This is a genomic window from Caulobacter sp. GW821-FHT10A06, from assembly GCF_059415805.1.
On sequence record NZ_JBWKNY010000002.1, the window covers coordinates 790,912 to 848,582 of the forward strand.

Genomic DNA, 57,671 nt, shown 5'->3' on the forward strand with positions numbered 1-57,671 from the left:
AGATCGGCCAGGTGCTGGCCGGCGACCTGTCGGGCCGTCAATCGACCGATCAGATCACCGTCTACAAGTCGCTGGGCCACGTCGTGCAAGACCTGGCCGCGGCAAGCCTCCTTCACGACCTGCCCTGAAACGGGAGCCGGACATGGCCAAGAAGAACCTTCTCCTGCTGGGCCTGGCCAGCGCGTGCCTGATGAGTTCGGCCGCCGTAGCCGCGCCGCCGGACTGGGTCTCGACCCGTCACACCATGCCGCTGGGCGGCAAGACCCTGGCCTATGAAGCCGAGGTCGGCCGCGTGCCGATCCGCGACGCCGAGACCGGCGACGTCCACGGCTATATGGGCTTCATCGCCTATCGTGTGCCGACGACGGGCAAGCCGCGTCCGGTGACCTTTGTCTGGAACGGCGGTCCGGGCGCCAACTCGGCCACGCTGCATTTCGAGATGGTCGGTCCCAAGCGCGGGGAGGGGAGTGCTCTCGTCGACAACAAGGAGACCTGGCTGGCCGATACCGATCTCGTCTTCGTCGACCCGATCGGCACCGGCTTCAGCCGCCCGACGCGCTCCGAATACCGCAGGGAATTCTACGGCACCGTCGGCGACGTCGCCTCGGTCACCGAATTCATCCGCGCCTGGCGCCTGCTAAGCGGCGCCGAAGCCGCGCCGATCTATCTGGCCGGCGAAAGCTGGGGCGCGGGCAGGGCGGGCAGCGTCGGCTACAGCCTGATCAAGCGCGGCATCCCGGTGAAGGGCCTGGTCCTGATCTCCGGCGGCTCGGGCCTGAAGGCCGAGCGCCGCGATCCTAGCGTCAGCGCCGCCATGCGGGTCACCGACCTGGCCGCCACGGCGCTCTATCACGGCAAGCTGTCGCCCAGCCTGGGCAAGGACCGCGCGGCTATCCTGGCGCGGGTCGAGGCCTGGGGCCGCGAGACCTACGCGCCGGCGCTGGCCAAGATCAACGACCTGTCGGACGCCGACCGTGATCGCATCGCCGGCGAACTGGCCGGCTATATCGGCCTCAAGCCCGAGCAGATCGACCGCAAGACCCTGGTCGTCACCCCGCGCCAGTACCGCGAGAACCTGCTCAAGCCCGCCGGCAAACCTTTGAATATCTTCGACATGCGCCTGACCCAGTCGCCGAATGAGGACTTCGACAAGGCCGTGCCGAGCTATATCCGCCACGACCTGGGCTATCACACCGACCTGCCTTACGTCGGCAACGAGCGGCTGGACGACGCCTATTCGCCGACCGGCAAGTTCGGCGGCGGACCGGGCGCGGAGTGGAACTACGCCACCGCCGAGGCCACGCCGGAGGTGGTCGCGGCGGCGATAAAGGTCGCCCAGACGACGGGCGGCGGGCCGCCGGTGATCGGCCCACCGCTGCCCTCGACGGCCGAGGCCGTGGGGCTGGACGCCAAGCTGAAGGTGATGGTCGTGGCCGGGCGCTACGACTCCCTCAACAGCTGCACCGAGAACGACGAGACCGCCCGCCAGCTGCCCGCGTCGCTGAAGGCGGCCTTCAGCTTCAAGTGCTACGACGGCGGCCACATGTTCTATCGCGACCAGCCTTCGCGCCTGGCCTTCACCCGCGACTTCCGCACCCTGCTGCAAGCCCGCTGAGAGCTTCCGACATGAAAACCGCGCTTCTCGCCGGCGTCCTGGCCGGCGCCATGGCCTTCGCCAGCCTTGGTTCCTCCGTCTTGGCAGCGCCGATCGCGCCGCACGAGGACAAGACCGTCACCACGCGCCACCAGATGACGGCCGGGGGCAGGGCGCTGACCTACACGGCTCGCGCCGGCCTGCTGCCGATCTATGTCAACGACACCGGCGAACTGATGGCCTCGGTGTTCTTCATCGCCTACAGCGTCCCGACCCCGGCCGGCGCGCCGCCGCGCCCGGTGACCTTCCTGTGGAACGGCGGACCGGGCTCCAATTCGGCCCAGCTGCAGTTCATGGGCGTGGGTCCCAAGCGGCCTACAACGGCGGCGACCTATCCGGACTACGGCCCCAACACCGAGACGCCGCTGATCGACAATCCCGACAGCTGGCTGGCGACCAGCGACCTGGTGTTCATCGACCCCGTCGGCACCGGCTTCAGCCGCGCGACCAGCAAGGACTTCCGCGACGTGCTCTACAGCTCGCGCGGCGACTCCGAAGCCGTGGCCGAGGCGATCCGGGTCTATCTGACCCGCTATGACGGCTGGAACCAGCCGCTGTTCATCGGCGGCGAGAGCTACGGCACGACCCGCGCCATGCTGGTGGCCGAGGCGCTGGAGAAGCGCCGCACGCGGCTGTCGGGCGTGATCCTGATGTCGGGCGACTACGCCGTCGGCCAGAAGGTTTCGCCAGCCTTGGCCCAGGCGCTGCAGATCACCGAATTCACGGCCATCGCGCACTATCATAAGCGTTTGCCGGCCGATCTTCAGACGCTGTCCAGCGCCGAGGCCGAAAAGCAGGCCGAAGCCTGGGTGAGGGCGGTTTATGCGCCTGCGCTGGAAAAGCGTGATGCTCTGAGCACGGACGAACGCGCCGCCATTCTGGCCGGTTTGCAACGCTTCACCGGCGTCGAAAGCCAGTTCGTCGACGCCAAGACGCTGCGCCTCGATAGCGGCGCCTTCTTCGATCGGCTGTTGGCCGACAAGGGCTTCGAGCTGGGCCGTTACGACGGCCGCATCACGCTGAAATCCCGTCCCGAGGGTACGCCGTGGCTGCCGACCGGTGATCCCAGCCTGCAGCGCATGGCCGACCTGATGAACGGCACATCGCGGGTCTACAACGGCTACATCCGCCACGACCTGGGTTTCGAGAGCGACCTCGCGTATCGCGGCCCGTTTGGCGGCGCTTTCCATCCCGAACCGCTGGACGTCGACGCCCGCAGCGGCGTGGCCGCCGACTGGATGACACGGATGTTCAAGATGGACCGCAGCGATCAGCCCGAACCGCCGCTGGCGCGCGCCATGCGGATCAATCCCAAGCTTCGGGTCTGGAACGTGCGCGGAATGTATGACGCCTCATGCGCGGCCATGAACGAAGCCGTGGCCCAGTCGCCGGCGGATCTGCGTCCGCGTGTTTCGGCGACGTGCCTGGTTGGCGGCCACATGTTCTATTCGGACCTCGACACGCGACAGGTGTTCAAGCGCCAGTTCGACAGCTTCGTCGCGGGCAAATAGAACCAGCGCCGCTATCGTTTCGGCGCATCCATTATTTCCGATAATATATCTTAGACGATAAATGGATCAGCGTTCCCCTCTGCCGTTATTCCGCCCCGTTATGTCGCTGACTTACCGCTCGGCTAAGTCCGCTGTCACTGACTCCTATTCCTGCGAATCGCAGCTGTGCCGTTAGGAGTTGCCACGTCGTTCCGCGTTCTCGCGGATTTCTGACTCCAACTCTGCGACTGGCCGACTCCAATTGCGCGACTGGCAGGTAGCGCCTGAGCAGCCGCTTTCCAGCCCTGATTTCGTTGTCCCGAAACTCAGAAGACGCATCCACTGAACGCGCCAACCGCAGCGGCGTAACTCCAGCGCCGCCGGAGATCAGCCGGCCAGGCGCGCGATCGCTCGCCCAACTCCAGCACCATCGCTCTCGGCAGTTCCGTCACCAGTAGAAATGAAGGGTCGCGAATTGCGTGCGTGAACACGCTATTCCAGCCGGTGATCCTGCTGTGGCGATATTGGTTCAACAACCAGGATCGGCCGAGTGGCTCCTGAACCTCCTCCATCGGATCTGGAGGCTCTGCGAGTACTATGAGCGCCAGGCGCACGTAGAGCAGCCGCGTTGCGGCATCCACGTCGCTCAACCAGTCCAGCTGGAGCTCGTTCGACCCTTGTAATGATTTCCTGTCGAACAGCGGTCGCTCTAGGAGCGACGCCAACGGGCCGCCTCTCGGTTCGCGCCTATTTGCCGCCAGGGCGTCTACGACATCTCGAACAGCCCAGCGGAGCCTCAAACGGTTCACTAGGCGCTTCTCGTCGCCATCTGGCTCTAGCGATCGCCAAACGCGCTTGATCATGGCCACAGCATCGAAGTCCGCAGCCTCCAGAACGATATCTTGCGCCTCGCCCATGCCTGCATCCGACAAGGTCAGTTCGCTGGCGATTTTTATGGAGGAATGGCCGTGCGGCGTGAGCGGCACGCCGTGCTCTTGGCAGAAGGTGGCCAGCGGGTGCGTCCAGGCCCGGCGGACGTAAGGCGCCCTCCCCTGATCTACATCGACATGCAGACAGCGGACACAGATCGCCCAGCACGCTGGCGGCCTTGGGCCCGGCCGCATTGGATGAGAGACCAGGTCCGCGAGCGGCACACGCGCCAGAGTCTCCAGGCACATTCGTGTCATGGCTGCGAGCCGAGGCAGAGAGGTCGGATCGCCGCGATCGAGTCCTGCGACTGGTCCGCCAAGGTCTCGCTCCAGCTCGGCGACGGTTATGAGGTGGGCGTCGGCGACGCGAACCAGCCAGGACGACAGGGCCTCGTCAGGCTGCATAGGCGGCGCCAGGACCGAGAGATCGATGTCGTCGTCGCCCTCCCCAGTCATGGGCCTTCACGCCGACGGCGAAGCGCGACGTCCTCGATCAGTTGAGCGGACAGGCATTCCTCGGCATCCAACGCGACGATCGCTGCTCGTTCTATGAGGCTGAACAAGCGCCCCAGGATGGATCCAGAATGGAAGAACAGCGCATCCATCATAGATCTATTGACTGCCGTCGGCCTTCTCAGCGGGATGAAGCGCAGGCGTTCACGAACTGCCCCGACCGCCCATCCTTGCCGCTTCCCCCATGCTGGCAGAGCGACGATGTCAAACCGCTCCGCAAGATGTTGATCAGCTTCAATTAGAGCCTTGGCTTCGCCAGAGCCGAAGCCGACGATGCTCATCGACAGCTGGTTAGAAATATATTTGAGCACGTTCAACACGATGCGTTGCTCACGCGTGCGTAGTTCGGTAATGCGCTGAATTTCATCGAGGATCATCATCCTGATCCGATTTGCGGTCAGGTGGGTTAGCGCAATATCCTGAAGTCGCGAGGCGGTGGCTTCGATGGGCCGGGGAGCTTTCAGGCGCCGCAGTACATCTTCATAGAAGCGCTTCTCGGTGAGCTCGTCATTGACCTCAAGCCTGAGTACGCCCTCGGCGCGCCAGGGCTTGTCCTTCTCCTCTGGCTCGCTTGTGCTGGGATAGCGTGCGCGCACTAGGTTGAGGAAATGGACCTGGATCGAGCTCTTGCCCATATTCGAGCCCGCCCAAAACAACGCTGACGGCATACGCAGCCGTGGCGGCATCTCAAGCATCTCGAACATCCGCTCTATTGCGTCTTCCGCGGCGGGGTAATTGATCCAGCAGTCGGTCAGGATCGCAGCTTTGCGAATGGTGCGATCGGCGGTCGCCAAATGCGCGATGTCGGGATGCAAATGTCCAAACGGACCCTCATCGGGGGGGCGAGGTGTCACTAATCCTCTCCCTCAAAGATTCCGCCCCAGTCATCGTCATCGTCGTGGTCAGGCTGAACCGGCGCGGAGCGCCCTATCCACTGCCCCGCTGTAGCTCGCGCTATGGACAGCCTTTCGAGCTGACGCGCCGCCTGCGTCGATCGCCCTGCAGCGCCCTGAATGACCCGCTCGACCTCGGCGGCAGCGCGTTGAAGGGTCTCCCGGTGAGGACGGGCTTTGCCCGCCTCCCCCGCCCCGCGACGCGAGGCTTTGTAGAGCCACAGCGTCAATGGCGGCCCCTCGCGAAAACGGCTCAGCGGGACCGTGACATAGCCGCGCCCTCTAATTTGGACATAGAGGTGGGGAAGGTCGCGGGGGTCGTATTTGGCCTTGATCTCGCGCGTCCCGGAGATGAAAGCCTCGCCGATTTCCTGGCAATAGTAGAGCTCATTGAACGCCTGGATGCCCTGCCGCCCAATCGTGCGTGGCATCTCCGGGAGCAGGTCCAGACGAAATGCGTCCGGGTCTTCTGGCTGCTCGGGCGCCATGCCCGTCGTTGCCGCGCGCCAGGCGTCGATGGGCGAAACTCCAAGTTCGCTTTGCACCCGATGATGATAGACGCCCAAAATCTGATGCGCGAAGTAGTCTTGGAGCTGATCGAGCGTAAGCCGCGCGGACGCTTTGCTGTCGTAGTCGCCACGCGCCGTTGGGCTGTGGTGCGTTGCGCCTGGTAGTAGCCTGCAGGTTCCCATCAAGGTGCCGATGAGACGTTCGATATGCCCGCCGAACCGCGTCCTTCCCGGTGGCCGAAGAAAGGTCTCTACACCCTGGTTCTTCAGCGCGCGCACTAGGATTGGCGAGGCGAACTCCTTGGCGCGGTCGCTGTGTAAGAGCTTCATCAGCCCTTCAATGGGGTAATCGTAGTCGTAGCCATGCTTGCTCAGCCATGGACCCTTGGGCGCCACGGCGAGATCCAGGGTGGTTGCCACCCTTATCGCTGAGGGCGGTTCCAGCCCGACGTAGAACGCAGCGATCATGCGGGTGCAGACGTCGATCACGACGGTCAACCATGGTCGCCCGATCGGCCGTCCATCGCGATCGACAATGATTACGTCAGCGAGGGTATGATCGATCTGCCAGACGTCCCAAGGGCGCTTTACTTCATAGCGACGCCCGGCGTCTGGCGCCGCTGCATGTCGTCGCCGTGGCCTCGCCCGACTATCTGCGAGGCCGCCCGTCGCCACAGGACCCGCAGGACCTGGCCGCGCTGGACGGGCTATCGATGCGCTCAGCCCTCACCGGCCGCGTGCGGGTTTGGCGCATGCGCGATCGCGAGGGCGTCGAGACAACGTTGGAGCACAAGGCCAGCATCGTGGCCAATGACCCGGAGGCCCTATGCAGGGCGGCCCTGATGGGCCTGGGCGTGGCGATGATCGCCGTGCCCTATGTCGAGCGGCATCTGCAAAGCGGGGCGCTGCTGCGCCTCGCGCCGGACTGGTACGTCGACATCGGCGCCATATCGCTCTATTTCAGGGGCCAGAAGCTGCTGCCCGCCAAAACCCGCGCCTTCATCGACCACGTGATCGCCGGGTTCAAGGAGCTGAACTTGGCGCAACGGTTTTCAGCGGAGGGGTAGCGCCAGGAGCTGTCGTTGGCTCACCTCCAGGAGTCGGACATTCAGCAAGCAGCTTGGAGAAGACCGACAGACCCGTTGAGGACGTTCTCAAAGACAGAACGCGAGGCGTCGTGCGGCTTAGTCGCTATCAAACAAGGTGACGGTATCTCCCGCCGCATCGATGACGAATTTATCCGTAGCCTCCTGACGGAGCCGTTCTCCAGAGACGGTGTGCTTGCCCGATATCTGCAGCGGGTCGACGACAGCGCTTAATCTTCATCATGTTGGACCAGTTGGTGGTCTTATTGGCCAAACTGGATCGGTTCCTGACGGACTAGGCCAACGCGCACCATTCAAAAACCCGGTCGAACCAAGATGGGGATTTCTAGCCGACGGCCTCAAGGATCGCCTTGATAGTAGGACCGTCAACGCCATGACCTGAACGGGGCAAAAGTTCCCAGCGCGCGCCCGGGATGGCCTGGCTGACCTCTTGGGCCGCGGCGGGCGAGATCAACGGATCCAGCGCGCCGTGGATGACGGTCGTCGGCGCGTTGATCGCCCCAATCCGAGGTCGGATGTCGCCTAGGACCAACAGCGCCGCGCCCTGACGCAGCGTCCCCAACTGGTCCGGATCGCGGGCGGCGCTGGCCTGGGCCGTCTTTCGCGCTGTAGCTTCATCGAATCCCGCATCGTCACCAGCCAGGACCCGCGACATCGCCAGCCGCGCCTGCGCCACCGCCTCGACAGAACCGTCCTTGGCCGGAGTCGCGCCCGCCATGCGCGCAGGATTGGCCGGTAGAGGGTTTCTCATGTTGCCAGAGTTGGCGCCGATCAGCACGAGACCAACAACGTGCTCGGGCGTGGCCAGGGCCGTAAACTGAGCGATGGTCGCACCGCCCGACACGCCGACCAGCGTGACGCGCTTGATTTTCAGCGCGTCCATCACGCCGAGCACGTCCCTGGTCATGTCCTCGGCGGCGTAGGGCAAGGGCGCAGCCTTGCCAGCGCCGATTGCGGCGAATACCGCGCCGAAGTCGGGCATGCCCGCCGCGTGGAAATGGGTCGAACGGCCGGAATCGCGCAGGTCGATCAGAGTCACGCGCTTACCGCGCGCCACCAGTGCTTCGATCAAGGCCGGCGGCCACTCAATGAGCTGCATGCCGATGCCGGGCAAGAGCACGACGTCCTCGCCGCCAACCGGGCCGACCTGGCGGTAGGCGATCTCGACCGCGCCCAGCTTCACCGTCTTGTCAGCCTCGGCGACGACGGCCGCGCGCGGGGCGGCTAGCGGCGGGTCCAGAGGGCTGACCGCCAGGCAGAAGGCGAGCGGCAACAAGGCGATAGTCATGGATCTCCTCCTTGGCTGGTAGTCTTAGTTGGACCGCAGAAAGGCGATCAGATCCGCGCGCTTCCCGGCCTCGCCGACCCGGGCGGACATCGCCGTGCGCGGCGCCAGGGCTTTGGGATTGGTCAGCCAAGCGTCGAGCTTGGCATCCGACCAGGTCCAGCCGCCGCCCCGCAACGCGTCGCTGTAGCGAAAGCCGGCCACCGAGCCCGCGCGCCGGCCATAGACGCCGCCCAGGTGTGGTCCATGACGGTCCGCCGCCAGGTCATGGCAGCTGGCGCAGCGACGGCTAAACAGCTTCTGGCCGTTCATGGCGTCCCCCGCCGGCTGGCTTCGAACCGGGGAGGCCAAACCGGCGACGCTCAGGGCGGTCAGGGCCATGATCAGAACGGTGCGATGCATTTTACCCCTCATTTCGCGACAAGTCCGCAATCGCAGATCGATCGCCCCCGCAACAAGTACCTGACAGGGAGTTGAGAGGCAGATGCGGCCAAGCCAGACGGGCCTGCACCACATGGAGCAACGTTCGATGAAACTCGTCATGTTCGCCACGGCCCTGGCTGCGTCCGCGACCGGAGGCGTGTTCTTCGCCTTCTCGACATTCGTGACGCCGGCCCTGGATCGCCTGGGTCCGGGGCCCGGCGCCGAGGCGTTCCGATCGATCAATGTCGTTGTCATCAACCCGTGGTTCATGAGCCTGCTTTTCGGTACGGCCATCGCCCTGCTGGCGCTGTGGGGCTGGGCGTTCTTCGCAAAGACGTTGGAGCCGTTCCTGCTGTCGGGCGCCCTCGTCTACCTGCTGGGCTGCATCGGCGTGACCATGTTCTGCAACGTTCCGCTCAACGACGCCCTAGCCGCCGGTGGACCTTGGGACGCCTTCTACGCGCCGTGGATGTTTTGGAATCACGTGCGCACGGTCGCCTGCTTCGTCTCGGCGAGCCTGCTGCTCTGCGCGCCAGTCGCGCGCTAGGCCTCAAAACAGGCCGATCTGCATATTGCTTCGGACGCCCGCGGTCCGGTTAGATACGCGGCAGGTTGGACACGATTAATGAGACGACGCCCGAACGATCGGCGCTCCGTGCGAGCGCTGGACGACTTTCCGTCCTTCGGCGGACTGCTGGCGCGGTTCCGGCGCCGGGCGATGCTGTCACAACTGCACCTGGCGCTTGAGGCTGACGTCTCGCCTCGCCATCTGGGCTTTCTCGAGATCGGCCGCGCCCAGCCCAGCCGCGCCATGATCAGCCGCCTGGCCCAGGCCCTGCGCCTGCGCGACATCGATCGTGGTCAGCTGTATGTCGCGGCCGGCTACGTGCCGGAGAACGGTCAGACGGATCCGACCCTGACCTTCAAGCGCGCGGGCCTGGCGTTGTTGGCCATGGACGCGGCCATAGAGATCCACAGCGGGTTGGGTCAGGCCGGCGCCGTCGCCGGCGCTTTCCTAGAGCGGCTCGGGATCGTCCATTTCGCCACCGGCCTGTTTTCGCGGGCGGTCGGCGTCGTGTCATTGTCCGGCGAGGTCGGCGGACGACCGCCCGCCTCATGGCTCTCTCGCTATGTCGACGAGGATTTTGTGCAGGACGATCCGGTGGTGCGCTGGAACTTCAGCGGCTCGGGCATCTTCCATTCGCACCATAGCCAAGCTCGAACCCTAACAGACCGGCAGCGACGCATGTTCGGCGAGGCCGCCGACCATGGCGTGGGGACCTGCGTCGCAGTGCCCGCCCCTCGCCTGGATGGCCGCGTCCGTTCCTTCGCTGCCTGGAACGACCAAATCTCGCCCCATGACATCGAAGCGCTGACGGCGATCCGCATCGTCGCCACCGCCTGGCTCGACCGTCTCGAGCAGCAGGCGATGGCGAACCTGGCCGCGTGCGCGCCGTCGCGGCTTGCCGGCCCGATTATCCAGACCCTAGACGAGCCAGGCCCCGCCCTGCGGTTTCGCGCCCACCGGCTGATCGAGGGCGAGTGACCTTGGCTTAAGGCTGGGTATGCCGCGCACCAGAAGCGGCGGAAAGCTCGCGCAAGATTCGGGCTGCATCGGGCGAGCGCGCTCTTCAAAAAGCAGGCCTTCCTTCAGGAGGTCCTGCATGTCGATCCCCACCTCGCTTAAGCCCGCCATCGCGCTACGCCTTCTGGGCCTGGGGCTTACCTTGGCCGTGACCAGCTTGGCCTCGGCCCAGTCCGCCACAGCCGCCTGGCGGGCGAACTTCGCCCTGGAGCCAGGCCAGAACCTGAACCTTTCGCTGGCGCGCGCCGACGTGACGATGCAGGCCACGCGGGGACGCTACATCACCGTGGCCATCTTCGCGGACGGCGCGCCGGAAGATCTGGCCGCCGCCCAGGTGACGGCGCAAACCACGAACGGCGAAGTGCGGATCCAGGACCGTTATCGGCGGATGACCGGACCGATGCGCGAATGTCTCCCGGAGCTTGGCGAACGCGGCGACCTGTGGACGTCGACGGTTCGCTTCAAGGTCAAGGTTCTGACCCCCTCCGATACGGCTGTCGCCATTGATCTCATGGATGGCAAGGTTGACGATCGTCGGACGCTGGCGGCCGATGGTGATCAGGCGGCGATCGAGGAAGCCTGGTTTCGACGCGCGTTGGCGTTGCCCTGAAATCCTGCCGCCTCGGATTTCGGGCGTGGCCCTAAGCGGCCACGCCCAATCCTTTGTCTTCAGTCCGCCGGATCGAACATGCCTTTCGGAGTCTTACCGGCCAGGAAGGGGCTGATCATCGCCGCCAGAAGCTCCGGCTGGGACGCTATGGCCGTGTGAGACGTTCCCGGAAGGATCGCAAGACGGGTCGAGGGCAATGGCGCGCCGTTGTCGCCCATGACCCCGCCCCCCAGGCGCTTGAACATCGCCAGCGTATGTTCATGCGCGATGATGTCTGAATCGCCTTGGATGATCAGGACCGGCGTGCGGATGGCGCCCAGATCGGCCTCCCAGGCCATGGGACGATGCTCCAGCGCGATCAGCTTGTCGACCAGCGCGGGGAAGCCGTCCGGGTTGGCGGCGACCTCGCGATAGGACGCCTCGAACGGCGTGCCGACGAAGAGCTCGGGTTTGATCTGCGGGAGGAAGGCCAGGTAATCTGGATGCCATCCTTTGGCGTCGGAGGCGACCGACGCCAGCGCGGCGCGATCGACCCGCTCCGGATGGCGGATAACCAGCTGAAGGCCAGCGGCGGCGCCCATCGAGTACCCGAAGACATGGGCCTTCTTCAGGTCCACGGCGGTCATGAATGCGGCCACATCGTCCGCGAGGCTTTCGTAGCTGATAGGCGTCGAGCGGTCCGCAGTGCGGCCATGCCCCTGCAACTCCAGCGCGTACACGGTATTGGACCGGCTGAGCGCGGCGATGATCGGCTGCATGGGCCGGTTGTCCATGTAAGCGCCGTGCAGGACGACCAGGGGTTCGCCAGCGCCGGACACTTGGTAGTGCATCCGAAGGCCGTTGGCCTCGACGTACTTGCCGGGCGGCGGCGTCTGGGCCTGAGCCTGGATGGAGGATCCTCCCGCCAGGAGCAGAACGGCCAGAAATGCAGCTTTCAGCATCTCAGCGCTCCTGTGCGGCTTGCTCGCCGCCCGCCACGGCGTCTGGGTCCATCCACATCGGCTCGAAGACGTGACCGTCGAGATCCTGGAACGCGCGGACGTACATGAAGCCCATATCCTGGGGCTCGCGAAGGTCCACCTGGCCGCCTGCGTCTGCAGCGGCGCCGCAGATCTGGTCGACAGCGTCTCGATCCGTCTGTGGCAGCGCGATGAGCACCTCGCTGGTGTCCGAGCCGGCGATGGGTTTGCTGGAGAAGCTGGCGAAATAGTCATGGGTGAGCAGTTGGAAGTAGATGGCTTCCGACCAGACCATAGTGGCCGCCTGATCCGTGCTGAACGCCGGGTTCTTCACGCAACCGATGGCTTCGTAAAAGCGCACGGCTGCGTCTAGGTCGCGGACAGGCAGATTCAGAAAAATCATGCGGGACATAGTTCCTCCTGAAGACAGGTCGCCAAAGCGCGACAGGAAGAAACTGCACGGCTCAGAAAGGCTCGCACCTCCCTCAGAGGTCCGAGAATATGGTCGCGTCAGGCATTGTCTCGAGTGACTTCGGCGTTGGTCGCCACGTGCGCCCGCTACGCAATTGCGGATCTTGGGTTCGAGCCACAAAGCAGCCTTTCGATCCCACTCCCCCGCCTGTATCTGCCTCCGAGCCGCTGGGCATGAACGCGCCATGAAGCCGGGGGACCACCCTACCCGGCCAAACTGAAGATCTATCGTCGGTCTGGCAGCGCCAACAGCGGTCCTTGGATCACCGGCGAAAACGCGACCTAACCACAGTGCTTAACCGTCTAGGCCGGGTCGATCGAAGAGGATGCCGACCAAAGCGCCTTGACCAGATTGCAGCACATGGGCTGCTTCCAGCGGGATCCAGAAGAATTGCAGGCGCGTCGGCCGCGCGCTGCCATCGTGGTCTTCAGCTGAGAGCCATCGCTCGGGCAAGTCCTCTGGCCCCTGGGCTAGGAAGAAGTAGCGCCGCTGGCGCTCGAACCGATATGGCGTGATGTCGTAGTCACTGCTTCCGAGAAACCGGACAATCGAAAAGCCGGAGTACCCAGTCTCCTCTTCCAACTCTCGTAGGGCCGCCGCCTCGGGGCTTTCGCCAGTTCGGATCGTTCCCGCTGGCACCTGAATGCCAACCTCTTCGGGCGTGAAGTCTGGATGGGACATGACGAGCAGCCGCCCGCTCCGCACACAGTAGATCACTACCTTTTGGACTAGCGTCTTCTCCAAGGTCTCGAAGCCCTCCTTCGCCCTTGAGATCAAGCACTGATGAACGGCACTCAGGGCGTCAAGGGCGATGCCGCGCTAGGAGCTGACCTTGGTCTGCCTCCAGAAACAGGACCTTCGACCGCACGTGAGCGAAGGTCCGGATGTCGCCCTCGTCATCCCTTCCGGCCCCGACAGATGCAGGCGCCAATCGGTTCCAAGATAGCCCCAGCCATCCATCTCTCCACCGAGCGCATCCACGAAGTCTCTCGGAGTGGTTTCTGCGGCGGGAATAGCGTCAACGCATGCCGTCGGCGCCTGCGCGACCTTCGGCAAGATCATGGAGGCCCAGCAGCGCCGACAACAGGGCAGATCAAATAAGTGCCATAGCACAGCTTGTGCTTCGCCATCACGTCGCGCCAAAGTCATTGGTGGTCACTCGCTTCGCCGCTCCTAAGGCGGTCGATAGAACGAGTCTCCGCCAGAGATCTAAGATTACGTGGAAAGCTTAGCCTTGCGAACTCTTCATATCTCGAAGCGCGAATCCCCCTCATCAGCGACGAAATCTTTCTAGTTGGTCATTTCAACCCCGAACGGGGGTAGGCCACCTTTGCGCCCTAGGGTATAGGGGCTTCACACCGCACCAATAGGACGCAAAAAGTGTATCGGATCGCCGAAGGATCTCTAACACTGGCCTCCGAGTGGCAGGACCAGAGCGTCAATGTGCTTTTGCCCATGGGCGCAAAGGCGCATGGCGCCAATCTTGTCATCGCGCGGGACCGTCTACCGCTCGGCATGACCTTCCACGATTATGTCGCTCAGATGCGCCAGAACTTCATGGCGCAGCTGGCCGGATGCGAGATCTTCGCCGACACGACCGGCCAGGTCGACGGTCGCGAGGCTCAGCTCATGGAGCTCAGCTGGCGTAGCGACGGCAAGCCCATCCACCAAGTCATGGCGATGGTGCTGCACGAAGCCAATGCCGTACTGACATTTACCGGATCGATCCCGGGCGCACGCGATGAAGAAACGCGGAACGCGCTGATCTCGGCGATCATGTCCTTCACCTTCGCGCCGTGACCGACGCGTCCCCCATCGCCCACGACAAGCTACGCGAGCTTGGCGAGCGCACCGCCGCCACCAGCAACGCGAGCACGGTGTCAGCGATCGCGACGACGGGGCACGTCGCCTCCGCCGGCATCGTGGCCGCGGGGGCCTATTCAGCCTACAGTTCGGGCGGATTGACCGCGCTGAAGTGCTTTGGCGGCCGGGTCGCCGCGCCGATCGCGGGGGCCATGGCGGGCGCATGGATCGCCGAGAAGGTCCACGCCGACGAAGGGGCGTTCTGGGTCGCGCAACAATTTGGCGCCCAGCGCCTCGCGGGCCCTGGGAAACAGGCCGCGCACCTCACGCACCAGATCGCGCATAGCAACGCCTTCGCGGGGCTGCTCGCCGGCATAGCCGCCGGTATCGTCGTCGGGGCCCTGGTCGCGGTAAGCGCGGCCGCAATCATTGGAACGGCCGGGATGGCCGCGCCGCTTGTGGGGGCGGCGGTCGCCTTCGGCGCTGGTGCGGCGGGCGGGTTCGTCACCGCCGCGATCGCCGGGGCCGGCGCCAAGATGGCCACCTTGTCCGGCCCGATCGCCAGCGGTTCTCTCAATGTGTTCTTCGAAGGTAAGCCCGCGGCGCGCGTCACCGACATAGCCGCCTGCACCAAGCATCCGTCGGTCCCCTCGCTGATCATCGAGGGCAGCAAGACCATCTATATCAACGGCCTGCCGATGGCGCGCATCGGCCACAAGCTGTCGTGCGATGCGGTCGTCCAACAGGGCTGCGCCACCGTGCTCGGCGACGATACGACCGGCAGTTACGGGACCCCCGACGCCGAGCTGTCGATCGCGGAGCAGTTGTTGCTCTCGGTGGCCGAGGTCGTGGGCATGCGGTCGGCCGTGCGCCAGGGCGGCTTGCTGGACGGCGGGCTGCGGCGACTGTTCGGCGAGCCGGTCGATATCGTCACGGGCGACTATGCCGACCAGCGGACCGACTTCCAGTATCCCGGCATCCTGCCCTTGCGATTGGAGCGGACCTATCCTGGGCGAATGCGGGTGGACGGCATGCTCGGCCCGCGCTGGATCTGCAATTGGTCGCAGCGCGTGCTGCTCGACCAAAAGGCGGGCACGGCGCTGCTCGAGGATGCGGAAGGCCAGCGGCTGCTGTTCGCGATCGGAAGCGGGTTCCAGATCGACGCCCGCCACCTCAAGGCGCCTTATTATTGGCTGACCGGCACGCGCGACCAGCTTCGCCTGTTCGACAGCCGCACCCAGCAGTTCCTGCTCTTCGCGCCCGTCGGCGACGCGGCGACCCTTGAACTGGAGGGGATCGAGGATCGCAACGGCAACCGCATCCTGTTCTATCGCGACGCCAAAGGGCGCCTGACGAAGATCCGGCATGCGGACGGCACGATGTTCAGCGTGCAAACGACGCCGCAGGGCTGGCTGAGGACGCTGTCGATGGAAGGCGAGCGCGAGCCGCTCGTGCGCTACGACTATGATGCGGACGGACGCCTGCTGCATGTGCTGGGCGCGTTCACCGGCGAATTCCATTATCGCTACACGCCCGAAGGGTGGCTGAACGGGTGGCGTGACAGCGGCCTGACCGAGGTGGAGATCGCCTACGATTCGGCGGGGCGGGTTGTCGGCACGCACACCGGCGAAGGGATGTTCAACGACCGCTTCCTCTATTTCCCGGAGGAGCGACGCTCGCGCTATGTCGACGCCACCGGGGCGGTCACCAGCTTCCGCTACGACGCCAACGGCCTGGTCGTCGAGGAGGAAGATCCGCTCGGCGCGCGCACGATCAGCGAATGGGATTCGCTTGAGCGATTGCAGCGCCGGATCGATCCCGCGGGCCGCGAGACGCGTTTCGCCTACGATGGCGACGGACGCTTGATAGGCCAGACCGACTGGGCCGGACGCAGCGCCCGCTGGGCCTATGACGCCTGGGGGACGCTCGTCGAAGTCGAGGGGGCGGACGGCGTCGCTAGCTGGACCCATGATGCCCGCGGCAACGTCGTCGCATGGAAGGAAGCGAGCGGCGCGTCTGGCCATGCGGAGTACGACGAACGCGGCGCGTTGGTCCTTGAGAAACTCGCCGGGTTTGGCGCCACGCATTGGGAAAACGATGCGGCCGGCCGCCCCCTCGCCCGCCATGATCCTGGCGACCGGGTCACCCGCTACGAGTGGGATTGGATGGGGCGCCTTTTGGCGCTCACCGACCCCGCCGGACGGACCAGCCATTGGGCGTATCAGCGCTCGCCCGAGAACCCGCGCGGCTTGGTCAGCCATTCGCATACGCCAGACGGCGGGGAGGTCCGCTTCGCCTATAACGGCGAGGGGCTGATCAAGGCCCGTATTCGGGACGATGGTCAAACGACCCGCTATGCCCACGGCGCGTTCGACACGCTGCGCCAGGTCATCGACCCGCTCGGCGCGACGACGCAGTTCGCCTATGACGGCGCGGGCCGCCTGGCGGCGATCACCGACGCTGCCGGACAGCAGTGGCGGTTCCGATACGATCCTGCCGGGCGACTCTGCGCCCAGATCGACTGGGCGGGCCGCGAGACGCTCTATCACCACGACGCCCTCGGTCGCATCCAGAGCAAGCGGATGCCTGACGGGGCGGAACAGCGTTTCGAATGGGACTCGCGCGATCGCATCGTGCGGGTGATCGCGGGCGAAGACGCGATCTCCTACCGATATGACGATCGAGACAGACTGGTCGGCGCCAGCACTTGGATCATGGCCGATGGCGCGCCGCGGCGGATCGCCGATGTCTCGCTCGCTTACGACGGCAAGGGCCGGCTCGCCCGCGAGGAGCAGAACGGGATCGCAGTCGCCTATCGCTATGATGAGGCGGGGCGGTGCGTGGGCCGCTCCAGCCCTAGCGGCGAGACGGCGTTGGCGTTCGACGAGGCCGGGCTGCTCACGCGCTACGAAAGCAACGGCCATGCGCTGTGCTTCGCCCACGATGCGAGCGGGCTCGAGACGCTGCGCGAGCTGGCCGCGATCGGTACGCCAACCGCCTTCCAACTTCGCCAGCGCTACGATCTGGGCGGGCGGTTGGCGGAGCAGCGCGCAGGAGGCGTCACCGTCTTCGCGGCCGGGCAGAAGGAGCCCGACGCCCTGGCGCGCCGCTACGAGTGGGATCGCCTCGGCCGCCTGGCGGGCGCCGCCGAGACCGGCTCGGCGGCGGACAAGGGCGTGACGCGCTATAACTACGATCTGCGCGATCAGGCCGTGACGGTGGAGCGCGCTGGTGGCCGCGAGACCTATCGCTACGACGCATTGATGAATCTCGCCGAGAGCCTGGCAGGCGAACACCGCTATTGGCGCGACTGTGTGGTCGAGGCGGGACCCAACCGGTTCCGCTACGACGCGCGCGGGCGCATGACCGAGCGAGTGCTCACGCAAGCCGGTTTCCGCCCGCGGCGCTGGCGCTATCGTTGGGACGGCTTCGACCGCCTCGTGGGGCTGGAGACGCCCGACGGCGCGCGCTGGCGCTACACCTACGACGCGTTCGGGCGCCGGGTGGGCAAGGCGCCGCTCGACGAGTCCAGTCGCCGGGTGGACTATGTGTGGCAGGGCCAGGCGATCGCCGAAGCGTGGTATCGGCGCGGAGCCGGAGACGGTAGCGAGGGAGCCCCCGGCTCGATCGCGCTACACATCGAACGCTGGCATTTTGAGCCGGATGGGGTGCGTCCGCTCGCGAAGGAACTCGTCCACGCCGGGGAAGACGGCGCACCGGCGTGCCGCGAAGCGGAACTGCTGCCGATCGTCGCCGACCAGATCGGGGCGCCGCACGCGCTGTTCAGTGCTGACGGTGCGTGCCGCTGGCGCGCCGAGCCCGCGCTATGGGGCCGCACCCGCACAGCGCGCGACGTCCTGCGCGAACGCGATGGCGAAGCCGGGCGCGAGACGAACGAAACGTCGTGCGCGCTGCGCTTCCCAGGCCAGTGGGAAGACGCCGAGAGCGGTCTGCACTACAACCTCAACCGCTACTACGACCCGGAAACTGGACAGTATCTGTCGCCCGACCCGATCGGCATCGATGGGGGGCTAAGAACACATGCCTATGTGCACGACCCGCTGACGTGGACAGATCCTAGTGGGCTGGCGGCGTGTAACGGGCAACCGAAGCCTTACGGCACGCCATACAGGCAACTGTCCCAGAAGGCGCGGTCCGCACTTCTCGAGAAAGTCCAGAGCCGCACGATCACGCGCGCAGAGTGGCAGCGGCTGCAGTGGCACGACCGATTGACCGCTCGACGCCAGGAAGGGATTGATCAGTTCTGGCACCAGGAAAGACAGAACCTAGCTAACGGCCTGCCCGGTACGCGAAATTGGAACGCGCAAGCGCGTCAATCCATCATGGATGGCGGCACGCCTCGCGGCATTTTCGGACACCATAAATACAGCGTGTCTAAGTATCCCCAACTCGCGAACGATCCGAGCAATATTGCGCCAGTCACCTTCTCCGAGCATTTTCAGGGCTGGCATGGCGGTAATTGGCGGAATCCTTCACACGGCGTTCCGCTTAAACCCGAATTTCTTTTAGATTTTTGAGGTATTGATGTTGCGGATCGTTCTGGTGATCGACGGCAATGAACGGGTTACAGCCGGCGTTATCTCAAAAATATCCCGCCTGTCGGGAAAAGGTCTTATGGAAGTAAAAAACGCCATCGCCGGTCATACGCCGGTATTGGATAAGCCGTTATTCGATCGCTTAGACTCCACCCCTGCGAGAGATGTTCTGTCGCTGCTGAACGACTTGGAGGCCTCGAATATCGCCTACAAGGCCTATGAGCTCAGCGGGAAAGATGTTTACTATGAGAGGCATAAATATTTTGAGATAAATTCTGCCAAGCTGACCAATATTATTGATGCTCGTGAGAAATCGATAGATCAACAGCGCGTCATCGGGCGGCTGGAAGATCCGGAATGACGTCATGGCGTGACGTTTTGTCAGGGCGCGCGTGAACAGCGCCACAAGCACAGCCGTTGCGATTGTCGCCGCATTAAGCGGACAGCAACGCCGCCGAAGAGATCGAGAACGCTTCGGCCTCGCGCATCAATGCGCCCGATATTGCCGGCCACTTCTTGAACCGCTTCAGTTGAGTTCAAGCCGGACGAGCGGGACGACAGCTCCGAACATTGGCTTAGGTGGTTTGGCGCCTGCCTCTGAGGAGAAAAGCCGATGTTATACGCCGACGCCCTTGCCGACCTGCTCCCCGCCGCCAGAGAAGCCGACCTCACGATCGCGCCGAAGAAGCCCGAAGGCGATGTGGCTCGGCTTTGCGAAACGGTCTTCGGGTCGACGCTTGCCGCAGAGATTATCCAGCTGGGCTATCCGAAGGCGTTCCACACGCCCTGGATTGTCGAGGATCTCTATTTCTATGGCCTAGATGAACTCTCGGCCCGCCAGGCCGGATACCGCTTCCACGGAATCACCGGAGAGCCGATCGCCGCCTGGCCCGCCGATCGCTTTGTCATCGCCGCTTGGACGGGCAATCCGGTCAGCGTCGGACAGGACAGCTCAATCTGCTATTCCCGCCACAGCGCGAGAACATGGACCTATGTCCGCCTCGCCTCCGACCTCCCCACCTTCCTCGCCCTGCTGGCGGCCTGGATCCGATATTTCGTGGCGAAGCACGGCGGCGACCTGTTCGACGAGGATGACGATGATTTCGAGATCTCGGAAGAGATGCGGGCTGAAATCCGTCGCGATGTCCTCGGCGTCGTGGCGGAGGCCGACAGGGACGCCGCGCTGGCCTTTCTGCTTGGAGAATAAGGCCCATAAACACACTCGGGCCTCGTACAGACGCTCTAAGCCGCCCTAGGCCGCCAGATAACGGTCGGCGGCCGTGACCAGCTTGTCGCTGGCGACAGGACCCGAGATCAGCGACGTCAGCCATGGATCGGCATTACGGCCGGTGTCGCTGACCGGGATGATCAACTGGATGGAGCCGCCGGCATAGGATCGCCGCGTGGCGCGCCCGCCGCGATCCTGTTCGGCGGCCGACACCTTGGGCTGGAACTTGGTCGCGCCCCAACAGGCCGGAACGGCCTGACCGCGCGGCACGTCCATGAACCAGACCAGGCCCTTGTCGCCCCAGTCGTCGCAGACGGCCCACCTCTGGCTCACCTCCTTGACCAAGTGCTTGCCGGACGGGCCGGCGGACAGGATTTCGGCGACCTCGCTGCCGTAGAGCCAGAACCGGCCGAGGCGGCCGTTCGCGCCCCGGCTCGAGTCACTGAACCTGACCAGGCGGATGGGCCCGGCGATCGTGGTGAAACGGAAGAGCCCGCCTTCGAAGGACTGGGCTTCCTGGACGCTGATGTCGAAGGGACTCAAGGAGCACCTCTCTGAAGAAGCGACTTTGACGGATCAGGCCTTCAGGGTCGCGCTGACCCCCTGGGACTTCAGTTGGCCGTTCATCCACTCCGCGACCGCGAGCGCGCAGGCGCGATCGCCGACGACGTCGGCCCAGGGAACGCCGCCGGCGGCCCCGTGCGTGCCGGTGAACTTCTTCTCTTCCAGGGTTCCGTGACCATCCAGCCAGCGACCGGTATTGTAGAAGTAGAACCGAGACTTCACCGGATTGCGGATCCAGAAGGCCACGCTTCTGGCCGTGCGCGCGTGAGCGACGAAGTCCACATTGTCGGGAATGGTCTGGGACAAGCCCAGCTCGCTGGTCTGCATGTCGACGGCGTCGAACAGGAACATCGCCTTGACGCGCTTGCCCTGCGCCTTGAGCCTCTTAGCGGCGATGATCGCCGTACAGCCTCCGCGGCTGTAGCCCACTAGCATGATCGGACCGGACCCGCCCTGCGCCGCGCCGACGGCGCGGTCGGCGATCTGCGACACCTCGCTACCAGTCAGCGAGGGCCCCCTAAAGTAAGTACTTCCAACAACTTGCTTGGCTATCTGGCTGGGGAAGGAGTTCCCCATCTCTTTCGCATACTCCTTGTCGTCGCTGGGCCCGGTTCCATCGATGATGACAATCATACTCTCTCTCGCTGGCCAGAGGTCGCGGAAGCCTAGCGTCAGCACTCAGCACACTCAATACAGATCAACCACCTTTTGTTGTATTTTGAGGAAACTTCATATTGATCAACCAGATGACGTCAGATTAGTTAAAGCAAAGCTTGCTGATGATTTCGATGAAATCTCTCGGAACTTTTTCGCGCCTTACCCGTTTTGCGCGGCCCTCATACCGTCAATTCTATCACGCTCCTGCCGAAATGCCGCCAAAGCTTGACCATTGAGGGAGCGCCCTTCGTTGAGCTGGAAGCTCATGGGGTCGACCTGGGCGCCCTTAACGATGACTTCGTAGTGGAGATGCGGCCCCGACGAGAGGCCCGTATTGCCGGAGAACGCGATCGGCTGGCCCTGGCGCACCGCCGCGCCGACGACGACACCCGACGCGAACCGCGACAGATGGGCGTAGGCGGTTTCCAACTCGGCCTTGTGGCGGATGCGGACGAACTGGCCGTGACCGCCGTGCGGACCGACGAAGTCGACCACCCCGTCACCCGACGCATAAACCGCGGTCCCGACCGGAACGGCGAAATCCGTCCCCTTGTGCAGGCGGGTGTAGCCCAGCACCGGATGAAGGCGCGGTCCGAAGCTGGAGGTGATGCGCGCGCCGTTCACCGGCGTCCGCATCAGTCCGCGCACGACGCTGACGCCATTGCCGTCGAACCAGCTAGGCCGGACGTCGCCGGGCGGCTGGAAGGCGTAGAGGGCGCGGGACTTTGTCGCCGTCTGCAGCGAGACGTAGACAAGCCGCTCGCTGCCCGCCACCGCCCCCTCGCCGTCGACCTGGCGCTCGAACGCGGCCTCGAAGATGTCTCCGGGCCTGATCTCGCGCTGGAAGTCGAAGTCGAACGCGAACGCGGCGGCGAAGTCGTCGATCAGCGAGTCCCGCACGCCCGCCGCCACGGCGGAAGAGTAGAAGCTGTTGGCGTCCATTTCGCCCCGCACGACCTTGACCTCGATGGTCCGATCGGATTTCAGCGACCTGGCCTCGCCGACGCCGTCGCCGCGCAACAGCAGACCGGAGCCGTCGGCGCGCCGAAGCTCAACGTCCTCGACCACGCCCGGCTGGGCGGTGCGGAAGCGGAGCGTCACCCGCAACTGCCCCGGCGCGGCGGCCAGCTTCTCGTTGGCGACGAGGCCCAGCTTGATCGCGCGGTCCTGACTCACCCCCTCGGCGACCAGGGCGGCGGCCAAGTCCTGGACGCGCGCGATCGCGAAGGTCCGCCGCAGCCCCTGCGACGCCGCCGGCGCAGCGACCGAAGGTTGAGGTCGCGCTGGCTTGGCGGGCGCGCGCCATAGCGCCCACCCAGCTCCCCCGACGACGATCAATCCTAACGCGCCACCAATCATGACAAGTCCACGACGCCTTACAGCCAAGCTTTTTACGGCCAAGCTTGATTGTTCCGGCGACGATTCGGATTTCGGAGAAGTTTTCCTCACCCAGCGACGGGGATCGAAAGACGTCTCGTCTTCTGTCCGGCGATGCATCCGTTTCTCTTTGCTTGCGTTTCCCAAAGCATAGCTTCGTGGGGCGGGCGAACCAGAGCCTATATCTGGGAAATCCGACTTCCGTAGCTCTAGCGACTAGTGTTTAAGTGCAACCCCCAGGGGAACGAGGGAAGCGTATGCAGAGCGACAGCCGCGTCGCGTGGCGCGAAGGTCTTTTCCTTCGACAACAGCACTTCCAACAGCAAGATCGCTATCTGGAGGCGCTGATTACAGCCCGGGCCAGCGGCCTGCGTCCCTATCCCTGGGGCGTGTCGCAACTCAAGATCAACGCCGACCTGGCCGCCTTGGGCAAGTTCGCGGTCGAGTCGATGTCGGGCGTGCTGCCGGACGGGTTGCCGTTCTCGATTCCCGGAGACCTGCCGCCGCCGCCGCCACTCGACGTCCCCGCCGACGCCCGGGATGTGGTCATCTACCTGACCCTGCCCGCCCGGCAGGCCGGCGCCGTCGAGTTCAAGGGACGCGAGGAGCGCGACACCGGCGCCGTGCGCTATCTGGTCGACGAGGAGGACGTCACCGACGCCTTCTCTGAGGAACGCGGACAGGAGCCCATCGAGGTCGCGCGACCCAACCTCGCCTTCGGCGTCACCCAGGACCAGACGTATGGCCGCGTCCTGCTCGGCCTGGCGCGCATCCGCGAGGTCCACAACGGCGGGCTGATCTTCGACGAGCGCTACATCCCGCCGGCGCTGGACATCCAGGCCAGTCGCCGCCTGTCGGGCTTCCTCAGCGACATCATCGGCCGGGCGGCCCAGCGTATCGACGAACTGGCGCTGCGCGCGGTCGAAACCACCGACGGCGGCGCCGAGACCTTCGCCAGCTTCCTGCTGCTGCAGACGCTGAACCGCTGGACGCCGCAGCTGCGCCATCTGGCCGCCCTTCCCGGCGTGCATCCCGAACGCCTCTACGAGACGTTCCTGGGCATGGCCGGCGAGCTGGCCACCCTGACCCGTCCCGACCGCCGGGCCCCGCCGTTTCCCGACTACATCCACGAAAAGCTGCAGCCGACCTTCGAGCCGGTCTTCGAGGTCCTGCAGGCGGCGCTGTCGGCGGTGTTCGACCGCTCGGCGATCCAGCTGCCGCTGCAGATGGCCGGCCTGGGCGCCTACACCTCGCGGATCACCGACCATAACCTGTACAAGAACGGCTATTTCTATCTCGCCGTGAACGCCCGCGCGTCCCTGGACGATATCCGCGGCCGCTTTCCGTCCGTGGCCAAGATCGGCGCGGTCCAGAAGATGCGCGAGATCGTGGATTCAGCCCTGCCCGGCGTGCCGCTGCGCCACACGCCGACGCCGCCGCCCCAGCTGCGGGTCATCCCGGGCTACGTCTATTTCGAGCTCGACCGCTCCGTTCCCGATTGGCGCGATTTCGCCAGCGCCGCGGCCCTGGGCCTGCACGTCGCCGGCGAGTGGCCCGAGCTGAAGCTTGAACTCTGGTGCGTGAAGGGGAACGGCCGATGACAGGCGACGAAGACCCCGAGAACCCGAACAAGACCGTGTTCCGGCCGTCGCCCTTGCAGAACCTGCGCGCGGCCGGTTCGCCGCCGTCACCCGCGTTCAACCCCAGCTACGCCGGGAACCTCCCGCCCCCGTCCTCCCCGCACCGGCGCCGTCCTACCGCGAGCGACGACGACATTCCCCTGCCCCCGCCGGCCGCCCGGGCGCGGAACCCGATGATGCTGGCGGCCGCGCCGGTGCTGTCGCTGATCATCGGCGTCCGGTCCGGGCGCGTGCGGATCGACCTGCCGGAACTGCACCGCAGCGCGTCCGCCGGCGTCGCGGCCTTCGACAAGGCGCTGCACGCGGCGAACTACGACGCCGAGACCCGGCAGCGCGCCCTGTACGCCGTCAGCGCCACCGTCGACGACATCGCCCAGAACCTGCCCGGCCAGGCGGCCGACGGCGCCGAATGGGCGCGCCGCAGCCTCGTCGTCCAGGCCTTCAACGAGAACATCGGCGGAGACCGCTTCTGGCGCCTGCTGGAGGACATGCTGGCGCGTCCCGCCCAGTTCGCCGACCTGATCGAACTCTATCACGCCTGCCTCGCCGCCGGCTTCGAGGGCCGCTATCGCGTCTCGCCGGACGGCAAGCGCCAGCTGCACGAGATCATGGCCAGCGCCTACGCCGCCCTGGACCACACGCGCGGCCTGTCGCAGACCGAGCTGACCCCGCGCTGGCGGGGTCACCCGACGCCCGCCGCCCGGGTGAGTTTCTGGGGCGTCCTGGCCCTGGCGGGCGCGATCGCCCTGGGTGTCCTGCTGGCGGCCTTCATCCTGTTCCGCGTCGTGCTGATGCAGACCGGGGAACCCTCCCTCGCCGCGCTGAAGGCCATCAATCCCGACCAGCCGCTGCGCATGTCGCGGCAGGCCGCGCCGCCGCCGACGTCGACGAGCACGCAGCTCGAGCGGATCCGCGCCTTCCTGGCCCCGGAGATCGCCCAGCACCTGGTCGCCGTCGAGCAGGATAGCCAGTCCATCCGTGTCCGCACGACGATCGGCACGTTGTTCAAGTCCGGCTCCGACAAGCTGGAACCTAACGCCGACAAGCTCTTCGCCAGGATCGGCATGGCCATCGAGCCCGAGCGTGGCGCGGTGCGCGTGGAAGGACACGCCGACACCGATCGGCTGGCCAGCATTACCTTCCCGGACAACTTCGCCCTGTCGAAAGCCCGCGCCGAAGCCGCCGCCCGCATCGTCCGCGGCCAGCTGAGCGACAAGGCGCGCGTCAGCACCGAGGGCTTCGGCGACAGCCAGCCTATCGCTCCCAACGCCACGGCCGCCGGCAAGGCGCTGAACCGTCGTGTCGAGGTCGTCATTCCGCGCGGTGAACAGGCGCCATGAAGCGTTTCCTCCTGAACTGGTGGCTGCTGACCGGCCTGGCCGCGATCCTCACCATCGTCCTGTTCGTCCTGGTCCTGCCGCTGCTGGCGCCGTTCCTGCGACCATGGTGGGTCCGGCTGCTGCTGGCCTTGGGCGTCGCCGCCGTCTGGGGCGTCTTCGCCACGCTGCGCATCCTGCACGCCAGGAAAGCGTCGGCCGCCATTGTCGCCGAGCTTTCCGCCCCCTCCCCCGGCGACGTCGAGGCCGAGGCGCTGTCGGGCCGGATGCGCGCGGCGCTGGCCAAGCTGAAGACGGCGGCCGGCAGCCAGCGCGACTATCTCTACGCCCGGCCCTGGTACGTGATCATCGGGCCGCCGGGGGCCGGCAAGACGACCGCTCTGCTGAAGTCGGGCGTGCGGTTCCCGTTCTCCGACTCCGCGCTCAAGGGCGCGGGCGGCACGCGCAACCTGGACTTCTGGTTCGCCGACGAGGCGGTGCTGGTGGACACCGCCGGCCGCTACACCATCCAGACCTCCGACGCCGCCGTCGATCAGAAGGGCTGGGAAAGTTTCCTGGGGCTGCTGCGCCGGACCCGACCGCTGCAGCCGATCAACGGCGTGCTGGTCGCCATCGGCCTGGACGAGATCCTGCACGCCGATCGCGCGGGCCTGGACGATCACGCCGTGGCCGTGCGCCACCGCCTGGCCGAGCTGCGCCGCGTGCTGGAGGTCTCCGCGCCGGTCTATGTGCTGCTCACCAAGGCCGACCTGCTGGCGGGCTTCGGCGAGTTCTTCGAGGACCTGGACGTCGAAGGCCGCCGCGCCGTGCTCGGCGCGAGCCTGCCGCTGGATGGCGCCTACGACCTGGAAGGCCTGCTGGCCGAATTCGACGCCGTCGTCCAGGCCCTCTCCGACCGCGTCGCCAAGCGCCTTCAGGAGGAGATCGATCCGCATCGGCGCAGCCTGATCCTCGGCTTCCCGGCCCAGGTGGCGTCGCTTCGCACGCGCCTCGCCCGCTTCCTGGATGGCGCACTGGTCGCCGAGCAGGACGCGCCGGCCAAGCTGCGCGGCTTCTATTTCACGAGCGGCGTCCAGGAAGGCGCGCCGCTGGATCGCATCCTCGGCGACGTCGCGGCCGTCTATGACGCCCCCGCCGCCCTGCGCGCGGGCCAGGCCGGACGGGCCTATTTCCTCAATCGCCTCCTCAAGGAGGTGATCTTCGCCGAAGCCGGGCTGGTGCAGGCCTCGCCCCAGGCGCGCGCGCGCCGGCGCACCGCCCTGATCGGCGGGATCAGCGCCGTGGCCCTGGCTTCGGTGGTCATTCTGTCGCTCTGGACCGCCAGCTTCGCGCGGAACCGCGACCTGCAGGATCGCCTGCTGTCGGGCGCGCAGAACATCAGCGCCGAGGTGCGCGACACGGGCGTCGACCTCGTGGAAGTGCGCGACGGCGACCCCGATCTCGAACAGGCCCTGTCCCTGATCCGGGCCCTGCGCCAGCTGCCGCGGGGCTATGGCGACCAGGCCAAGGGCGGTCCGCCCCTGATGGCGCGCTGGGGCCTCTTCCAGGGCAGCCACGCCAAGGCGGCCAGGCAGGCCTATCTCGACTCGCTGCAGCGTATTCTTCTGCCGCGTCTGCTTCTGCGCCTCGAGCGCTACATGCAGGAACACGCCCAGGAGCCGCTCAAGGTCTACGAGCCGTTGAAGGTCTATCTCATGCTGGGCGGGTTGGGTCCGCTGGACGCCAAGGCCGTCAAGGCGTGGGTGACCGAGGACTGGAGCGAGACCGTCCTGCCCGGCGACGACCGGGCCGAGGTGCGCGCCGAGCTGGCCTCGCACCTGGACGCCATGCTGGCCGACCCGCAGCTGGGCCGCGTGTGGCCCGGGCGCGAGGCGCCGCTCGACGGGGCGCTGATCGAGGCGACGCGCGCCTCGGTCCAGACCCTGTCGCTGGCCGACCGGGCCTATGCCATCCTTCGCCAGAAGGCCTCGGCCAGCGATCAGCCCGACTGGCGCGCCGACACCGTGCTGGCCAGCGGCGACCGGCAGGCCTTCCTGAACGGCGACTCGGTCCTGCAGGCCAGCGTGCCCTACTTCTTCACGCGGGCGGGCTTCGAGCGCGCTTACCAGCCGGGCCTGCAGACCGTCGCCGCGGACCTCGAGAAGGACCTCTGGGTCATGGGCGGCGACGCTAACAAGGCGGCGATCCGCAGCCAGATCACTCAGGTTCGACCCGGCGTGGCCGCCCTCTACGCCAAGGAATACATCGCCGCCTGGGACGGCGTCGTGCAGGGCCTCAAGCCCGCCGACTACTTCTCCAGCCCCGCCGCCCTCGGGGCCTTCACGCGCACGCCCTCGCCGCTGAAGGTGCTGCTGCTGGAGGTGCGCAAGAACACCACGTTCAGCAAGCCGCCGCCGATCCGCGCGCCCAGCAAGCTGAAGGCCGCCGCCAAGATCGTCGGCGGCGCGGTGCTGGAGACGGGCGGCGTCGACGCCGGCAAGACCATCACCGGCTACTTCCGTCCGCTGGCGGACTATGTCGGCGACGGCAAGGGCGCCGCGCCGATCGACGAGTTCCTCGCCGCGGTGAAGCAGGCGGCCTCGGCGAACATGGCCGCGGGCGTGGCGGGCGGCGGCCTTGGCGGCGTCTCGGCGCAGGGTGAGCTGGCCTCGGCCCTGGGCCAGGTCGCCACCGCCGGCGTGGTCGCCCCGCCGCAACTGCAGGGTTTCGTCACCGAGGCCACGCGGACGGGCAAGGGCGCGGCGGTGTCGTCGGCCCAGAACGCCATCGCCCAGGAATACGCCTCCGGCCTGGCCGGCGCGTGCCGCACCGCCAGCGAGAACCGCTATCCCTTCTACGGCGCGGCGCGCAACGACGGCGCGACGGGCGAGATGCTGCAGGTCTTCGGCCTCAACGGCCAGTTCGACAGCCTGGTGCGCGACCGCCTGCAGCCGCTGCTGGTCACCTCCGGGCCGGTCTGGCGGTGGCGGAGCGAGGATCCGATCGCCGCCACGTTCGACCCGACCAGCGCCGAGCAGTTCCAGAAGGCCGCCCAGGTCCGCGACCTTCTCACCTCGGGCCTGCCGCTCAAGGTCGAGGCGGCCGGCTTCGGCGGCGCGATCACCGCGGCGGAGTTCTCCGCGGCCGGGGCCACCTATCGCTTCGAGCCCAGCACCGTCGGGGCCAGGGCGGTGATGTGGTCCATCTCCAGCCTGCCGGAAGCCCGCCTCGTGCTCTATTCCGGCGCCAAGGAGGTCCGGCGCTTCGAGGCCCAGGGTCCGTGGGCGCTGTTCCACCTGATGGACGCCGCCCAGAAGGAGAATGCCGGCCCGACGACGGTGAAAGCGACCTTCGGCCAGGGCGCGCAGTACTTCTCCCTCAAGGTCGGTCTGCCGTCGGACAAGAATCCGTTCGGACGCGGGGGTCTGTGGTCGTTCCGATGCCCGGGGAAACTGTGAGCGCCCCGCGCGTCTTCGCGTTCGGCAAGTTGCCGGCGCACGGCGACTTCGTCTCGCGCGGCCTGACGGCCGACGAGCGCGAGGCCTGGGACGCCTGGTCCAGCGCCGGCCTGGAAGCGGCGCGCGCGGCGCTGGGCGACGCGTTCGAGAGCCGGCACGACGCCGCGCACCCCGTCCGCTTCGCCTTCGGCCCTGGCGGCTTCGGCCCCGGCTGGAGCACCGGCGCCCTGACCCCGTCGATCGACGCGGCGGGCCGGCGGTTCATCGTCGTCCTGGGCGTCCGCACCGATGCCCCGCCGTCGGCGCGCGAGCAGTTGGCGAAGGCCGCCGAGGACGAGATCTACCGCGCGTTCGAGGCGGGCGCGGACATCGATGCGATGGTGGCCAAAGCGCAAGATGTCTTTCAAACTCTGGAATCAGAAGGCGAACCGGATGCGCAGGGACGCTTCTGGCGACCGGTCTCGCCCTTCGATATCTCCGCCGGCCAACCGCCCGCCGACCTGATCACCCGGGCCTTGACGATATAAGGAGCTGTCATGGACGACGGAAACCTGCGGTTCCGCGACGCCGTTCTCACCCACCCCGGCCGGGTGCGCAGCGACAACGAGGACAACGTCCTCGCGCGCCCCGAGGAGGGCCTGTGGGTCGTGGCCGACGGCATGGGCGGCCATGCCAACGGCAAGTGGTCGTCGAGGACCATCGTCAATGCGCTGGAAGCCGCCATCCTGCCCGCCGACTTCGACGCGGCGTCCCAGGCGGCGGCGGCGGCCGTGCACAAAGCCAACGAACGGATCTGGCTGAAGGCTGGCGGCCAGCCCATGGGCTCGACCGTGGTCGTGCTGCTTCTACGCGGCCAGCGCTTCGCGGTCTTCTGGGCGGGCGACAGCCGCTGTTACCTGCTGCGCGCCGGCAAGCTCTACCAGCTGACCGTCGATCATTCGCAGGTCCAGGAGATGGTCGCCGCCGGCCGCCTGACGCCTGAGGAGGCCGAGAACCATCCCATGGCCCACGTGCTGTCGCGCGCCGTCGGCGTCGGACCGCGCCTGGAACTGGACGCGGTGTCGGACGAAGCGCGGATCGGCGACGTCTTCCTGGTCTGCAGCGACGGCCTGACCCGGGTGATCCCGGACGACGAACTGGCGGCGATCCTGACTCGCGGCAATCCCGGCGCCATGGTCGACACCCTGGTCGCCACCTGCCTAGAACGCGGCGCACCGGACAATGTGAGCGTGGCAGTAGTGGCTTGCGACGAAACCACCTTGCTGGCCCTGGCCTAGCCCCGAGACGCCCTGCTGGCCTTCGCCTTCATGTCGGCGGCGATCCGCTCATAGGCGTCGCGGAACTCCTTGGCGAAGACCTCCATGAAGGCTTCGTCCGATCCGCGCGTGACCCCCTCGAACTCCCGCTCATAGGCTTGCCATAGCGCGGCGTCGCGCGCGCTGGGCAGGATCTTGGCCAGCAGCCCTTTGTTCTCGGCGCGACCGCGGATGGCCGACGGGGAGAAGCGGTCCAGCGTCGCGGCCAGCGCGCCCTGCATGGCCGACAGCGTCGCCATCTGGTGGGCCTGAAGGTCGCGGAAGGCGTCCTCCACCGCCCGATCGGAGGGCATGAAGCCACGATCCGGCCGGTTCAGCATCTGGGCCAAAGCCCGGTCGGCCGAGCGCGTGAACTTCAGCGGATTGTTGCCGTCGAACTCCAGGGCCGTACCCTGGGCGCCCAGCTGGGCCTTCGCCCGGGCGCGGGCTTCCAGCATGACGACCAGCCCGCCCATCAGCCGCCGCAACAGCCCGCCGGCGGTCGCCAGCACCTGCTGTGGGGACTCGCGGAAGTCCTCGGGCTGCAGACCCGCCCCACCCAGGAAGGCGTTCCAATCGCCGCCCCTCGCGGACGAAGGCGGCGGCGCGGGCGGCGGGATCGGCGCCTCGGCGACGGGAGCCTGGACGGGTGTTGAGGGGGTGGTCGTCCTGTGATCCCAGCCGGGCGTCGGCGTGGTGACGGGCGTCGGCGCGAAACCGCGATCCCAGTCCACCTCGTTGGTCACCGCCAGTCGGCCCCAGACGTCGTCGGCCGTCGGCGCGGCGGGCGTCCGTGGCTCGCTGGACCAGGCCGAGGGTGGCGGCGCCTGGGGCGCATCGGCCGCCCAGGCGGAGACCGGCTGCGGCTCGGCCTGCACGCGCGGCGGCGCCCAGGCGCCCGAGGCGGCGCCCTGCCCTGTTATCGCAGCCCTGGCCGCGGGCTGGTCCCAACGACCGGGATCGCCCACGACCTCGCGGCCGCCGTGACTGTCCCACCCGCTCCAGGTCTGGGGATCGCGCACCACGTCGTTGGCCGCGGCCTGGTTTAGCCGGGCCTCGATCTCGTAGTGGCCGATCAGGATCACGTCGCCGTCGTCAATGCGGTGCGGCGCCGCGAGCCGCGTGGTCGATCGGTTGACGAAGGTGCCGTTGGTGCTGCGGTCGACCAGCACATAGCCGCTGTCGCGATATTCGATCTCGCAATGCGAGGAAGAGATGTAGCTGCGCGGGTCCGGCAGACACCAGTCCATATGCGGCGAGCGCCCGATTCTGGCCCCGTGACGGTCCAGGGTGAGCTGCGCCGCCTCGCCGTTGTCGAGTCGATCCAGGGACTTGATGGTCAGGACAAGGGTCATTGAAGAGCGTCTTCGCTGCCGACGGCCAGAGCGTCGCCCAGCGCGAGGGCGGCGCGCAAGCCTTCCTGTCGACGACCGCTACGGGTCACGGCCGTCAGCACCGCCCCGGCCGCGAAGGCGCCCAGGGCGTCCTTGGGCGCCGGCAGCGGTTCGAGGTCCGGCGGGGCCAGCGATCCGCCCGAGAAGAACACCGCCAGGGCGCACATCCGCTGCGCGCTGACGCTGCTGGCGGCTTCCGCCGCATCGTACGCCGCGCGTCGGCGACTATCGCTGGGGTCGCGCAGCCACTGCTGCGCCGCATCCAGGGCGGCGGCGTCGCGCGGCGCCAGGTCCGGAGGCGAGAGCTCGCGCACCGTCCTGACGGCCCAGGCCACGACCTCATAACGCGGCAAGGCCTGGCCCAGGAACAGGACCGCATCATCGTCCCGGCCTTCCTCGCGCAAACGATCGAAGACGGCCTCCGGCGGCTCCTGGTCATGCTCCGACACGGGCCATTCCAGGATCGCGGTGACTTGGCCCGCCTCCGTCCAGCGAACCTGTTTCCAGCGTTTCATGCGGGTCCTAGTTGATCTTGACCATGCCGCCCGTGACCGTGGTCATGGTCGTTCCATTGACCTCGGTCTTCTTGCTCGTGACCCTCTGCACGACCTTGGCGTCACTGACGATCGTCAGCGAATCCAGGGTGATGCTGGAGGGATCCATCGTGATCGTGCTCTTGCCGACCTTCAGGGTGATGCTCGTGGCCGCGGTGATGGTCACCGCGCCCTTGTCGACGGTGACCGAATAATCGCCCGACCGGATGGTCGTTGCATCATTCTTCTCGATGGTCGTCGTGCGCTTGCCCGCGCTGACCTCGTGGGTCTGGTCGCCGGTCTCGACGGTCGTGGTCTCGTTTCGCTTGACCGCCGTCACCCGGTCGCGCCCCACCCGCGTGGCGCGGTCGCGCTGGACCGTCAGCTTGTCGTCCAGCAGGACGTCGCGCACCATCTCACGCTGGGCGTGGATGTAGATCTCCTCGGAGCCGCCCTTGTCCTCCAGGCGGATCTCGTTGAACCCGATGCTGTTGGGCGCCGGCGTTTTCTCGGCCCCGCCGTAGTCGCCCAGCTTGCCGACGGTCTGGCTCTTCCACAGCGAGCGGGTCTTGTCGCTCGGCAGGCCGTAGGCGTGTTTGCGAGCGCCGTTGTAGACGCGGCCGGTGATGATCGGCCGGTCCGGGTCACCATTGAGGAAGTCGACGATAACCTCCTGGCCGACGCGCGGATGGTCGACATTGCCGAAACCCTCGCCCGCGGCGTGGTGCGAGACGCGCATCCAGCAGGAGGTCTTGCCTGGCTGGTCGGGCGAGCGGTCCCAATGGAACCGGACCTTCACCCGGCCCCATTCGTCGACGTAGATCACCTCGCCGGGCGGTCCGGTGACCGTCGCGGTCTCCACCCCCGTAGACACCGGCTTGGCGGCCGTCAGCGGCGGGCGGAACAGGGTCTCGCCCGGGATGGCGATGACGTTGACGCGCCGCGCCTGGCGGTCATCGCCGCTGCGATGGCTTTCGGCCTCGATCACGTGGTTCAGGCCGGTGATCAGATATTCCTGATTGAAGCGATCGACTCCCGCCTCGGTCAGCGTAAAGAGACCGCCGCAGGCTAGGCCCAGCACGTCGCCGCCGCCCGTATAGAGCCGGCGCGGCGCGCGGCTGGCGGCCAGGCGCGACTTGCCGCGCGTCTCGCCGTCGGATTGCTCGGTGAAGTCGCCGAGGTATTCGTAGACCTCCAGGGCGTCGCCGGGATGCTGTTCGGCGCTGTTGGCCACCGCCTCGACCGGGTTTTGCGGCTTGGTGAAATCGAAACTGCGCAGGGTCACCTTGGCCTGGCTGACCGAGCTGATGCGCTCGTTCCATTCCGACAGGGTGTCGGGCGTGGTCGCCTCGTCGCCGGACACGGGCAGGAAGCGGATGGTCTCATAGCCCGGCGTGGGCTGGTGCGCCGACTTGCCGTCACAGAGCACCAGCTTGTGGGCCGCCTCCTCATGCCGGAAATAGTAGTAGACACCCTCGTCCTCGAAGAGGCGCGACAGGAAGTTGAAGTCGCTCTCCTTGTACTGAACGCAGTACTCGCGAGGCTTGTACGCGCCGGTGAGCTTGTCGAACTCGACATCCTTCATGCCGGCGTCGGCGAAGACCTGCTTGGCGATGTCGATGATGCTCTTGTCCTGGAAGATCCGGTAGTTCCGGTTCTGGTCGAGCAGGGCGAACCATGGCTTCACCGTCAAGCGGTAGTGCGCGCCGCTGATATCGACCTTGGTCAGGACCGCGTCCGTCAACAACCCATGGAAGTAGCGGACGTGATCCATCTCGTCGCCGACGTCGAACGAGACCGGTTTTCCGACATGCGGCAGGAAGTCGATTTCGTCGCTCGAAAAACCTTCGGCAATAATGATGAATGGCTCGCTCAGACGCTCAAGGCACTCATAACGCTCAAGGTTAAGCTTAGCCGTACCAAGCGAGACAGATATGGTCGCCTGCCGATCCATTAATCGCTCCCGTTACTAAGCTTTACCGTACGATCATCGCGGTTATTCAGCTAGGTGTAGCTGCTAAATATCAAATCTCAACCAGATGCACTTGCCAAACTCATTTCTTTGGCCACACTTCGCGCCACCCATCGAGACCCCAACCCCTCAAGTCGAGGTTGAGGAATTCCGGGTTCGGAACAACGGCAGCGGCTTCGAACATGGCGCTTGATCTCGGTCGACTGTTGGCGCCGGTCTCCGACGAGGACCCTACCGGTCCCGACCTCGCCTACGACCCGGGGCGCTACGAAATTGAGCAGGCATTTGAAACGGAGGTCTCGATCGACGCTTCGGGCGTCGAGAGCCAGCCCTCCGAGGTCGACTGGCGCACGATCGTCGACCGCATCGTCGAGCAGAGCGACCGGACCAAGGACCTGTGGTTGGCGGCCTATCTGTGCCGCGCCGGCGCCCGCGCCGGCCAACTGGAGACGGTCGAACTGGGCGCGCGCAACCTTTCGGGCCTGCTGGAGGCCTACTGGCCCAGCGTGCATCCAAGACTGGAGGACTACGGCTTCCAGGGCCGCAAGGGCCCCTGCGACTCCCTGGTCAGCCAGGCGCGGTTCCTGGCGCCGCTGCGTAAGATCACCCTGATCAATCATCCACGCCTTGGCCGCTACTCGATCGACGACTTCGAACGGTTCCGCTTGAGAGGTGAAAGCGAGGAAGGCTACGGAATGTTCCGCGCCGCCCTCGAGGATTTGCACTACGAGGGCCTGGACGAGATCGTCGAGCGCCTGGACGCGATCGCGGACAACCTCCGGCGCGCCGACTTGGTGCTGACGTCCAACGCCGACGAGGCGGGCGGGACCGACTTCAAGGCCGCCTACGAGGCCCTGGGGCAGATGCGTCGCGCCATCCAGGCCTTCAGCCCCGAGCCCATCGCGCAAGAAGCCCCGGAACCACCCGTGCAGCCGCACGTTGCACCGTCAAGCTTTTCAAATGTCGCCGTGATGGCGGCGCGGATCGAGACCCGGGACGATGTCATCCGGGCCCTCGATGCGCTCAGCGACTACTACCAACGCAAGGAGCCGGGACATCCGATCCTGACCTTGATGCGCCGCGCGAGGGAATGGGTGGGTCAAGACTTCATGTCGATCCTCGAAGATATCGCCCCCGGCAGCCTCGATGAGGCGCGCTCGGTTCTACAATCACGCAAGCAACGCGAACAGTCTTGAAAGATTATTAGAACATCGCTTGACATCTCTACGAGATCGAACAAGCCTTGAATATCCACGTAAGCTCTAATTACGGGTGACTAATCATGGCGTCAAATAAAGGCGGGCAGCGGTTTATCAAAGAAAACCGCGCACCTCGTGTCCACATCGAGTACGAGGTCGAAACCTTCGGCTCGCGCCAGAAGATTGAGTTGCCGTTCGTGGTCGGCGTGATGTCCGATCTTTCGGGCAAGTCCAACGTCGAGAAGAAGCCGATGGACAAGCGCGACTTCGTCGAATTCGACATGGACAATTTCGAACAGAAGATGGAGGCGATCGCCCCGCGCGCCGCCTTCACGGTCGAAAACACCCTGACGGGCGAGGGCAAGATCGGCGTCGATCTGACCTTCAAGTCCATGGAGGACTTCTCGCCCGGCCAGGTCGCCAAGAACGTCCCGGCCCTGGCCAAGCTGCTCGAGGCCCGCCAGCAGCTCAACGACCTGATGCTCTACATGGACGGCAAGGACGGCGCCCAGGACCTGCTCGACAAGGTCCTGAAGGACGCCGAGCTGATGAAGGCCCTGGCCGCGGCCAAGCCGCCCGCCGACGCCGACAAAGCCGCAGACAGCAACGCGTAAGGCCAGGGAGCCCCTCGATGGCAGAGACCCTTCAACAGACGGTCGCCCCGGTCGCCGACGAGACCGTCACGGTCGACGACTTCACCGCGCTGCTGCAGCGCGAGTTCAAGCCCAACACCGACGCCAAGCAGGCGCGGATCGAAGAGGCCGTCCGGACGCTGGCCCAGCAGGCGCTGGTCGACACCCAGGTCATCGGCGGCGACGTCTTCTCGACCGTGGACGCCCTGAAGGCGGCGATCGATCGCAAGCTGACCGAGCAGGTCAACAAGATCATCCACAACGCCGAGTTCCAGAAGCTGGAGTCCGCCTGGCGCGGCCTCTGGTACCTGGTTGGCAACACCCCCACGGGCAAGGACCTGAAGGTCCGCGTTCTCAACGTGTCGAAGGACGAGACCCGCAAGATGCTGCGGCAGTTCCGCGACGCGGCCTGGGACCAGAGCCCGCTGTTCAAGAAGATCTACGAGGCCGAGTTCGGCCAGCTGGGCGGCCAGCCGTATGGCGCGTTCATCTGCGACTACGCGTTCGATCACACCGCCCCCGACATCGAGGTGATGAAGGGCCTGGCCAAGATCGGTGCCGCGGCGCACGCCCCGTTCATCGCGGCGGCGGACTCCGAACTCCTGGGCATGCAGAGCTGGCAGGAACTGGCCAATCCGCGTGACATCGCCAAGCAGTTCGACGCCACCGACTACATGGCGTGGCGCTCGTTCCGCAATTCGAACGACAGCCGCTACATGGCGCTGACCCTGCCCCGTTTCCTGGGCCGCCCCCTGTACGGCGCCAACAGCGAACCGGTCGAGGAGTTCGCCTTCGAGGAGGACACCGACGGCGGCCAGCACGACAACTATCTGTGGCTGAACGCGTCCTATGCGCTGGGCGTGCGGATCACCGAGGCCTTCAAGACCTACGGCTGGTGCACGCGCATCCGGGGCGTGGAGTCCGGCGGCACGGTCGAGGACCTGCCGACGGCGATGTTCCCCACCGACGACGGCGCCCTGGACGCCAAGTGCCCGACCGAGATCGCCATCTCGGACCGGCGCGAAGCCGAGCTGTCCAAGGCCGGGCTGATGGCCCTGGTCCATCGGAAGAATACCGACCAGGCCACCTTCATCGGCGCCCAGACCCTGCACGCCCCCAAGGCGTACGAGGACGCGGACGCCACCGCCAGCGCCAACCTTTCGGCCCGCCTGCCCTACATCTTCGCCAGCTGCCGCTTCGCCCACTACCTGAAGTGCATGGTGCGCGACTGGATCGGCAGCAGCCGCGAAGCCCCCGCCCTGACCAGCGACCTCCAGTCCTGGATCATGCAGTACGTGGACATGCAGCCCGACTTCTCGACGGAAGAGGACAAGGCCCGCAAGCCCCTGAAATCCGCCTCGGTGGATGTCATCCCCGACCCGGAAAACCCGGGCTACTACCGCGGCGTCTTCCGCATGGTGCCGCACTACCAACTCGAGGGGATGGACGTTTCGCTCAGCATGGTTTCGCGTCTCCCCAAGAGCGCGACCTAGTCATCAGTAATTTCTCGTGAGGAGAGCGCCTTATGGCCGTGGATATGTTCCTGAAACTTGAAGGCATTAGTGGCGAGTCCAAGGACAGCACCCACAAAGGAGAGATCGACGTCCTGGCCTGGAGCTGGGGCATGACGAACTCGGGCACCGCCCATGTCGGCGGCGGCGCCGGCGCCGGCAAGGTCAATGTTCAGGATCTCTCGTTCACGAAGTATGTCGACCTGGCCTCGGCCCCGCTGATGCTGGCCGCCGCCAACGGCAAGCACATCAGCAAGGCCACCCTGGTGGTCCGCAAGGCGGGCGAGAACCCGCTGGAATACATCACGCTCACCATGACCGACGTGCTGGTGACCTCGGTCTCGACCGGCGGCAGTGGCGGTGAAGACCGTCTCACCGAGAACGTCTCGCTGAACTTCTCCAAGGTCGAGGTCTCGTACAAGGAGCAGTCGCAGGCGGGCAAGGCCGCCGGCACCGGCGACTTCAAGTGGGATATCGCGGGCAACGTGAAGTTCTAAACGGCTCGCGCCGGTTCTCGGCGAGATCATGAAATCAATGACGATGAACGCCGACGACCTGCTGCGCGCCGGGGATCTGGACGGCGCGCGCAAGGCCCTTGTCGAAAGGGTCAAGCGCGCGCCGGACGACCAGCCGGCCCGCATGTTTCTGTTCCAGTTCTTCTGCATCCTGGGTGAGTGGGACAAGGCGCTGGCTCAGCTGAAGGCCCTGGCCCAGCTGTCGCCCGAAGCTCAGATGCTGGTGGTCGCCTACAACACGGCGATCAAGGCCGAGCTCGAGCGCGAGGAAGCCTTCGCCGGCCGCATCCCGCCCGCTCTGCTCGTCGGCGGCGAAGCATGGACAAGCGATCTGGCCACCGCGCTGGGCGCCGCCATCCAGGGCCGGAACGACGAGGCCGAGACCGCGCGCGATCGCGCCTTCGACGCCGCGCCCGACACCCCCGGACATTTCAACGACCAGCCCTTCGACTGGATCGCCGACGCCGACCCGCGCTTTGGCCCATCGTTCGAGGCCTTCGTCCACGGCCGCTGGGGACTGATCCCCTTCGAGGCCGTCGCCCAGATCACCAGCGAGGGCCCCCAGGACCTGCGCGACCTCGTCTGGCTGCCCATCGAGATCGAATTCAAGACCGGCCGGTCGGTCGGCGCCCTGCTCCCGGCCCGCTATCCTGGGACACCCCGCGAAGCGGACGCCAGCCTGCTGCTGTCACGCGCCACGGACTGGCGAGACGGCCCGCTGGGCGCCTGGGCCGTCGGCCAGAAGCTGTGGTCGCTGGGCGGCGACGACGAGGTCGGCGTCCTGGCCTTGCGTCGTCTGGTGTTCTCTTAATGGCGACACGGATCAACCCCACCCTGTTCGACAAGCTGGTCGCCGATCTCGACATCGAAGGCGTGCGCGACGATCCCAAGATCGAGACCGGCCAGGTCAGCCGCGCGTCCACGTTGCGGCTCTATCCGATCATGAAGCTGGAGCGTTTCAACGAGTCCGCCTTGCGGGCGACGGTGCTGCGCGAACTGAACTGGATCCTCAACACCACGCACCTGGGCTCGGTCCAGAACCTCAAGGCCTACCCCGAAGTGGCGACCTCGGTGTTGAACTATGGCGTGCCGGACATGGCAGGCAAGCTGCTGCAGCGCGGCGCGATCCAGGCCCGCGCTCGCGAGATCAAGGAAGGCATCCGCCGATACGAGCCGCGCATCGCGCCGCGGCGACTGGAGGTGACGGCCGCCACCGCGGCCGCCAAGCCCAACGCGGTCACCTTCGTTATCCGCGCCGACGTCACCAGCGCCGTGAAGGCCCTGCCGGTGGAGTTCAAGACGGACGTGGAAATCGACACCGGCTCGGCGACCCTGCGGGAGTAGCGCATGGATCCCCGACTGCTCAGGGCCTACAACGAAGAGCTGCTCTATCTCCGCGAAACGGCGAAGGAGTTCGGCGAGGAATACGAGTCCGTCGCCAGCCGCCTGGGCCTGAACGCCCCGGCCGACACCGACCCCTATGTCGAGCGCCTGCTGGAGGGCGTCGCCTTCCTCGGGGCCCGGGTGAAGCTGAAGCTGCAGGACCAGTTCCCGGACTTCACCCAGCATCTGCTGAACGCCATCCAACCGCATTACCTGGCGCCGACGCCGTCGATGTGCGTTGTGGCGCTGGAGCCGCGCGAGGGCGATCATGCGATCGCCGCGGGCTTCAAGGTGCCGCGGTTGACCGAGATGTCGGCCACCGGCCGCGACGATGCGGCCACGCCCGTGACCTTCCGCACCGGCCAGGACGTCACCCTCTGGCCCCTTCGGATCACCGAAGCCGAGTACCTGCCGACCCGCGCGGCCGTCTCGGCCTATGCGGGGGCGGCCGGCGTGCGGGCCGAGGCCGGGCTGCGCCTGAAGTTCGCCGGCCTAGGCGGCATCCCGCTGTCGGCCTTCGCGCCGGACTCCCTGCCGATCTATCTCGACGGCTCCGAGCTGGTGCCCGGCGAGCTCTATCGACAGCTGATCGGCGACGCCGTGGCCATCGTCGCCCGTTCGGCGGAGTCCGCCGCCGGCGCCAAGGCCTGGGTCAAGCTGCCGGTCGCCGAGCAGCATGGCTTCGAGGAGGAGTGCGCCCTGCTGCCCAATGGCCGCCGGTCGTTCCGGGGGTACCGGATCCTCTCCGAATATTTCGCCTGTCCCGAGCGCTTCCTGTTCGTGCGCCTGCGCGAGCTGGGCAAGGCCTTCGCTGGCTGCCAGGGCGAGTGCGAGGTCGTGCTGCTGTTCAACCGCTCGGCCAGCGCCCTGGCCGGGGCGGTGTCGCCGGCCAACTTCCGGCTCTTCGCCACGCCGGCCATCAATCTGTTCGAGAAACAGCTCGACCGCGTCGCGATCAACGAGTTCGACCACGAGCACCAGCTGATGGCCGACCGCACCCGGCCGCTGGATTTCGAGGTCTATCGCGTTCTGGACGTTACCGCCTATTCGCAGAAGAACGGGGACGCCCGCCCGGTCGCGCCGCTGCACGCGTTCGGCAGCCTGCTCTACGACTGGAGCGAGGCGCTGTTCTACATCACGCGCCTGCGCCACCGACGCCTGTCAACCAAGGAGCAGCGGCTGCGCCGCCGCGCCGACTATCTGGGCACCGAGACCTGGATCAGCCTGATCGCGCCGGGCGAGCCCAGGCGGCTGGAGAGCGTCTACGAGCTGGGCGTCCGGGCCTTGGTCACCAACCGCGAGCTGGCCGAGAACCTGCGCGTGGGCGGGACCACCGACTTCCGGATCAGCGGCGTGCCGGTCAAGGCCGCAACGATCGTCCGTGCGCCAACCAAGCCGCGTCCGCCTATGGGCATCAGCGATGGGGCCTGGCGGGTCATCGGTCACCTGACCCCTAACTATGCCGCCTTCGCGCTCGACAATGACGACGACCCTTCGGTGCTGCGCGATCACCTGGCGCTGTACGGCCGCACCGACGATCCGCACCTGCGTCGCCAGATCGACGGCGTGCTGGCGGTGCGCTCCAAACCCGTGACGCGGCGGGTTCCAGGCGCCGGGCGCAGCGCCTTCGCCCGTGGCCAGCGCCTGCGCGTGAAGCTGGACGACGCGCCCTTCGAGAACGGGCGGATGTTCCTGTTCTCGGCGGTGCTGGAGCGCTTTCTCGGCGAATTCGCCACCGTCAACGCCTTCACCGAAAGCGTCTTCGACAGCCCCCAGGAAGGAACCTTCGCGCAATGGCCCCCGAGAATGGGCGAACGTCGGAACATCTAGACTTTCTCCGCCGGGCGGCGGGGCAGGCGCGGCGGTTCGGCCTGTTCGGGCTTCTGCGCGCGGCGGAGTCGCGCGCCGCGGACCTGCCGCGGATCGGCGACGCCCGCCTGCCCTCTCAGAATCTGGTCGACCTGGCCCAGACCCCGGCCCTGGGGTTTCCGGGATCGACACTGGACAGCATCACGGTCAAAGGCGGCCGCACGCGGGTCCAGGGCTACTGGTTCGGGCTGACCGGGCCGATGGGGCCGTTGCCCCTGCACATGACCGAGTTCGCGCACTATGAGCGCCGCTACGCCAAGAACCATCCGTTCGGCCGGTTCCTGGACGTGCTGGCCGGGCGCATGCTGCAGTTCTTCTATCGCGCCTGGGCCGAGTCCAATCCGGCCGCCAATGCCGACCGCCCGCGCGACGACCGCTTCGCCTCGTATCTGGCGGCCCTGACCGGCGCGACCGACGGCGTGCGCGAGGACGCGGCGTTCCCGGCCCGCGCGCGTCTCTACTATGCGGGCCTCTACGCCTCGCGGCGCAGCGCGGCGGGGATCGAGGACGCGGTCGCCGACCTGGTGGGCTCGCCGGTGCGCCTGATCGAGTACCAGCCCCGCTGGCGCGACATCGAGGTGGCTGACCAGACGCGTCTGGGCGGCGCATTCAGCCAGCTGGGCGGCGATGCGGTCTGCGGTCGCCGCGTCAGCACGATCACCGACGCCTACCGCATCGCCGTCCACGTCGACACCTATCGCGACTACGAGGACCTGATGCCCGGCGGTCCGCGCTTCGCCGTCGTGGCCGAGGCGCTGGACTCGTTCGCCCCCTCTCACCTGGAGTGGGACCTGGAGGTCGAGGTCAGCGAGACGGCGATGCGCCCGACCGCCTTGGACGGCCGCGCGCGCCTGGGCTGGACCAGTTGGATGAACCCGCCGCTCGGCTGCGGCTCCCGCGCGGAGACCCGCCTGGGCCCCAGCGCCCGTCGGATCGCTCGCAGCGCCCGAAACGCCGCCAAGAGCACCATAGTCACAAGAGGTGTCGCATGACCGAGATCAACCGCTCCGCGCTGTTCGGTCGCCTCAGCCCAACGGGCCTCAAGAGTATCGAGACGGCCACCGGCTTCTGCAAGCTTCGGGGCAATCCGTATGTCGAGCTGGCGCACTGGATCCACGTCCTGCTGCAGGATCCGCGCAACGATGTCGGGGCCATCCGCATCCGTTTCGGCCTAGACGAGGTCAAGCTGGTCCGCGACGTGGTCGCCGCCCTGGACGCCCTGCCCCGTGGCGCCACGGCGATCTCCGACTTCTCGCCGCAGATCGAGGAGGCCATCGAGAAGGGCTGGCTCTACGCTTCGCTGATGTTCCAGGCCGGCAAGGTCCGCACGGGCCACCTGCTGTTCGGGATGCTGAAGACCCCGACCCTGCGCAACGCCCTGTTCTCGATCTCGCCGGAGTTCCGCAAGATCGCGGCGGACGTCCTGGCCGACGGCTTCGACCAAGTCGTGGCCGGCTCGGCCGAAGTCGGCGGCGCCCCGATCGCCGAAAGCGTCGCCGAGAGCGTCGGCGGTCCCGCCGATCCCTTCGCCGCCGGCGGCGAGACCCTGGCCAAGTACTCGGTCGACCTCACCGCCAAGGCCCGTTCGGGCGAGATCGACGCCATCGTCGGCCGCGATGCCGAGATCCGCCAGGTCGTCGACATCCTGCTGCGCCGGCGTCAGAACAACCCGATCCTCACGGGCGAGGCCGGTGTCGGCAAAACGGCCGTGGTCGAAGGCCTGGCCCGCCGCATCGTCGGCGGCGACGTGCCGCCGGCGCTGAAGGACGTCACCCTGCGCGCGCTGGACATCGGCCTGCTGCAGGCCGGCGCCGGCGTGAAGGGCGAGTTCGAGAAACGCCTTCGCCAGGTGATCGACGAGGTGGAGTCATCGCCCAAGCCGATCATCCTGTTCATCGATGAGGCCCACACCCTGATCGGGGCCGGCGGCCAGGCCGGCTCAGGCGATGCGGCCAATCTGCTCAAGCCCGCCCTGGCGCGCGGACGCCTGCGCACGATCGCGGCCACCACGTGGTCCGAGTACCGGCAGTATATTGAGAAGGACCCGGCCCTGACCCGCCGCTTCCAGACCGTCAATGTCGGCGAACCGGAGACCAATATCGCCGTCTCGATGCTGCGTTCGGTGGCGCCGGCCATGGAGAAGCACCATCAGGTCGTGATCCTGGACGAGGCCGTCGAGGCCGCCGTGAAGCTGTCGCAGCGCTACGTCCCGGCCAGGCAGCTGCCCGACAAGGCCGTCAGCCTGCTCGACACCGCCGGCGCCCGCGTCGCGGTCTCGCAGCACGCGACGCCCGCCGCGGTGGAGAACCGCCGCCGCCGCGTCCAGCTGCTGAACGTCGAGCTGGAGATCGCGACCCGCGAAGCCGAGGGCCACTACACCGACGACGGTCGCTTGACCCGGCTGAAGGACGAAATCGTCACCGCCCAGTCCGAACTCGATTTGATCGAGACCCAATGGGCCGCCGAGCAGGACGCGATCGCCAAACTGAAAGAGGCTCGTCAGGCCCTGGCCGAAGCCAAGGCCGCCGACGCGCCCGACCTCGCCGACCGCAAGGCCGCGCTAGACTCGGCCCTGCGCGCGGTCACCGCCGTGCAGGGCGACAGTCCGATGGTCTTCGCGGAGGTCGACGCCGACGCCGTCGCGGCCGTGGTCGGCGACTGGACCGGCATCCCGGTGGGCCGGATGGTCAAGGACGAGATCGCCTCGGTCCTGACCCTGGCCGACCAGCTCAAGCGCCGGGTGGTCGGCCAGGATCACGCGATGGACGCCATCGCCAAGCGCATCCAGACCAGCCGCGCCAAGCTAGACAATCCCAACAAGCCGGTCGGCGTCTTCATGCTGGCCGGCCCCTCGGGCGTCGGCAAGACCGAGACAGCACACGCCCTCGCCGAACTGCTCTATTCGGGCGACGACAGCCTGATCGTCATCAATATGAGCGAATTCCAGGAGGCCCACACCGTCTCGACCCTGAAGGGCGCGCCAGCCGGCTATGTCGGCTACGGGCAAGGCGGGGTCCTGACCGAGGCGGTGCGTCGCCGCCCCTACTCCGTGGTGCTGCTCGACGAGGTTGAGAAGGCCCACCCGGACGTCCACGAGATGTTCTTCCAGGTCTTCGACAAGGGCTACATGGACGACTCCGAAGGTCGCCATATTGACTTCAAGAACACCCTGATCCTGCTGACCTCCAATGTCGGCTCCGACCTGATCGCCTCGCTGTCCGAGGACGAGGAAATGAAACCCGAGGCCGAGCCCCTGGCCCAGGCCCTGCGGCCGGAGTTGCTAAAGGTCTTCCCGCCCGCGCTGCTGGGCCGCCTGATCGTGCTGCCTTACTATCCGCTGTCGCCCGCCATGCTGGAACGCATCGTCCGCCTGCAGCTCGACCGCATCAAGAAGCGGATCGCCGAGAACCACGGCATCGTCTTCGCCTACGACCAGGCGGTCACGGCGCTGATCGTCTCGCGCTGCACCGAGGTGGCGTCGGGCGGCCGGATGATCGACGCCATCCTGACCAACACCATGCTGCCCGAATTGTCGGTCGTCCTGCTGGAGCGGCAGATGGCCGGCGAAGAAATAGCGAAGATTACCGTCTCGGTTGAGAACTCAACCTTCACCTACGCGTTCGAACAGGTGGAAGCGTCACCGCAGAGCGACGCCACTCTGATCCAGGAAGCCGTGGCCTGAGTATGTCCGACGATCCCGCTGACGACGTGGCCTCGACCACCGGCTTCACCCAATCCTCGTTGGGCCAGTCCTCGTTGGGGAAGCGCGGCGCGCGAAAAGCTGGACGGCAGGGTATCCTCCCGATCGGCTTCGTCCTGAACGGCATCTACGAGGTCAAGCGCTTCATCGCCCGGGGCGGCATGGGCGAGGTCTATGAGGGCGTCAACGTCAACGCCGACGAGCGCGTGGCGATCAAGGTCATCCTGCCTCACCTGGCCGCCGACCCGAAGGTCCAGGCCCTGTTCCGCAAGGAGGCCAAGACCCTCATCAGCCTGGCGCACCCGGCCCTGGTCCAGTACCGCGTGCTGGCCCGCGAGCCGCGGAAGGACCTGCTCTACATCGTCACCGACTATATCGACGGCGCGCCGCTCACCCAGCTGATCGGCAAGGGTCCTCCGCCCGCGACGACGGAATTGGTGCGCCTGACGCGACGCCTGGCCGAGGGGCTCGAGGCCGCTCACAGCCACGGCGCCATCCACCGTGACATCTCTCCGGAAAACATCCTGCTGCCCGACGGCGTGCTCAACCGCGCCAAGATCATCGACTTTGGCATCGCCAAGAGCATGGAGATCGGCGCCCAGACCGTGGTGGGAGACGGTTTCGCGGGCAAGCTGGGCTATGTCGCGCCCGAACAGTTCGGCGATTTCGGCCGTCGTGTCGGCCCCTGGACCGACGTCTACAGCCTGGGCCTGGTGGCCCTGGCTCTGGCCGGCGGCAAGGCGCCCGACATGGGCGCGACCCTGGTCGACGCGATCGACCGTCGCCGGGCCGGTCCGGATATCGATGCGGTGCCGGCGATCCTGCGGCCGCTGTTCGCCCGGATGCTGAGTCCCGATCCCAGCAACCGCCCCCAGACCATGGCGGAGCTGATCGCGGCCCTCGACGCCCTGGACCTGTCGAACGAGCCGTCGACGCCTTCCACGCCGTCCTGGGTCCCCGCGAGCGACGCCCTGGCGTCGGACCTGGTGGCGGACAGCGAGCGGACGGTCGTGCACTTCGGCTCCGAACCGCCGTCGTGGTTCAGCGCCGAACCGCACGCGGAAGAGACCACGCCGCCGATCGTCACCAGTCCCGATATCGCCGATCCCGACATCCCACTCGAAACGCCTGAAGAGCCGGCGCAGGGGCGCACGGTCTTCGCGCCCTCGCCGCTTCCACAAGCTCCCAAGACGACCGAACCGCCGCTCCCCGAGCGCACCGTCTTCTCGGCCGCGCCCGAGCCGGAGATCGAACCCGCCCCTGCGATCGAAGACGAGGCGGAAGTCGCGTCCGACATCGGTGACGTCGGCGCTCCCTCGCACGACGAAGGGGGGCGGATCGAGACCCCCGCGTCGGTGGAGACCGACGATGACGACGACGCCGTCTCGCCCGCCCCCCCCGCTATGGACTTCGCCTACGGCTCGGGCCCGGACAAGACCGAGACGGTCTCGCCGTCATCAGCGCCTTCGCCCGCCCGCGCTCGCCCGAGCGGCAAGCTGATCGCGATCGGCGCGGTGGCCGCCGTGGTCGTCGCCGGCGTCGGCATCACCATCCTGTCGTCGCAGAGCAAGGGCCGATTGCCCACCGCCGCGACCTCGACCGCCCAGGCCCCGCCCGCCTCGCCGGACGTCCTCCAGGCCGAACAGGCGATCGCCACCGCGCTGCCGAGCATCCCGTGTTCGTGGCTGACCGTGGGACACGGCCAGGCCGGCGACGGCTCGACCGTCATCCAGGTCTCCGGGGCGGCCGGTGATCCCACGGCCGTGAACCGCGCGGTGGCCTCGGCCTCCCGTCGCGCCGGCGCGTCGGGCCTGCAGGTCGATTCCACCGGCGTCCTGGCGGCGGACCAGGCCGCCTGCCCCTTGCTCGACGCGGCGCGCGGCGCGCGCGACTCCAAGGCCATCGCCGCGCCCGCCGTCATCGCCCTCCAGACACGCTTCGAGATCGACCGGGGCATACAGGGCTGCCCCAGGGGCCTGTGGGCGCAGGCTGTCATCAACATCACGCCCGATCCGTCGAAAAACTACAGCCTGGTCGCGGTCCAACCTTCCGGTCGCCTGGAGCAGTTCGCCGCCAGCCGCGAGCAGCTGGACAGGCTCGCCGCCCGCAACCCCAATCTCTATCAGGACCTGGGAAACGGCCGTCATCGCGTCTCGATGTGCTTGGGCGAGCCGGGCCTGGCCGGACTGCTGATGGTCGAGGGCGCTGGTCCTTTCGACCTCGGCCTCCGCCCGGGCGCCGCCGCAAAGCCGCCGCGGGACTTCGCCCAGCGCCTGGGCGAGCTCGCCAAGTCCAGGGGCTGGACGATGCAGATGGCCTGGTTCCAGCTCGCCAACGATCAGCCGGACCAGCCAGACCTCCCGGCCGTGGACCCCGCCACGCTGCGCGCCCAGAAACTGGCCGAGGCCGCGCAGAAGGCCGCCGCCGCCGAAGCCGCCGCGAATGCCGCCGCGCCGGTGGTGGCCGCGCCGCCGCCGGAGCCCGAGAAGCTGCCCGCCGACCACGTAGCCTGTCGCCGCTTCGCTGGCGGGGCCTGGGAAGAGCTGGGCTATGCGCCCCGCGCGACCTGCGTCGACCGCGTGTTCGCCGGACGCTGCGACGTCCAGACGGGCCGCTCAGGCGACATCGAATTGCGCCGAAGCGGCGACAACCTCCAGGCCAAGACTGGCAAGGGTTTCCGCAAGTGGCAGAACGTCGGCAAGTCGGACTGCAAGGGGTAGCGCGCGGCGCGGATATCGGAGCGGTGGCCAGACGCGTAGCGCGTCTTTCGCTTGCCCCCGGCTAATCCACTCCAATCACCGATCTTAGCTCTCGGACGAGGTTAGGCTGCGTGGAGATCTAGATCTCGCCGATCGACTTACCATCGAGCCAAGGCGTCACTTCGAGAGTGGGCCCTGGTCCTCCTCGATGAGTTGGCAATAGAGGGCCGCTAGTCTGACGCACCTGAGCAGACCTTCCTAAGGTCGCCTAAGAGTCATGCTCGGCCGCTCCCTGCTGTCCGAAAAACGCAGGTTAGTCGGCCCCCTCCCCACGCGAACCGCCCTCCCCTGGCTGACTTGAACGTGAGGGGTCCGGAAACCGTGTCGCGAAATCAAAGGAGCGCGTTTGGCGGTGTGGATGAGATTTGAGACAATGGCGACATGCTCATTGGCTACGCCCGCGTCTCGACCGCCGACCAGCGCCTGGATCTTCAGGTCGATGCGCTGACGCGCGCCGGTTGCGAGCGGATTTTCTCCGACCATGCCAGCGGCGGACGCGGTGATCGGACTGGCTTGGCAAACGCGTTGTCGCATCTGCGCGCCGGCGACACGCTGGTTGTCTGGAAGCTAGATCGCCTGGGGCGGACGGTTCGGCAGCTAGTGGACTTCACGGCGGAGCTTGGGGCGAAGGAGATCAACTTCGTCAGCCTGACCGATGGGATCGATACCTCCACGGCCGCTGGGCGGTTCTTCTTCCACGTTATGGCCGCGATGGCGGAGATGGAACGAGACTTGGTGCGTGAGCGGACCTTGGCCGGTCTGGCGGCCGCGAAAGCACGTGGTCGGCTCGGCGGTCGCCCGTCGAAGTTGACCACGCAGCAGGTCAGTCACGCCAAACTTCTGCTGGCGGATCCGGCGGTCAGCGGCGCCGAGGTCGCCCGGACCTTGGGTGTCGCGCGCTCGACCCTCTATCGATCGCTGGAACGCCCGAAGGGATCGCCGAAGAAGCGCTACAAGCGGCCGTCGCACATATTGGAGTCGCGACCGGGGACGTAGGAGTCTGTAGCGCGGAAAGAGTCCGCAGGTGCTTCGTTCCGCTGGCCTGCACGATCTACGATCTAGGAGTCAGGGACAGCCCGGCTAAGTTCGCGCCACAACGCAATCGGGAGAAATGGCATGGCTCGATCGGCAGCGGTTCTTCTCGTCGGCGCGGTCCTGACGATCGCGGCGCCGGCGCGCGCCCAGGACATGGTCAATGTCTATCTGATGGACGGCGGCGCGTTTAACAACGCGCTGAATGCCAGCACCATCGTGGCGCGGACCAAGGCGCTGCTTGGCGATCAGGCCAAGTCACCAGCCAGCGCTCCGCCGCGTTCCGCGCCGGTTTCCGCCAAGAGCCTGCGGTTCGTATCGACGCCCAGCGCCACCGCGATCCCGGCCATGGCGTCTACGTATCCCGCTTCAAAACGAACTGAGGTTACGTCGGTTTTTCAACAGCTTCTGGGAAAGTTTGGCGGGATCGAGCGCCTGTTCGGCCAGCCCGATCACGACCTGCCGACCGCCCTATCGCTGTATGTCGCCACCAGCTACGAGGCCGTCACGGGCACGCAGGTGACGCCGCAGCAGGCCCGGCCGCTGATCGCCCAGATGCGCGGCCTGCTCCAGGGCGAGCCCGGCGTCGCCGGCGCGTCCGACGCCGAGAAGCAGAAGCTCTACGAACAGCTGGCCGTCACGGGCATGTTCACCTCGGTGGCGACGATGGAGCTGAAGCAGAAGCCCAACCCCGTCGCCAGCGATCACCTGAAGGCTGCTGCCCGCGCCAATCTGGCCCAGCTGGGCCTGGATCCCGACCGGATTCGCTTTAGCGACAACGGCCTGTCAGCGCGGTGAGCTGACGGACTGGCGGTGCATCAGGGTCAGCTCGATCGGCTCCTGCGGCCAGTTCAGGCGCTTGCCGTTGATCATCTCCAGCAGACGCTCGGTGGCGGCCTGGGCCATGTCAACCAGCGGACGACGGATCGTGGTCAGCGCCGGCGTGATGATCGAGGCGATGTCGCTGTCGTCGAAGCCGACGACCGACAGCTGATCCGGAATGGCCAGGCCGCGCTCGCGGGCGGTCTTGACGACGGCGGCGGCCATAATGTCGTTGGCGGCGAAGATCGCTGTCGGCGGCTGGTCCAGCGCCAGCAACGCCTCGGCGGCTGCGAGGCCGCTCTCGAAGCCGTAGTCGCCCTTGCGCAGATAAGGCTCGGGCATGGCGCCGCCGATGCCTTCCAGGAAGCCGGCCTTGCGCTCCTGGGCCGAGCGGAAATGCGGCGGCCCCTCGATCATGGCGATGCGCTGGTGGCCCAGCGACTTGAGATGCTGGCCAAGCGCCCTACTGGCGCCCCGCTCGTTGCTGACCAGCATGCACGGATATTCAGGCATCGAGACCGAAGCGATGCCGACCGACGGCACGCCCAGGCGGGTCAGGCGCTCAGGGATAGCGGCGATCTCGGACGCCGGCGGCAGGACGATCAGCCCATCCACCCGTGAGCGACGCACGAAGGTCTCGACGTCGGCCGCGACATCGGGATTGCCCGACCGCACCGGCCGCACGACCAGCTCGTAGCCGTGCGAGGAACAGGCCTCGACGATGCCCCGCTGCAACGGACCGATGACGTGAGCGTTGGGGTCGTCCTGCACCATGGCGATCAGGAACGACCGGCCTGAAGCCAGCGCCCGCGCCCGGGTGCTGGGCGCGTAGCCCAGGCGTTCGATGGTCTCGAGCACCCGCTTGCGGGTCTCATCGCCGACATTCGGCGACTCGTTCAGGACGCGGGAAACGGTTCGAATCGAGACCTCGGCCGCGATGGCCACGTCGTCGATCGTCACCGACAAAGCAGCGCCAAAGTCCCCTACCCCCACGCGAGTCTCCCTGTTCCCATCATGTGGATATAACGGCATTTGTCTGAGTGCTAGCGATAGCAGATAGTGTGCCAGCGCTGGCAGATTTGATGATACCTACAGCGCCGATCATCCGCGGAAATGCCTCGCCATGCTCGTGACCAGCGAAACCAAGACCGAAAAGGTCAGCCAGACCCTGTTGCGCGCGCTGGATATCCTCGACGCCGCGCGTGGCGGTCCGGTGGCGCTGACCGAGCTGGAACGCAAGCTGGGCCTGACCCGCAGTACGGCGCATCGCCTGGCCTCGGCCCTAGTCGATCGCCGCCTGCTCACCCACGACCCGCGCAAGGGCTACCGCCTGGGCCCGAAGCTGATGGACCTGGGTTTCCAGGCCAAGGAGGCGACCAGCCTGGCCGTCGTCTCCCAGCCGTTCCTGGACGGTCTGGCCCAGCAGATGGACGACGCCACCAACCTGGCGGTCCGTGACGGCGACGATGTCGTCTACATCGCCCGCTCGCCCAGCCGCCGTCGCGTGGCCGTGCGCCACCAGGTCGGCGACCGCAACCGCGTCAGCAACACGGCCCTGGGTCGCGCTTTGATGCTGGATGCCTCGGAAGAGGCCTGGGCGATCTATTTTTCGGATGAGGATCAGCACCTCGCCCGGGACCAGGGGCTGGGTCGCCACTTCGACGAGGCCGGCGACTGCATCCGCTGCGTCGCCGCCCCGATCCGCGACGCCAGCGGCGCCATCGTCGCGGCCATGAGCCTGTCCAGCATCCCGCAATATATGGACGAAGAGCGGATGGAGCAGGCCAGCCAGGGCGTCATCGCCGCCGCCAACGCCATCAGCCGCCGGCTGGGCTGGGGCTGGGAGACCTAAAGGGCCTCCCAGCTTAGGGTCACCAGGTAAAGGTGCCGGCCGCGCGGGCTGGTAGCGTCACCTTGAAGGTCTGCTTGCCCTCGGTGATCGCGAAGTCGGCCGGCGCTTGTCCGACGTTCAGCACGATCAGCACCCGGCCGCCATCCTTGTTCTGGAACGCCACGCTGCGCAGGTCGCCGACCTTGGCCGGCGAGCCGATCCGCGTCGCGCCCGGCTTCACGAACCGGCTGGCGTGACCGAAGGCGTAGTATTCCTGGGTCCGCGTGATCGCGCCGGTCTGGCTGTCGATCGTCACGAACGGCCGGCAGTCCTTGCAGCCGCCGGCGTGCGGGCCGAACTTTTCGTCCAGCGCCAGATTCCACATCAGGACGCCGCGTGAACCGCCGCGCACCGAGCCGATGATCAGGTTCTCGACCATCCAGGCGAAGCTGTCGTCGAACTTCGGCGCCCATTCGCCGCCCGAGCACTCGGTCAGGAAGACGTCCTTGTCCGGATTGGCGTCGGTCACCGGCTGTTGGGCCGAGACGTCGCCCGCGTAGCAGTGCCAGGCCACGCCCGCCAGGAACGCGCGGGCCTTGGGATCGGCCAGAACGGTCGTCGGCTGCTGCGGCTGGTCCCAGTTATGATCCCAGTCGAGGACCTTGGTGGTGATCTTGTCCCGCTTGAACACCGGGGCCAGGTTCTCGCCGAAGAACCTGGCGCGGTCCTTGGCGTACCAGCGCATGCCCGGATAGCTGTCGGGCTCGAAGTCCGGCTCGTTCTGGATGCTCAGATAGTCGGTGGGCACGCCGACCTTGCGAGCTTCCTGAATGTAGCGGGCGAAGAAGTCGGCATAGACCGAATAGGCCTCAGGCTTCAGCTGGCCCTGAACCAGCGAGCCGTTGGTCTTCATCCAGGCCGGGGCGCTCCACGGCGAGGCCATGACCTTCAGCTCGGGATTGATCTTCAGCGCCGCGCGGACGGTCGGGAAGACGAACTCCTGCGGCCGCTTCAGCGAGAAGTGCTCGAGCTTCGGATCCCCTGCCCCGCCCGGCGCATCGTCCAGGCTGTAGTGGTCCAGCGAGAAGTCCGAGGCGCCGATGGTGATGCGGGTGAAGCTGAAGCCCAGGCCGCCCTCCCCCCGCCCGTACAGCTCCTTCAGCAGCTTGTCGCGCGCGGCCGGTGTCAGCTTGTTCTGGATCAGCCAGGCCGACGAGTCCGTGATCGCGCCGCCGAAGCCGACGATCGACTGATGGCGCTCCTTGGCGTCGACGGCGATGACCGGCAGGCCAGCGACCGCGCCGGCCGCTACCGCGCCCGAAGGCGCTTGAGCGGCCAGCAGCTGGCTCTTGTCGCCCGTGGTCACCCAGCTCTGCAGCTTGGGCGCGGCGACCGCCGGGGCCGCCGCGACAAGCGCGGCGGCAGCGAAGAGAGCGCCCCGGATCACGGCTTGCGCGTCCAGGCCTTGAGGTTGGCCGTGCCGGTCAGGGCCATGTCGCCGGCGTGACCGCCGACGTACAGCGGATAAGCCCCGGCCGGGATCGTCCAGCCCGGCTTGGCGACGTCGTAGTCGGCCAGCAGGCGCGGTTCGACGGTCAGGGTGATCCGCTTGGTCTCGCCCGGCGCCAGGTCGACCTTCTCGAAGCCTGCCAGGCGGACCATCGACTTGCGCTTGCCGGCTGTCACGTACAGCTGCGGGGTGTCGGCGCCGGCCACCTTGCCGGTGTTGGTGACGTCGAAGCTGACCTTCAGGCCCGCCGCGTCCTCGACCTTGAGGTTCTTGTAGCCGAACGAGGTGTACGACAGGCCGTAGCCGAACGGATACAGCGGCTGGCGCTTCTCCTGGGCGTACCAGCGGTAACCGACGGCGGCGCCTTCCGGATATTTCACGGCGAAGCCCTTGATGCCGTCGACCTTCTGGCCGGCGCGGCGGGCGTCGTCGATGGCGGCCTGCTCCTCGAAGCCCGGCGCGCTGGCGCGAGGCGCCTGGTCGGCGGTCTTCGGGAAGGTCATGGCCAGGCGACCCGACGGGTTTACGTCGCCGAACAGCAGGCGAGCGATGGCCTGGCCGCCGCGCTGGCCGGGATACCAGGCCTGCAGCACCGCGCCCACGCGATCCAGCCATGGCATGGTCACCGGACCGCCGGTCTCCAGCACCACGATCGAATTCTTGTTCGCGGCCGCGACAGCGTCGATCAGGGCGTCCTGGTTCTCAGGGAGAACGATCGAGGGCGCGTCCTGGGCTTCGGTCTGCCAGTGCCAGGCGAAGACGATGGCGACGTCGGCGTCCTTGGCGGCGGCCGCGGCGGCGGCCGGGTCCTTGCCGTCGATGTAGACGACTTCAGCGCCCGGCGCGGCGGCCTTGATGGCTTCCAGCGGCGAGGACGCGTGCCAGGTGACGCGCACGAACGAGGCGGCCTCGCCGCCGTTCAGCGGGATCTCGATCGGCGCGCCGCCGACCGAACGCACCTGCGACGAGCCACCGCCCGAGATCACGCCGACATCGGCATGGGCGCCGATCAGCACGATCTTCTTGGCCGTCTTGGCCAGGGGCAGCAGGTTGGCGTTGTTCTTCAGCAGCACGGAACCGCGCTCGGCCACCGCTTGGGCGACCTTGGCGTGGGCGTCGTAGTCGATCGGCTGGGCGGTCGTCGGGGTCGGATTGTCCATCAGGCCCGAGGTGATCACGCCGTGCAGGATGCGGCGGACCATGTCGTCCACGCGTGCCTGGCTGACCTCGCCCTTGGTGATGGCGGCCTTCAGGTCGTCGCCGAAGAAGATCTGGGTGTCCAGCTCCTGGCCCGACTGCTGGTCCAGGCCCGCCAGCGCGGCCTTGACCGTACTGTGCACCGCGCCCCAGTCCGACATGACAAAGCCCGGATAGTTCCAGTCACGCTTGAGCACCTTGTTCAGCAGGAAGTCGTTCTGGCAGGCCCAGTCGCCATTGACCTTGTTGTAGGCGCACATGACCGAGGCCGGATTGCTCTTCTCGATGGCGATCTGGAAGGCCAGCAGGTCGCTTTCGCGCAGGTCCGCCTCGTCGATCTGAGCGTCCATCACGTGGCGGCCAGTCTCCTGAGCGTTCAGGGCGAAGTGCTTGATCGTCGAGACGATGTGGTTGGACTGCACGCCCTTGATCTGCTCGCCGGCCATCTCGCCGGCCAGCAGCGGATCTTCGCCCAGATATTCGAAGTTACGGCCCGCCCACGGGTCGCGGGTCAGGTTGACGCCGCCGGCCAGCAGGACGTTGAAGGTCTTGGCGCGGGCCTCGGCGCCGATCATCGCGCCGCCGGCATAGGCCAGCTTGGGCTCGAAGGTCGAGGCCAGGGCCAGGCCCGACGGCAGAGCGGTGGCGACGTCGCCCTTGCGCTGCTCGACCTGGTTGGCCACGCCCAGGCTGGCGTCGCTTTCACGCAACGTCGGGATCTTCAGACGCGGCACGCCTGGCACGTAGCCGGCCGAAGGGATCATGTCGGCCGGGGCCGGCTTGGTGTTGGGCGGGAAAAGGCCGTGCAGGTAGGTGATCTTCTCGTCCAAGGTCATCTGCTTGACGAGCGCGTCGGCGCGAGCCCAGGCCGGGTCGTTAGCGCGCGGGGCCAGCGGGGCGCTGTCCTTGGTCGGCATGGTCTGGGCCAGGACGCCCGACATCGGAGTCAGGGCGAGCAACGCCACGGCGGCAGTGGTCCGGCACAGGATCCGCAAGGCGGATGAAGGCTGGGCGGCGGTCGTCATGGCGTTACTCCGTGTGAACATCAGGCTGTTGGAACAAGAGGTGGCGTGGCCAGCGGCGGGGCCTGGCACGTGCGGGCCACGAACTCGGCGTGGCTGGGCATCACGTTCAGGCACTTGCCGATGACCGCTTCGATGTTGCCGAGGTGCTTGGCGATGGCCTCGTCGGTGTGGACGCGGACCAGCGGGTCGTAGCTGCGCGGGATCACGCCCTGGCCCAGGAACACCTGGATCCAGCTCTCCTCGGTGAAGAGCTCGTCATCCTCGCGGAACACCCGGCCGTTGGCGCGGAACAGGTCCATCTTCCGCTGCAAGGTCGCGGGGACTTCCATATCGCGGCAGTAGCGCCAGAACGGCGTGTCGTCGCGGGCGGTCGCCTTGTAGTGCAGGATGATGAAGTCGCGGATGCGCTCGTATTCGAAGTCGCTCTGGCGATTGAACTCGTCGACATTGGCCTGGTCGAAGCCGCCGTCGGGCAGCAGGCGCACCAGGCGGATCACCGCCGACTGGATCAGGTGCAGGCTGGTCGACTCCAGGGGCTCCATGAAGCCGCTGGCCAGACCCACCGACACGCAATTCTTGTTCCAGATCTTCTTGCGCTTGCCGGTCGTGAACCGCAGCCGCATCGGGTTGGCGCGCTGGGCGCCGTCCAGGTTGGCCAGCAGGACGCGCTCGGCCTCGTCGTCGTCGATATACTGGCTGGAATAGACGTGGCCGTTGCCGGTGCGGTGCTGCAGCGGGATCCGCCACTGCCAGCCAGAGTCATGGGCGGTCGAGCGGGTATAGGGCGTGAAGTGCTCCGAGCGCTCGGTCGGCACGGCGATGGCCCGGTCAGCCGGCAGCCAATGGGTCCAGTCCTCGTAACCCGTCTTCATGGCCTGCTCGATGATCAGGCCTCGGAAGCCCGAGCAGTCGATGAAGAAGTCGGCGGCGATCACCGCGCCGTCGTCCATGGTCACCGACTGGACAAAGCCGTCCTCGGGACGCAGCGTCACGTCGACGATCTTGCCCTCGCGCCGCTGGACGCCGCGCGCCTGGGCGTAGGTCGACAGGTGCTTGGCGTAGAGGCCGGCGTCGAAGTGGAAGGCGTGGGCGATGTGGCCGATCGGCGAGTCCGCCATGTCGGCGCGGGCGCGCATGAACTTGTCCTGCAAGGCCATGGCGTTGTTGATCGACAGGTCGTTGAAGTCGCCCGCCTGGCCCAGCTCGCGCATGCGCAGCCAGTACTGGTGCACCCGCAGCCAGCCCAGGTCCTGACCCAGCACGCCAAAGCCGTGCAGGTAGCTCTCGCCCTTGCGATACCAGTTGCGGAACTCGATCCCGAGCTTGAAGGACCCTTGCGTCTTGCGCAGGAAGTCGTCCTCGTCGATGCCCAGAAGTTCGTTGAATTTCTTGATGGCGGGGATGGTCGCCTCCCCGACCCCGACCGTGCCGATCTGCTCGGACTCGATCAGGACGATCTCATAGAGACCTTGGAAGAGCCGCGAACACAGCGCCGCCGTCATCCATCCGGCGGACCCGCCGCCGGCGATCAGAATTTTCTTGAGCGGTTGCAACCACTCGCCTCCCGTTGATCAAAGGTCGGGGCCGCCGAAGCGGCCCCGCCTCCGTTGGTTCTTGCCTGGCGAACCTTAACCGCGGGGGAGCGCGGCCAGGCTCAGCCTCTCTGCTTAGAACCGATAGTTCACGCCGAACAGAATCTGCCGGCCGTACTTTTCGTAGGTCTCCGGCAGCGCGCCGCCGTTGCTGGTCTTGGTGCCGGTGCTGTCCAGGCCAAGACGCGTGCGGTACGGCGAGTCCGTCAGGTTGTTGACCTGCAGCAGGATGCCCAGGTTCTCCAGCGGACCGTCCTGGAAGGTGTAGCCGACCTGGGCGTCCACCTGCTTATCGGCCAGGATCTCGGTGTAGCCGCGGGTGGCGAACAGCTGCACCACTTCGCCCTTGAAGGCCGAGCGGTAGCGCTGGCTGATCCGCGCCTGGAAGCCGCCACGCTCGTAGTAGCCCGTGATGTTGTACACGCGCTTGGACAGGCCCGGGATGCGGACCGGCGAGGTGCTGGTGGTCGGGTTCAGGTTCGACTTGGTCAGCGACAGGCTGCCCTGCACGCCCAGGCCCTTCAGCAGGCCGGCGAACTGGCCAAAGTCCATCGCGCCGCTGAACTCCAGACCGCGCAGATTACCGCCGTTGCCGTTGGCGGGCAGCGTGATCTGGCCGATCGGGTTGACGTTGGTGCCCGCCGGGATGCTGGCGCCGACCGGGATCGGAATGCCCGTGAAGTCGAACGTGCCGGTCTGCTGATAGATGTAGGTATTCAGCTTCTTGTAGAAGCCGGCCACCGACACATAGGTCGCGGGGCTGATGTACCACTCGTAGGCCAGGTCGGCGGCGTCGGCCTTCCACGGGCGCAGGTGCGGGTTGCCGCCCGAAGCCGACCATGGATTGACCGTCGTGCCCGGACCGCAGGGCTG

48 protein-coding genes and 1 pseudogene (2 of these 49 only partly in view) are annotated in these 57,671 nt (G+C 66.8%); 29 read left to right on the top strand and 20 right to left on the bottom strand.

Features of this window, described 5'->3' with window-relative positions; genetic code table 11:
* The 3 genes in view from AC07NF_RS07340 to AC07NF_RS07350 are tightly spaced (at most 14 nt apart) and all read left to right on the top strand, a layout consistent with a single transcriptional unit that may run on beyond the window.
* Nucleotides 1-128 carry the final stretch of an ornithine cyclodeaminase family protein gene (locus tag AC07NF_RS07340; protein WP_494627717.1) on the top strand. Its footprint begins 814 nt before the window's first position, so only the last 128 of its 942 coding nucleotides appear in the window; its start codon lies off the left edge, out of view; the stop codon is at nt 126-128.
* Between the two features lie 14 nt (nt 129-142).
* Nucleotides 143-1,615 (top strand): S10 family serine carboxypeptidase-like protein, encoded by a 1,473-nt coding sequence (locus tag AC07NF_RS07345; protein ID WP_494627715.1) that lies wholly within the window; start codon nt 143-145, stop codon nt 1,613-1,615.
* Nucleotides 1,616-1,626: 11 nt separating this feature from the next.
* Nucleotides 1,627-3,165, top strand: a complete 1,539-nt coding sequence (locus AC07NF_RS07350; RefSeq protein WP_494627713.1) for a S10 family serine carboxypeptidase-like protein — start codon at nt 1,627-1,629, stop codon at nt 3,163-3,165.
* 305 nt (nt 3,166-3,470) lie between these two features.
* Here AC07NF_RS07350 and AC07NF_RS07355 read toward each other — a convergent pair whose 3' ends face one another.
* From AC07NF_RS07355 to AC07NF_RS07370, 4 genes and pseudogenes are all read right to left on the bottom strand, one after another.
* Nucleotides 3,471-4,130: a hypothetical protein gene (locus AC07NF_RS07355; protein ID WP_494628688.1), complete on the bottom strand. Its 660-nt coding sequence runs from the start codon at nt 4,128-4,130 to the stop codon at nt 3,471-3,473.
* 3 nt (nt 4,131-4,133) lie between these two features.
* Nucleotides 4,134-4,529: pseudogene (locus AC07NF_RS07360) on the bottom strand (TniQ family protein); the annotation flags it as partial.
* On the bottom strand, nt 4,526-5,401 hold the full coding sequence (locus tag AC07NF_RS07365) for a TniB family NTP-binding protein (RefSeq protein ID WP_494627711.1): 876 nt from the start codon (nt 5,399-5,401) through the stop codon (nt 4,526-4,528). The pseudogene AC07NF_RS07360 and the gene AC07NF_RS07365, both read right to left, overlap by 4 nt.
* Before the next feature lie 38 nt (nt 5,402-5,439).
* A complete protein-coding gene (locus AC07NF_RS07370) occupies nt 5,440-6,663 on the bottom strand; it encodes a transposase family protein (RefSeq protein ID WP_494627709.1) in 1,224 nt (407 codons plus the stop codon).
* On the opposite strand from AC07NF_RS07370, the gene AC07NF_RS07375 reads away from it, so the two are divergent.
* Nucleotides 6,600-7,055, top strand: a complete 456-nt coding sequence (locus AC07NF_RS07375; protein WP_494628676.1) for a LysR substrate-binding domain-containing protein — start codon at nt 6,600-6,602, stop codon at nt 7,053-7,055. The genes AC07NF_RS07370 and AC07NF_RS07375 overlap by 64 nt on opposite strands.
* A gap of 364 nt (nt 7,056-7,419) precedes the next feature.
* Here the strand turns inward: AC07NF_RS07375 and AC07NF_RS07380 are convergent, their stop codons facing one another.
* Both AC07NF_RS07380 and AC07NF_RS07385 read right to left on the bottom strand, forming a co-directional pair.
* A complete protein-coding gene (locus tag AC07NF_RS07380) occupies nt 7,420-8,382 on the bottom strand; it encodes an alpha/beta fold hydrolase (protein WP_494627707.1) in 963 nt (320 codons plus the stop codon).
* A 24-nt stretch (nt 8,383-8,406) separates the two neighbouring features.
* Complete coding sequence (locus AC07NF_RS07385; protein ID WP_494627705.1) at nt 8,407-8,781, bottom strand: c-type cytochrome; 375 nt, start codon at nt 8,779-8,781, stop codon at nt 8,407-8,409.
* A 127-nt stretch (nt 8,782-8,908) separates the two neighbouring features.
* On the opposite strand from AC07NF_RS07385, the gene AC07NF_RS07390 reads away from it, so the two are divergent.
* The 3 genes from AC07NF_RS07390 (at nt 8,909) to AC07NF_RS07400 (ending at nt 10,997) form a co-directional block, all read left to right on the top strand.
* Nucleotides 8,909-9,349 carry an anthrone oxygenase family protein gene (locus tag AC07NF_RS07390; protein WP_494627703.1) on the top strand — a complete coding sequence of 147 codons (441 nt, stop codon included), beginning with the start codon at nt 8,909-8,911 and terminating at the stop codon, nt 9,347-9,349.
* Between the two features lie 78 nt (nt 9,350-9,427).
* Entirely contained in the window at nt 9,428-10,348 is a 921-nt protein-coding gene (locus AC07NF_RS07395) for an autoinducer binding domain-containing protein (RefSeq protein WP_494627701.1), read from the top strand.
* A 118-nt stretch (nt 10,349-10,466) separates the two neighbouring features.
* Nucleotides 10,467-10,997 (top strand): hypothetical protein, encoded by a 531-nt coding sequence (locus AC07NF_RS07400; RefSeq protein ID WP_494627699.1) that lies wholly within the window; start codon nt 10,467-10,469, stop codon nt 10,995-10,997.
* 59 nt (nt 10,998-11,056) lie between these two features.
* On the opposite strand, the gene AC07NF_RS07405 is transcribed toward AC07NF_RS07400, so the two are convergent.
* The 3 genes from AC07NF_RS07405 to AC07NF_RS07415 all read right to left on the bottom strand — a co-directional run bounded on the left by AC07NF_RS07405 (nt 11,057) and on the right by AC07NF_RS07415 (nt 13,145).
* Nucleotides 11,057-11,938: an alpha/beta fold hydrolase gene (locus tag AC07NF_RS07405; RefSeq protein ID WP_494627697.1), complete on the bottom strand. Its 882-nt coding sequence runs from the start codon at nt 11,936-11,938 to the stop codon at nt 11,057-11,059.
* 1 nt (nt 11,939) lies between these two features.
* Nucleotides 11,940-12,368 (bottom strand): VOC family protein, encoded by a 429-nt coding sequence (locus AC07NF_RS07410; RefSeq protein ID WP_494627695.1) that lies wholly within the window; start codon nt 12,366-12,368, stop codon nt 11,940-11,942.
* A 354-nt stretch (nt 12,369-12,722) separates the two neighbouring features.
* Nucleotides 12,723-13,145 carry an NUDIX hydrolase gene (locus AC07NF_RS07415; protein ID WP_494655323.1) on the bottom strand — a complete coding sequence of 141 codons (423 nt, stop codon included), beginning with the start codon at nt 13,143-13,145 and terminating at the stop codon, nt 12,723-12,725.
* Between the two features lie 663 nt (nt 13,146-13,808).
* Here AC07NF_RS07415 and AC07NF_RS07420 point away from each other — a divergent pair.
* From AC07NF_RS07420 to AC07NF_RS07435, 4 genes are all read left to right on the top strand, one after another.
* Nucleotides 13,809-14,228: a DUF1795 domain-containing protein gene (locus AC07NF_RS07420; RefSeq protein ID WP_494627693.1), complete on the top strand. Its 420-nt coding sequence runs from the start codon at nt 13,809-13,811 to the stop codon at nt 14,226-14,228.
* Nucleotides 14,225-18,769, top strand: coding sequence for an RHS repeat-associated core domain-containing protein (locus AC07NF_RS07425; protein ID WP_494627691.1), 4,545 nt, complete (start codon nt 14,225-14,227; stop codon nt 18,767-18,769). The genes AC07NF_RS07420 and AC07NF_RS07425 overlap by 4 nt, the downstream gene beginning before the upstream one ends.
* A 7-nt stretch (nt 18,770-18,776) precedes the next feature.
* On the top strand, nt 18,777-19,148 hold the full coding sequence (locus tag AC07NF_RS07430) for a hypothetical protein (RefSeq protein WP_492809972.1): 372 nt from the start codon (nt 18,777-18,779) through the stop codon (nt 19,146-19,148).
* A 252-nt stretch (nt 19,149-19,400) separates the two neighbouring features.
* Nucleotides 19,401-19,994, top strand: coding sequence for a hypothetical protein (locus tag AC07NF_RS07435; protein WP_494627689.1), 594 nt, complete (start codon nt 19,401-19,403; stop codon nt 19,992-19,994).
* A gap of 45 nt (nt 19,995-20,039) precedes the next feature.
* On the opposite strand, the gene AC07NF_RS07440 is transcribed toward AC07NF_RS07435, so the two are convergent.
* The 3 genes from AC07NF_RS07440 to AC07NF_RS07450 form a co-directional block, all read right to left on the bottom strand.
* A complete protein-coding gene (locus AC07NF_RS07440; protein ID WP_492809969.1) occupies nt 20,040-20,558 on the bottom strand; it encodes a hypothetical protein in 519 nt (172 codons plus the stop codon).
* A gap of 33 nt (nt 20,559-20,591) precedes the next feature.
* A complete protein-coding gene (locus tag AC07NF_RS07445; RefSeq protein WP_492809967.1) occupies nt 20,592-21,071 on the bottom strand; it encodes a thioesterase domain-containing protein in 480 nt (159 codons plus the stop codon).
* Nucleotides 21,072-21,395: 324 nt separating this feature from the next.
* On the bottom strand, nt 21,396-22,439 hold the full coding sequence (locus AC07NF_RS07450; protein ID WP_494627686.1) for a peptidoglycan DD-metalloendopeptidase family protein: 1,044 nt from the start codon (nt 22,437-22,439) through the stop codon (nt 21,396-21,398).
* 431 nt (nt 22,440-22,870) lie between these two features.
* On the opposite strand from AC07NF_RS07450, the gene tssK reads away from it, so the two are divergent.
* From tssK to AC07NF_RS07475, 5 genes are read left to right on the top strand one after another with little or no spacing between them, the layout of a single operon-like run.
* On the top strand, nt 22,871-24,214 hold the full coding sequence (tssK, locus tag AC07NF_RS07455) for a type VI secretion system baseplate subunit TssK (RefSeq protein ID WP_494627684.1): 1,344 nt from the start codon (nt 22,871-22,873) through the stop codon (nt 24,212-24,214).
* A complete protein-coding gene (icmH, locus tag AC07NF_RS07460) occupies nt 24,211-25,593 on the top strand; it encodes a type IVB secretion system protein IcmH/DotU (RefSeq protein WP_494627682.1) in 1,383 nt (460 codons plus the stop codon). The genes tssK and icmH overlap by 4 nt, the downstream gene beginning before the upstream one ends.
* Nucleotides 25,590-29,027, top strand: coding sequence for a type VI secretion system membrane subunit TssM (gene tssM / locus AC07NF_RS07465; RefSeq protein ID WP_494627681.1), 3,438 nt, complete (start codon nt 25,590-25,592; stop codon nt 29,025-29,027). Before icmH ends, tssM begins: the two co-directional genes overlap by 4 nt.
* Nucleotides 29,024-29,554, top strand: coding sequence for a type VI secretion system-associated protein TagF (gene tagF / locus AC07NF_RS07470; RefSeq protein ID WP_494627679.1), 531 nt, complete (start codon nt 29,024-29,026; stop codon nt 29,552-29,554). The genes tssM and tagF overlap by 4 nt, the downstream gene beginning before the upstream one ends.
* 9 nt (nt 29,555-29,563) lie before the next feature.
* The gene (locus tag AC07NF_RS07475) at nt 29,564-30,304 is read left to right on the top strand and encodes a PP2C family protein-serine/threonine phosphatase (protein WP_494627677.1); all 741 of its coding nucleotides are present in this window, start codon (nt 29,564-29,566) and stop codon (nt 30,302-30,304) included.
* Here the strand turns inward: AC07NF_RS07475 and tagH are convergent.
* Genes tagH through AC07NF_RS07490 form a run of 3 tightly spaced genes read right to left on the bottom strand, consistent with a single transcriptional unit; the run spans nt 30,301 to nt 34,203 of the window.
* Nucleotides 30,301-31,677 (bottom strand): type VI secretion system-associated FHA domain protein TagH, encoded by a 1,377-nt coding sequence (gene tagH / locus AC07NF_RS07480; RefSeq protein WP_494627675.1) that lies wholly within the window; start codon nt 31,675-31,677, stop codon nt 30,301-30,303. The two genes, AC07NF_RS07475 and tagH, sit on opposite strands and share 4 nt — an antisense overlap.
* The gene (locus AC07NF_RS07485; protein ID WP_492809953.1) at nt 31,674-32,231 is read right to left on the bottom strand and encodes a DUF6931 family protein; all 558 of its coding nucleotides are present in this window, start codon (nt 32,229-32,231) and stop codon (nt 31,674-31,676) included. The genes tagH and AC07NF_RS07485 overlap by 4 nt, the downstream gene beginning before the upstream one ends.
* Nucleotides 32,232-32,238: 7 nt before the next feature.
* Nucleotides 32,239-34,203, bottom strand: a complete 1,965-nt coding sequence (locus AC07NF_RS07490) for a type VI secretion system Vgr family protein (protein ID WP_494627673.1) — start codon at nt 34,201-34,203, stop codon at nt 32,239-32,241.
* A gap of 200 nt (nt 34,204-34,403) precedes the next feature.
* Between AC07NF_RS07490 and tssA the strand changes: the two genes are divergently transcribed.
* From tssA to AC07NF_RS07550, 12 genes are all read left to right on the top strand, one after another.
* A complete protein-coding gene (tssA, locus tag AC07NF_RS07495) occupies nt 34,404-35,417 on the top strand; it encodes a type VI secretion system protein TssA (protein ID WP_494627671.1) in 1,014 nt (337 codons plus the stop codon).
* Between the two features lie 86 nt (nt 35,418-35,503).
* Nucleotides 35,504-36,034 (top strand): type VI secretion system contractile sheath small subunit, encoded by a 531-nt coding sequence (tssB, locus tag AC07NF_RS07500; protein WP_492809949.1) that lies wholly within the window; start codon nt 35,504-35,506, stop codon nt 36,032-36,034.
* A gap of 17 nt (nt 36,035-36,051) precedes the next feature.
* Nucleotides 36,052-37,545 (top strand): type VI secretion system contractile sheath large subunit, encoded by a 1,494-nt coding sequence (gene tssC, locus AC07NF_RS07505; RefSeq protein ID WP_492809947.1) that lies wholly within the window; start codon nt 36,052-36,054, stop codon nt 37,543-37,545.
* A gap of 32 nt (nt 37,546-37,577) precedes the next feature.
* Complete coding sequence (locus tag AC07NF_RS07510; RefSeq protein WP_492809946.1) at nt 37,578-38,060, top strand: Hcp family type VI secretion system effector; 483 nt, start codon at nt 37,578-37,580, stop codon at nt 38,058-38,060.
* 28 nt (nt 38,061-38,088) lie between these two features.
* The gene (locus tag AC07NF_RS07515; RefSeq protein ID WP_494627668.1) at nt 38,089-38,889 is read left to right on the top strand and encodes a type VI secretion system accessory protein TagJ; all 801 of its coding nucleotides are present in this window, start codon (nt 38,089-38,091) and stop codon (nt 38,887-38,889) included.
* Entirely contained in the window at nt 38,889-39,422 is a 534-nt protein-coding gene (tssE, locus tag AC07NF_RS07520; RefSeq protein WP_492809943.1) for a type VI secretion system baseplate subunit TssE, read from the top strand. Before AC07NF_RS07515 ends, tssE begins: the two co-directional genes overlap by 1 nt.
* Before the next feature lie 3 nt (nt 39,423-39,425).
* Complete coding sequence (gene tssF, locus AC07NF_RS07525; protein ID WP_494627665.1) at nt 39,426-41,291, top strand: type VI secretion system baseplate subunit TssF; 1,866 nt, start codon at nt 39,426-39,428, stop codon at nt 41,289-41,291.
* Nucleotides 41,255-42,322, top strand: a complete 1,068-nt coding sequence (tssG, locus tag AC07NF_RS07530) for a type VI secretion system baseplate subunit TssG (protein ID WP_494627663.1) — start codon at nt 41,255-41,257, stop codon at nt 42,320-42,322. The genes tssF and tssG overlap by 37 nt, the downstream gene beginning before the upstream one ends.
* A complete protein-coding gene (gene tssH / locus AC07NF_RS07535; protein ID WP_494627661.1) occupies nt 42,319-45,012 on the top strand; it encodes a type VI secretion system ATPase TssH in 2,694 nt (897 codons plus the stop codon). Before tssG ends, tssH begins: the two co-directional genes overlap by 4 nt.
* A 2-nt stretch (nt 45,013-45,014) precedes the next feature.
* Entirely contained in the window at nt 45,015-47,750 is a 2,736-nt protein-coding gene (locus AC07NF_RS07540; protein WP_494627659.1) for a serine/threonine-protein kinase, read from the top strand.
* Nucleotides 47,751-48,170: 420 nt separating this feature from the next.
* Nucleotides 48,171-48,785, top strand: a complete 615-nt coding sequence (locus tag AC07NF_RS07545; RefSeq protein WP_494627657.1) for a recombinase family protein — start codon at nt 48,171-48,173, stop codon at nt 48,783-48,785.
* A gap of 120 nt (nt 48,786-48,905) precedes the next feature.
* A complete protein-coding gene (locus AC07NF_RS07550) occupies nt 48,906-49,619 on the top strand; it encodes a DUF6683 family protein (RefSeq protein ID WP_494627655.1) in 714 nt (237 codons plus the stop codon).
* Here the strand turns inward: AC07NF_RS07550 and AC07NF_RS07555 are convergent.
* A complete protein-coding gene (locus AC07NF_RS07555) occupies nt 49,608-50,636 on the bottom strand; it encodes a LacI family DNA-binding transcriptional regulator (protein WP_492810682.1) in 1,029 nt (342 codons plus the stop codon). The genes AC07NF_RS07550 and AC07NF_RS07555 overlap by 12 nt on opposite strands.
* Nucleotides 50,637-50,766: 130 nt before the next feature.
* Between AC07NF_RS07555 and AC07NF_RS07560 the strand changes: the two genes are divergently transcribed.
* Nucleotides 50,767-51,495: an IclR family transcriptional regulator gene (locus tag AC07NF_RS07560; protein ID WP_494627653.1), complete on the top strand. Its 729-nt coding sequence runs from the start codon at nt 50,767-50,769 to the stop codon at nt 51,493-51,495.
* Nucleotides 51,496-51,514: 19 nt separating this feature from the next.
* Here AC07NF_RS07560 and AC07NF_RS07565 read toward each other — a convergent pair whose 3' ends face one another.
* The 4 genes from AC07NF_RS07565 to AC07NF_RS07580 form a co-directional block, all read right to left on the bottom strand.
* Nucleotides 51,515-52,921 carry a glycoside hydrolase family 30 protein gene (locus tag AC07NF_RS07565; protein ID WP_494627651.1) on the bottom strand — a complete coding sequence of 469 codons (1,407 nt, stop codon included), beginning with the start codon at nt 52,919-52,921 and terminating at the stop codon, nt 51,515-51,517.
* A complete protein-coding gene (locus tag AC07NF_RS07570; RefSeq protein WP_494627649.1) occupies nt 52,918-55,206 on the bottom strand; it encodes a beta-glucosidase in 2,289 nt (762 codons plus the stop codon). Before AC07NF_RS07570 ends, AC07NF_RS07565 begins: the two co-directional genes overlap by 4 nt.
* 20 nt (nt 55,207-55,226) lie before the next feature.
* Nucleotides 55,227-56,759, bottom strand: coding sequence for a tryptophan halogenase family protein (locus tag AC07NF_RS07575; protein WP_494627647.1), 1,533 nt, complete (start codon nt 56,757-56,759; stop codon nt 55,227-55,229).
* Nucleotides 56,760-56,873: 114 nt separating this feature from the next.
* Nucleotides 56,874-57,671: the 3' end of a TonB-dependent receptor gene (locus AC07NF_RS07580; RefSeq protein WP_494627645.1), read on the bottom strand. 2,040 nt of this gene lie beyond the right edge of the window; only the last 798 of its 2,838 coding nucleotides appear in the window; the start codon falls outside the window, past its right edge; the stop codon is at nt 56,874-56,876.

Coding starts and splice junctions, on each gene's coding strand:
- AC07NF_RS07345 (WP_494627715.1), top strand. CDS start 143: ATGGCCAAGAAGAACCTTCTCCTGCTGGGCCTGGCCAGCGCGTGCCTG.
- AC07NF_RS07350 (WP_494627713.1), top strand. CDS start 1,627: ATGAAAACCGCGCTTCTCGCCGGCGTCCTGGCCGGCGCCATGGCCTTC.
- AC07NF_RS07380 (WP_494627707.1), bottom strand. CDS start 8,382: ATGACTATCGCCTTGTTGCCGCTCGCCTTCTGCCTGGCGGTCAGCCCT.
- AC07NF_RS07385 (WP_494627705.1), bottom strand. CDS start 8,781: ATGCATCGCACCGTTCTGATCATGGCCCTGACCGCCCTGAGCGTCGCC.
- AC07NF_RS07390 (WP_494627703.1), top strand. CDS start 8,909: ATGAAACTCGTCATGTTCGCCACGGCCCTGGCTGCGTCCGCGACCGGA.
- AC07NF_RS07395 (WP_494627701.1), top strand. CDS start 9,428: ATGAGACGACGCCCGAACGATCGGCGCTCCGTGCGAGCGCTGGACGAC.
- AC07NF_RS07400 (WP_494627699.1), top strand. CDS start 10,467: ATGTCGATCCCCACCTCGCTTAAGCCCGCCATCGCGCTACGCCTTCTG.
- AC07NF_RS07405 (WP_494627697.1), bottom strand. CDS start 11,938: ATGCTGAAAGCTGCATTTCTGGCCGTTCTGCTCCTGGCGGGAGGATCC.
- AC07NF_RS07410 (WP_494627695.1), bottom strand. CDS start 12,368: ATGTCCCGCATGATTTTTCTGAATCTGCCTGTCCGCGACCTAGACGCA.
- AC07NF_RS07430 (WP_492809972.1), top strand. CDS start 18,777: ATGTTGCGGATCGTTCTGGTGATCGACGGCAATGAACGGGTTACAGCC.
- AC07NF_RS07435 (WP_494627689.1), top strand. CDS start 19,401: ATGTTATACGCCGACGCCCTTGCCGACCTGCTCCCCGCCGCCAGAGAA.
- tssK (WP_494627684.1), top strand. CDS start 22,871: ATGCAGAGCGACAGCCGCGTCGCGTGGCGCGAAGGTCTTTTCCTTCGA.
- icmH (WP_494627682.1), top strand. CDS start 24,211: ATGACAGGCGACGAAGACCCCGAGAACCCGAACAAGACCGTGTTCCGG.
- tssM (WP_494627681.1), top strand. CDS start 25,590: ATGAAGCGTTTCCTCCTGAACTGGTGGCTGCTGACCGGCCTGGCCGCG.
- AC07NF_RS07475 (WP_494627677.1), top strand. CDS start 29,564: ATGGACGACGGAAACCTGCGGTTCCGCGACGCCGTTCTCACCCACCCC.
- tagH (WP_494627675.1), bottom strand. CDS start 31,677: ATGACCCTTGTCCTGACCATCAAGTCCCTGGATCGACTCGACAACGGC.
- AC07NF_RS07485 (WP_492809953.1), bottom strand. CDS start 32,231: ATGAAACGCTGGAAACAGGTTCGCTGGACGGAGGCGGGCCAAGTCACC.
- AC07NF_RS07490 (WP_494627673.1), bottom strand. CDS start 34,203: ATGGATCGGCAGGCGACCATATCTGTCTCGCTTGGTACGGCTAAGCTT.
- tssA (WP_494627671.1), top strand. CDS start 34,404: ATGGCGCTTGATCTCGGTCGACTGTTGGCGCCGGTCTCCGACGAGGAC.
- tssB (WP_492809949.1), top strand. CDS start 35,504: ATGGCGTCAAATAAAGGCGGGCAGCGGTTTATCAAAGAAAACCGCGCA.
- tssC (WP_492809947.1), top strand. CDS start 36,052: ATGGCAGAGACCCTTCAACAGACGGTCGCCCCGGTCGCCGACGAGACC.
- AC07NF_RS07510 (WP_492809946.1), top strand. CDS start 37,578: ATGGCCGTGGATATGTTCCTGAAACTTGAAGGCATTAGTGGCGAGTCC.
- AC07NF_RS07515 (WP_494627668.1), top strand. CDS start 38,089: ATGAAATCAATGACGATGAACGCCGACGACCTGCTGCGCGCCGGGGAT.
- tssE (WP_492809943.1), top strand. CDS start 38,889: ATGGCGACACGGATCAACCCCACCCTGTTCGACAAGCTGGTCGCCGAT.
- tssF (WP_494627665.1), top strand. CDS start 39,426: ATGGATCCCCGACTGCTCAGGGCCTACAACGAAGAGCTGCTCTATCTC.
- tssG (WP_494627663.1), top strand. CDS start 41,255: ATGGCCCCCGAGAATGGGCGAACGTCGGAACATCTAGACTTTCTCCGC.
- tssH (WP_494627661.1), top strand. CDS start 42,319: ATGACCGAGATCAACCGCTCCGCGCTGTTCGGTCGCCTCAGCCCAACG.
- AC07NF_RS07540 (WP_494627659.1), top strand. CDS start 45,015: ATGTCCGACGATCCCGCTGACGACGTGGCCTCGACCACCGGCTTCACC.
- AC07NF_RS07545 (WP_494627657.1), top strand. CDS start 48,171: ATGCTCATTGGCTACGCCCGCGTCTCGACCGCCGACCAGCGCCTGGAT.
- AC07NF_RS07550 (WP_494627655.1), top strand. CDS start 48,906: ATGGCTCGATCGGCAGCGGTTCTTCTCGTCGGCGCGGTCCTGACGATC.
- AC07NF_RS07560 (WP_494627653.1), top strand. CDS start 50,767: ATGCTCGTGACCAGCGAAACCAAGACCGAAAAGGTCAGCCAGACCCTG.
- AC07NF_RS07570 (WP_494627649.1), bottom strand. CDS start 55,206: ATGACGACCGCCGCCCAGCCTTCATCCGCCTTGCGGATCCTGTGCCGG.